Raw genomic sequence first — 55,727 nt, 5'->3', positions numbered from 1 at the left:
TACACGGCGAAACTCAACGGCCAGGCCCGGTTTTTCGGCACCGACACCCCCGCGCGCTACGCCCAGACAGCCCTCGAGCTGGCTGACAATGGCGTCTACGCGGATACGGAGCGCTACGCCGAGGCCCGGGCGGCGGTCGAAGACGCCGCGAAGCACGCGACCAGCCGCGAGGAGCTCTACCCGCTGATCCACGAGGCGGCGCGTGCGGCCGGCGGCCGGCACTCCGGGTTGTTGCGCCCGGGCGCGGAAGCCGAGCGTGACGCCTCCCCCGCCGCCCCAGCGCAGGCTGAGGTCACTCGCGACGGCGGGATCGCCCTCGCCACCGTCCCGGCAATCAGCCGGAACATGGACGGCAAGTCCTATGCGGAGGCGCTGGCAGGCGGCCTTGCGGACGCCCGCGACAGCGGCGCATGCGGCACCATCGTGGATCTGCGGGGCAACTACGGCGGCAACGCGCGCCCGATGATGGAGGGACTGTCCCCTCTCCTACCGGAAGGCCCGGTGATCTGGTGGGACAGTACCTTCGACCGGGAACCGCTGGAAGTTGAAAACAACACCGCCGGCAAGTGGGACGCTCCAGTTGCCGTGCTTGTGGACGGGGCTACCGCGTCCGCGGGAGAGCTGGCAATGATGGCGTTTCGCGGGCTTGAGCGCTCGCAAAGCTTCGGCGCCCCCACCAGCGGGCTCGCCTCATCGAACGCCATCTTCGACTTTCCCGACGGCTCCGCGCTAGTCATCACCGACGGGTATTTCGTAGCTCGCACCGGCGAGACATTCGAGTACGTCTCCGTCCCGCCAGACGTGGATGCCCGTCTGAGCGAGACACTTCCCGCCGCCAAACGGTGGCTCGCTGAGGAGCATGGCTGCAGCTAAGCGTGAAGCCCTGCTGCTCGATGGTGTCCGCGAAGTCGATGGTCGCGCCCATGAGGTACGGCACGCTCATCTTGTCCACGACCAGGCGCACGCCGCCGACCTCGTCGGCCTTGTCGCCGTCCAGGTAGCCGCCCGGCTGGACGCAGGACACCATCCGCGCTAACGCAGCCATTTTCCGACGGATCCGGCTGCCTACAGCACGGCTGCCTGGTTGAATAGGTTGCATGTCAACTGCACGGAAAGTCCTCATCGCAGTAGGCGGCGTCCTCGCCGCGCTCATGCTTGTCGCCGTCGCCGTCGCGTTCGTCTACGGCCCCACCATGACCGCGAAGGTTTCGGGAACCGCGCGATTCTGGGGCACAGACACACCAAGCCGCTACGCAAAGACAGTGTTGGATCTGTCGGAGGAGGGCATCTACGGCGACTCCGCGGAGTTCCAGGCCGCGCGCGCCGCAGCCGAAGATGCGGTTCAGGGGGCATCTTCGCGTGACGACGTCCGCTCGGCCCTCAACGATGCCGTGAAGGCTGCCGGCGGCAAGCACTCCAAGCTCATCGAGCCTGGTGCCGAGCAGGACAACGCAAGTGAAGCGGACACCCGCTCCCCGTCTGTGAATGTCAGGGACGGCGTGGCCTGGGCGACTGTGCCCGGTGTGGGCCGTCACGACGACGGCCAGCACTACGCCGACACGCTTGCCAAGGGGTTGACTGCCGCTCGCGACGGCGGTGCCTGCGGCGCGGTGGTGGACCTCCGCGGAAACGACGGAGGCGACATGGGGCCGATGCTCGCCGGGGTCTCTCCCCTGCTACCGGACGGCACGGCGCTGGAGTTTGTCTCCAACGCATACTCCAGCCCCGTAACAATCGAGGGCAACGGGGTGCGCGGCGGCGGTAGTCCGACGACTACCTCCGGCGGCAAGTGGGACGCGCCGGTCGCAGTGCTTGTCGACGGCGACACCGCGTCTTCCGCCGAAGCGACCATGCTGGCGTTCCGAGGCTTGGACAACTCGAGGAGTTTCGGGGCCCCGACAGCCGGCTACGCCTCAGCCAACATGGTCTACGACTTCCCCGATGGCAGCGCACTGATGCTGACCATTGCGAAAGATAAGGCACGCACGGGCGAAATTTTCTCCGAGGACCCGATTCAGCCCGATGAGCCCGGCGACGAAGACGCAGCCCTCGCGTGGCTCGCCGAGGAACACGGCTGCAGCTAAGGCGTGAAAAAGCTCCGCACCGTCGGTGGTGCGGAGCTTTCGTCGATAAGCAGGGAGTGCTTAGTTGAAGCTGTCGCCGCAAGCGCAGGCGGAACCGGCGTTCGGGTTGTCGATGGTGAAGCCCTGCTGCTCGATGGTGTCCGCGAAGTCGATGGTCGCGCCCATGAGGTACGGCACACTCATCTTGTCCACGACCAGGCGCACGCCGCCGACCTCGTCGGCCTTGTCGCCGTCCAGGTCACGGTCGTCGAAGTAGAGCTGGTAGCGCAGGCCAGCGCAGCCGCCCGGCTGAACAGCGATACGCAGGGACAGGTCGTTGCGGCCCTCCTGATCAAGCAGGGCCTTCGCCTTCGCCGCGGCGGCCTCGGTCAGGTTCACGCCGGTAGTAGAGGTGGGGGCAGTCATTGCAGTCTCCTTCGTGCCTCGACTCAAGTCTTTCGATGTGGAGTGGCGCCCATGCTACGCGCCACCGGCCATGCACAGTGCAACCGGTAGGCGTGCCGGGTTATTCCACTCCCGCGCGCGGGCCTTGTAGCCTATTGAGCGTGAAACTTCCCTGGCAGAAATCCGAGCAGAGCGCAAACGCGGCGCAGGGCTCGACGAAGGTCGAGCTGCCTGAGGCCGATACGGCCGAGCAGGCCGAGCAGGCGGAGAAGAAGCTCCCCAAGGGCTACACCCCGCCAAAGGGCCGCCCGACGCCGAAGCGCATCGACCAAGAGATCAAGCGCGGCGTGGTGCGCGACCCCAACGCCGCCACCCCGGCGCAGATCCGTCAGCGCGAAAAAGAGCTGAAGAAGACCATGTCCAAAGAGGAGTGGAAGGCGCACAAGAAGCAGGTGCGGGAGGAAAACCGCGCCCGCAACCGCGAAATCCAGGCCCGCATGGACGCCGGCGACGAGCGCTACCTCACCGAGCGCGACCGCGGCGAGGTACGCGGGTTCGTGCGCGACTGGGTGGACTCCAAGCGCTTTTTCAACAACTACGTCATGCCGGCCGCGCTGGTGCTTTTGCTGATCATGCTGATCGGCACTTGGCTGCCGCGCGTGTCCGCCGTGCTGTCGCTGCTGAGCCTGCTGTTTATGCTGACCATCTTCATCGAGGGTGTCATCATCGGCATCCGCGCCAACCGCGCAGTGCGCGAGAAGTTCCCGGAGGCCAACACCGGCTTCGGCCTGGGCATGTACGCCTTCTCCCGCGCCACCCAGCCGCGCAACTGGCGCACCCCGAAGCCGCGCGTGGCCGTGGGCGCGAAGGTCTAGGCCATGCAGTTTCCGCCGGTTGAGGCCCCGAAGCAATCCCACGGCCACGCCGTCGCCGACGCGTTGGCGGGCTCTGCCGCAGGGCTCGCGCTGGGCAGGCTGGGCTCCCTGGCGTCCAGAATCGCCTCGGTACAGGGCAAGGACGTCCCCACCCCGTTTGCCCGCCCGCGGGTGGTGGTTGTGGCGGGCAAGCACGGCGTGGCCGCGCGCGGCGTGTCCGCGTGGACCGAAAACGCGGGCGACACACAGGCCGAGCAGCTGCGCGCAGGCGGCGGCCCGGCCCACGCCGCGGCGCGTCTGGCGGGAGCGACGGTGCGGTTCATCGACGACTACCTCGAAGCGCCCACCGGCGCCATCGACGTGGAGCCCGCCACCTCCCCCGAGGTGTTCGACGCCGCGCTTGCCGCCGGTGCGGAGGTGGCGGACAACGAGATCGATTCCGGGGCGGATGTGATCATCCCCGGCGATATCGGGGTGGGCAACACCACCATCGCCGCGGCCGTCTACGGCGTATTCACCCGCACAGAGCCGGCCAAGGCCATCGGCCGCGGCTCCGGCATCAACGACAAGGTGTGGAAGGTCAAAGTCGCCGCGGTGCGCGACGCGATGTTCCGCGTCCGCGACTTCCGCGAGGACACCGAGCGCGTCTGCGCCGAACTCACCGGCCCGGACTTCGCCTTCCTGGTGGGCCTGATCGCCCAATCGGCAGCGCGGCGCACCCCGGTGCTCATCGGCGAGGCCTACCCCACCCTCGCCGCCTACGTGGCTGAGCGCCTCGCCCCCGGCACCAAGGACTGGCTCATCGCCGGCCAGTCCACCGCGGAACCGGCCCACGCTGGCTGCCTCGAGGCGCTCAATCTGACGCCGGTACTGGCGCTGGAAATGAAAACGGGCCAGGGCGCAGGGGCCCTGGCCGCGCTCGGCCAGCTCAACCTCGCGGCGGAGTTGGCGGGAGAGGTGCTGGCCGAAGGTGCGTCGATAGGCAACTAGCTCTCGATGAGCACGGTGTTCCAGCCGTGGGTGTCCTCCGCCTCGCCGGTCTGGATGCCGCGGAGGCGCTCGCGCATGGCCATGGTGATCTCGCCGGCCTCGTTGTTGTTCACCGTGAACTCGCCCTCGTTGGACTTCACGGTGCCGACCGGGGTGATCACGGCCGCGGTGCCGCACGCCATGGTCTCGGTGATCGTGCCGTCCTCGACGCCGGAGCGCCACTGCTCGACGGTGATCTTGCGCTCCTCTGCGGTGTAGCCCAGGTCCTCGGCCACCTGCAGCAGGGACTTGCGGGTGATACCCGGCAGCAGCGAGCCGGTCAGCTCAGGGGTGATGATCTTCGCGTCCGCGCCCGAGCCCTCGACGAACATGAGGTTCATGCCGCCCATCTCCTCGATGTACTTGCGCTCGATCGCGTCGAGCCACACCACCTGGTCGCAGCCCTGCTCCGCCGCCTGCTGCTGCGCGAGCAGGGACGCGGCGTAGTTGCCGGCGAACTTCGCGTCGCCGGTGCCGCCGGGGGCCGCGCGGACGTAGTCCTCGGAAATCCACACGCTGACCGGCTTGATACCGCCGGAGAAGTACGCGCCGGCCGGGGACGCGATGATGTAGAAGCTGTAGCTCGACGACGGCTTGACCCCCAGCGTCTTTTCCGTGCCGATCATGAACGGGCGCAGGTACAGCGACGCCTCGCCGCCGGCCTCCGGCACCCAGTCTTTGTCGATGTCCACGATCTGGCGCACCGCCTCCAGGAAGACCTCCTCCGGCAGCTCCGGCATGGCCATGCGTTCGGCGGAATTGTTCAGGCGCTTCGCGTTCTGCTCCGGGCGGAACGCGGTGATGCTGCCGTCGGCGTGGCGGTAAGCCTTCAGGCCCTCGAAGATGGCCTGGCCGTAGTGGAACACGTTGGATGCGGGGTCCAGCGAGATCGGCTCGTAGGCGCGCACCTGCGCGTTGTGCCAGCCTTCGTCCTCGGCCCACTCGATGGAGACCATGTGGTCCGTGAACTGCTGGCCAAACGCCGGGTCTTCGAGGATCTTCGCGCGCTCGGCGTCGGGCGTGGGGTTTTCGGTGGGGGTGATTGTGAATTCGATCTCAGCCATACGGACCAGGGTACTCCCCCGGTTCAGTACGCTCACAGGGTGTAATTGCCCGCACAACGAAAGGACATCCATGGCCTTCGACATCAGCCTCCCCGCCCGCGGCACCACGGTGCGCACAACGCTCGGCGCCACCGCCCCTGAAGGTGCGGCGCTGCTCATCCCCGTCGCGAACGGCGAGGACGGCATCGAGGTCCCCGTCACCGCGCTCGCCCCGAAGGGTCTGCTGGAGGCGCTGGTTGCGGTCGGCGCCAAGGGCACCGAGGGCGAGGTGACGCGTCTGCTTATCGACGGCTCCCTGGTCACCGCCTTCGGCCTCGGCGACGCCTCCGAGATCGACGACGAAGCCGTCCGCCGCGGCGTTGGCGCGGCAGCGCGCGCGTTGAACGACGTGGAGCGCGCCGCCATTTCCGCCGAGTTCGGCGTCGCCCCCGTGGTGGAGGGCCTGCTTTTGGGCGGCTACACCTACACCGGCCTGAAGTCCCAGGCTGAGGTGAAGGACGACGAGAACAGCGATGCCGAAACGCCGCAGACCACCGAGGTCACCGTCGTCGGCGCCGACGAGGCCGAGTACAACGCCGCCGTGATTGTCGCCGAGTCCGTGAACCTGGCGCGCGACCTGGTCAACACCCCCGGAAACTTCCTCTACCCCGAGTCCTACGCCGACATCATGGGCGAGGTCGCCTCGACGGCCGGCCTGGACATCGAGGTGCTCGACGAGGCCGCGCTGGAAAACCAGGGCTTCGGCGGCATCCTGTCCGTGGGCCGCGGCTCCTCGCGCCCGCCGCGCCTGGTGCACCTGACCTGGGCGCCTGCCGGCGCATCGACCAAGGTCGCGCTGGTGGGCAAGGGCATCACGTTCGACACCGGCGGTATCTCGCTCAAGCCCGGCTCCGGCATGGAGGACATGATCTCTGACATGGGCGGCTCCGCAGCCCAGCTCGCCGTGATCGCCGCGGCCGCGCGCCTTGAGCTGCCCGTGCGCATCGACGCCTGGCTGCCCCTGGCGGAGAACATGCCGTCCGGCACCGCCACCCGCCCGGGCGATGTGATCACCCACTACGGCGGCATCACCAGCGAGGTCATCAACACCGACGCCGAGGGACGCCTCGTGCTTGCCGACGCCATCGCCCGCGCCTGCGAAGACGGCCCCGCCTACCTCATCGAAACCGCCACGCTCACCGGCGCGCAGCTGGTGGCGCTGGGCAACCGCACCGCAGGCGTGATGGGCTCCGACGAGCTGCGCGACCTCATCGCCGAAACCGGCCGCGGCGTGGGCGAGCAGGCTTGGGCCATGCCGCTTTTGGAGGAGCAGGAGGACGAGCTGAAGTCCCCCATCGCCGACATCCGCAACACCCACAACGCGCGCACCGGCGGCATGCTGTTTGCCGGTCTGTACCTGTCCCGCTTCGTGCCGGAGGACGTTGAGTGGGCGCACGTCGACATCGCCGGCCCCGCCTGGAACGGCGGCGCCCCCTACGGCTACACCCCGAAGCGTGCCACTGGCGCGCCTGTGCGGACGATTGTGGAGACGTTGTCGCGCCTCGTCGATAAGCAATAGCTTTTGCAAAAGTCGGCAACGCCCCGGCGTTTTCCCAGGTGGGAAACCAGCGCGCCGGGGCGTTTTGTCGATTCGTACAAACTAGCTGTAAGGATTCTCGCCGCGCTCGAACCGGGCGCGGCGCTGCTTTTGCTCCTCGCGCTTGCGCAGGATGCGCTCCTGCTCGATTTTCCGGCGCATGCGGTCGGGGTAGCCGGTCTCTTCGACGTCGTAGAGCATGATGCCCAGCATGTCGGCCACCTGGTCGATGCCCTTCGGGCCGCCGATGCGACGGCGGGTGTAGTTGCCTTTTTCGTCCACGAGAACGACGGACATCTCGTTGACCATCGTTTCCGGCTCGACAAAACCCTCCACAAAGGCACGGCCGACGACCCAGTCGCGCAGGTACTGCGCATCGTCCGGACGAATCGTCTCCCCCGGCGCGCGGGGCGGTTTAAACGTCGTGGACTTCTTGCCTTTGCCGAACAGGTTGAACACGTCACACATCATACGGTGCGTCCCGGGCAGGAAAGGTCACCCCTTGGGCAACGTGCGGGGCTTGTTACAGGTACGCTTTGAGCTTGTATAGCTTCCAACGTTTCAATGAGGAGACTTAAGAAATGGCGCACTCAGTTGAGATGCCCGAGCTGGGCGAATCGGTCACCGAAGGCACGATCACCACGTGGCTGAAGGAAGTCGGCGACACGGTCGAGGTGGACGAGCCGCTGCTCGAGGTCTCCACCGACAAGGTCGACACCGAAATCCCGTCCCCGGTCGCAGGCGTGATCCTGGAGATCAAGGCCGAGGAGGACGACACCGTTGAGATCGGCGACGTCATCGCCATCATCGGCGAGGAGGGCGAGGAAGCAGATTCCTCCTCCGACGAGAAGGAAGAAAAGGCCGAGGCTGAGGACGCCGACGAGGCCGAGGAGAAGGCTGAGGCGGAGGCGCCAAAGAAGGACGACAAGCCGGCCAAGAAGGCCACCGGCGACGCCACCGACGTGGAAATGCCGGAGCTGGGCGAGTCCGTCACCGAGGGCACCATCACCACCTGGCTGAAGGAAGTCGGCGACGAGGTCGAGGTGGACGAGCCGCTGCTCGAGGTCTCCACCGACAAGGTCGACACCGAGATCCCGTCCCCGGTTGCTGGCACCCTGATTGAGATCCTGGCTGAGGAGGACGACACCGTCGAGGTCGGCGATGTCATCGCCCGCGTCGGCGACGCTGACGCCGCCGGCTCCTCCGATGACGAGGATGAGGACGACGGCGCTGCCGAGGAGAGCGTCGCAGACGAGGACGAGAAGGTCGAAGAGGACAACTCGGCCGAGGGCGAGGGCGACAACCCGGAGGACGCCCCGAAGAAGGACGAGAAGAAGTCTTCCTCCAAGAACAAGAAGGGCTCCGGCGAGGGCACCAAGGTGGAGATGCCGGAGCTCGGCGAGTCCGTCACCGAGGGCACCATCACCACCTGGCTGAAGGAAGTCGGCGACATGGTTGAGGTGGACGAGCCGCTGCTCGAGGTCTCCACCGACAAGGTCGACACCGAAATCCCGTCCCCGGTCGAGGGCACCATCCTGGAGATCCTGGCCGAGGAGGACGACACCGTCGAGGTCGGCGATGTCATCGTGATCATCGGCGACGCCGAGGCTGCTGCGGAGGCCGACGCCGATGACGCTGAAGAGGCTGAGGAGCCGGCCGAGGAGAAGGCTGAAGAGAAGCCGGAACCGAAGGAAGAGAAGAAGCCGGAGCCGAAGAAGGAAGAGCCGAAGAAGGAAGAGCCGAAGGCCGACAAGGGCGACAAGGCTGACTCCAAGAACGCTTCCGCCAAGGTGAACAACGGCGACAACGTCCCGTACGTCACCCCGCTGGTGCGCAAGCTCGCCGACAAGCACGGCGTGGACCTGAACTCGGTTGAGGGCACCGGCGTCGGCGGCCGCATCCGCAAGCAGGACGTCCTGGCCGCGGCTGAGGGCGGCAAGGCCGAGGGCACCGCTGGGGCAGCCGAGGCGAAGGGCGACGAGAAAGCTGCTCCGAAGGGCGAGCGCGCCAACTGGTCCACCAAGTCCGTGGACCCGGCGAAGGCGGAGCTCATCGGCACCACCCAGCGTGTGAACCGCATCCGCGAGATCACCGCCGCGAAGATGGTGGAGTCCCTGCAGACCACCGCGCAGCTGACCCACGTGCAGGAGGTCGACGTGACCCGCGTTGCGGAGCTGCGCAAGAAGGTCAAGCCGGCATTCGTCGAGAAGCATGGCGCAAACATCACCTACCTGGCCTTCTTCATCAAGGCCACGGCCGAGGCGCTGGTGTCCCACCCGAACGTCAACGCTTCCTACGACGCTGACGCGAAGGAGATCACCTACCACGAGGATGTCAACATCGGTATCGCCGTGGACACGCCGCAGGGCCTGCTGGTGCCGGTGATCAAGAAGGTGCAGGACATGAACCTGGCCGGCATCGCGAAGGCGATCACCGACCTCGCGGACCGCGCGCGCAACAAGAAGCTGCGTCCGGACGATCTGTCCGGTGCGACCTTCACCGTCACCAACATCGGTTCCGAGGGCGCGCTGCTGGATACCCCGGTGCTGACCCCGCCGCAGGCCGGCATCCTGGGCACCGCCGCGATTGAGAAGCGCCCGGTCATCGTGACCGAGGACGGCATCGACTCCATCGCGATCCGCCAGATGTGCTACCTGCCGTTCACCTACGATCACCAGCTGATCGACGGTGCGGACGCGGGCCGTTTCGTCACCACGATCAAGGACCGCATCGAGCAGGGCGATTTCGAGGCTGACCTCGACGTCTAAGCCCGCAAGCGCGCTGAACCCGGCACCGTTTTTCGGTGCCGGGTTTCGTCGTTTTTGCATACAGTGGCGGTATGGCTGACACGTTCAAATCATTTCGTAACTCCACCGACCGCTTCATGCGGGAAGCCCTCGGCGGCCTTGTCGCCGCGCACCCGTGCGCCGAGTGGCACGACGAGGGCTTCGTGGGGCTATTGCTTGACGACGCCACCAAAGGCGAGCAACGGGTAGCCGTCATCTCCGGCGGCGGGTCCGGCCACGAGCCGATGCACGCAGGCTTCATCGGCGCCGGCATGTTGGACGCGGCCTGCCCGGGTCTGCTGTTCACCTCCCCCAACGCGGTGCAGATCGGCGCGGCCACCGAGTGGGCCAACCGCGGCGCGGGCGTGGTGCACGTGGTGAAGAACTACACCGGCGACGTGATGAACTTCACCGTGGCGGCGAACCACGCCGACGCGGAGGTGGCGCAGGTGCTGGTGGACGACGACGTGGCCACCGAGATCGACAACGACGATTCTCCGGGCCGCCGCGGCACCGGAGCGACGGTGATTGTGGAGAAGATCGCGGGTGCTGCGGCCGCGCGCGGCGACGACCTGCAGTCGGTGGCGGAGGTTGCCCAGCGCGCGGCGGATCAGTCCCGCAGCATGGCGGTGGCGCTGCAGCCGGGCCACTCCCCGACCTCGGACCGCGCGACGTTCGACTTGGCGGACGGCCAGATTGAGATCGGCGTGGGCATCCACGGCGAGCCGGGCGTGGAGCGCCGCGACATTGCCGGCGCGCAGCTGACCGCCTCGGCCCTGGTGGAGGAACTCCTGGACGGCATCCTGACTTCGCTGCGCGACGCCGGCGTTGACGGCGACGACGTCATGCTGTTTGTCAACGGCCTGGGCGGCACGAGCCAGCTGGAACAGGACCTGGTCTTCGGCGAGGCGCTCAAGCAGCTGACGGACCGCGGGCTGAACGTGCGCCGCGGCATGCGCGGCACGCTGGTGACCTCGCTGAACATGGCGGGCATCTCGCTTACGCTCACCGTGCTCGACGACGAGCTCATCGAGCTTATCGACGCCTCTACCACCGCCCCCGCCTGGCCCGGCACCGTCGCGGACCCCGAGTACGCGGATGCACGCATGGTCGATGATGCGGCCCAGCCGGATAGCGGCGAGGAGAACACCTGGCTGACCAACTTTGTGGAGCGCCTCGCCGCCAGCTACGACGACCTGACGGCCCTGGACCGCGAGGCCGGCGACGGCGACTTCGGTCAGAATATGGAGGCGGCCTTTGGTGACGTCGTTAGGCCTGTGTGCGGTGCTGACGCAGAGGTGCTGAATTTCTTCGCCCACCGCATGCTGGTGCGCGCCGGCGGCACCTCCGGCGCGGTGCTGGGCACCTTCTTCCGCCAGATGGCCGACGCGTTCGAGGGCGTGGATTCACGCGACGCGGACGGCTCCACGTTTGCCGAGGCGCTCGCCGAGGGGCTTAAGCGCGGCGTCGACGCAATCACCGAGCTCGGCGGCGCGAAGGAGGGCGACAACACGCTCGTCGACGCCCTCGCCCCCGCCGCCCGCGCCGCTTCGGACGCCACCGGTAGCGTCGACGAGGTGCTCGCGCACGTCTTCGCCCCGGCCGTCGAGGGCGCGAAGGCGACCCGCGGCATGCAGGCGAAAAAGGGCCGCGCGTCCTATCTCGGCGAGAGCGCAAAGGACGTGCCGGATCCGGGCGCGATCGCGGTGACGTGGCTGTTCGGCGAAGCGGGTGTAGGCGAGTTCTAAATCAGGCGTTCGGGGGCTGAGAAACAGCTAAGCTGTCGCGTGGTTATCACGACCCGATTTTCAAGGAGCCACTCTTGGATTACATCTCCCGCCATATCGGCCCAGACCAGGCAGAACAGCAGAAAATGCTGGATGCTCTGGGGTACGATTCCCTCGATGCGCTGATCACCGCGGCGGTGCCCTCCGGCATCCTGGCGCAGCAGCCGCTCGACCTGCCGGAGGCGCTGACGGAGTACGAGGCCCAGGCCCGCTTGCGCGAGCTCGCAGACAAGAACACGGTGCTGCGCGCGTTTTACGGCCAGGGCTTCTCCTCCACGCTGACCCCGCCTGTGATCCGCCGCGGCGTGGTGGAGGACGCCGGCTGGTACACGGCCTACACGCCGTACCAGGCCGAAATTTCGCAGGGCCGCCTTGAGGCGCTGCTGAACTTCCAGATCATGGTGCAGGATCTGACCGGCTTGGACATCGCGAACGCTTCGCTTCTCGACGAAGCATCCGCCGCCGCCGAAGCCGTCGGTTTGATGTCGCGTGTGGTGAAGAAGGGCCGCCGGGTGCTTCTGGATTCGCGTCTGCACCCGCAGGTGATCACGGTCGCCTCCGAGCGCGCCCGCGCGATCGACCTGAAGGTCGAGGTGGCCAACCTGGCCGAGGGCGTGGTCGGCGAGGACCTCGTCGGCGCCGTGTTCGCCTACCCGGGCACCGAGGGCGACATCGTGGACCCGCGACCGGTGATCGAGGCGATCCACGAGCGCGGCGGCCTGGTCGCCGTCGACGCCGACATCCTGGCCCTGACGCTGCTGGAGTCCCCCGGCGAGTTCGGCGCGGACATCGCCATCGGCACCACCCAGCGCTTCGGCGTGCCGCTGTTCTACGGCGGCCCGCACGCGGCCTACATGGCGGTGCGCGAGAAGCTGCAGCGCCAGATGCCGGGCCGCCTGGTGGGCGTGTCCAAGGACGCCGAGGGTTACCCCGCCTACCGCCTGGCGCTGCAGACGCGCGAGCAGCACATCCGCCGCGAGCGCGCCACCTCCAACATCTGCACAGCGCAGGCGCTTTTGGCCGTCACCGCGTCCATGTACGCCGTCTACCACGGCCCGCAAGGCCTGACCGAGATCGCGCGCGCCGTGCACCAGCGCGCCGCGGACTTCGCCGCGTCCCTTGAGGCTGCCAGTGTGACGGTCAAGCACGACGAGTTCTTCGACACGGTGGCGGTTGAGGTTGCGGGGGCGGCGGAGGTCGTCGCAAAGCTGGCGGATGCAGGCTACCTGGTCCGCGCAATCGACGAGACCACCGTCGGTGTCTCCTTCGGCGAGGACACCACCGACGCCGACGTCGAGGCGCTGCTGGCAGGCTTCGGCGCTTCCGTCGTCGAGGGCGCCACTCGCATCCCGGCGGCGCTGGAGCGCACCACCGAGTTCCTCACCCACGAGACGTTCAACCGCATCCACTCCGAGACGCAGATGATGCGCTACATCCGCGCACTCGGCGACAAGGACCTCGCGCTGGACCGCACGATGATCCCGCTGGGCTCGTGCACCATGAAGCTCAACCCCACCGCCGGCCTGGAGGCGATCACCTGGCCGGGGTTCGCCAACGTGCACCCCTACACCCCCGACGAGTACACCGAAGGCTGGCGCGAGCTTATCGACGAAATCCGCGCCTGGCTGGTGGCAATCACCGGCTACGCCGAGGTGTCCGTGCAGCCGAACTCCGGCGCCACCGGCGAACTGGCGGGGCTTTTGGCCATCCGCGCGTACCACGTGGCAAACGGTGATGCCGAGCGCGACATCTGCCTGATCCCGGCCTCGGCGCACGGCACGAACGCGGCGTCGGCGACGCTGGCGAACCTGCGCGTCGTGGTGGTGAAAACCGCCGACGACGGCTCGATCGACCTGGCGGACCTGGACGCGAAGCTGGAAAAGCATGCCGACGCCGTGGCAGCGATCATGCTCACCTACCCGTCCACGCACGGCGTGTATGAGGAAGACGTGCGCGTGGTCTGCGACAAGGTGCACGCCGCCGGCGGGCAGGTCTACATCGACGGCGCGAACATGAACGCGTTGACCGGCATCGCCCGCCCGGGCGACTTCGGCGGCGATGTGAGCCACCTGAATCTGCACAAGACGTTCACCATCCCGCACGGCGGCGGCGGCCCGGGCGTGGGCCCGATCGGCGTGGGCGAGCACCTGATCCCGTTCCTGCCGGGCGACCCGACCGCGGCTGACGGCGAAGGCGGTGTGCCGGTGACCTCCACCCTGTACGGCTCCGCTGGTGTGCTGCCGATTTCCTGGTCGTACATCGCCATGTCCGGTGCCGCCGGCCTGCGCAGCGCCACCGAGCACGCGGTGCTGGGCGCGAACTACATCGCGCGCGCTTTGAACGACTCCTACCCGGTGCTCTACACCGGCAACGACGGCCTGGTCGGCCACGAGTGCATCCTGGACCTGCGCGAACTTACCGACGCCTCCGGGGTCACCGCCGCGGATGTGGCCAAGCGCCTGATCGACTACGGCTTCCACGCCCCCACCCTCGCCTTCCCGGTCGCCGGCACGCTGATGGTGGAGCCGACCGAGTCCGAGGACCTGGCCGAGCTGGACCGCTTCATCGAGGCGATGCGCTCCATCCGCGCCGAGATCCAGGAGATCATCGACGGCGAAGTGGAGTACGAAAACTCCGTCGTGCACAACGCGCCGTACACCGCCGAGAGTGTGATCCGATCCGAGTGGCCGTACGAGTTCACCCGTGAGAAGGCCGCCTACCCGGTTGCCTCGCTGGTGCACGCGAAGTACTTCCCGCCGGTGCGGCGCATCGACGAAGCCTTCGGCGACCGCAACCTCCAGTGCGCCTGCCCGCCGCCGGAAGCGTTTGACATCGAAACTGAGTCTTAAAGGAGAACCAATGCCACAGACCCCGCTGCACGCCACCCACGAAAAGCTCGGCGCGAGCTTCACCGATTTCGGCGGCTGGGAGATGCCGTTGAAGTACGGCTCCGAGCTGGAGGAGCACCGCGCCGTCCGCAACGACGTGGGCATCTTCGACCTGTCCCACATGGGCGAGATCACCGTCCAGGGCCCCGACGCCGCCGCGTTTTTGGACTACGCGCTGATCTCCAACTTCACTGCACTCAAGGACGGCAAGGCGAAGTACTCCATGATCGTCGCCGAGGACGGCGGCATCATCGATGACCTGATCACCTACCGCTTCAGCGAGAACCACTTCATGGTCGTGCCCAACGCCGCGAACACCAACGCTGTATGGGCGGCGTTTGAGGCGCGCCAGGGCGACTTCGAGGTGCAGCTGACCAACAATTCCGAGGCGTTCGCGTTGGTTGCGGTCCAGGGCCCGCGTGCGCTCGAGGTGTTGGAGCCTTTGCTTAGCGACGACGCCTCCGCCCTTTCCTACTACTCCGGCGCGTGGATGACCCTCGACGGCGTGGAAACCTTCGTCGCCCGCACCGGCTACACCGGCGAGGACGGCTTCGAGCTGTTCTGCACCCGCGAGGACGCGCAGAAGGTGTGGGACGCCGTCATCGGCTCCGGCACCCCGTGCGGCCTGGCGGCGCGCGATTCGCTGCGCCTGGAGGCCTCGATGCCGCTGTACGGCCACGAGCTGACCGCCGAGATCACCCCGGTGGAGGCCGGCATGGGCCGCGCCTTCGCCAAAAAGGAGGCGGACTTCGTGGGCAAGGAGGCGCTCACCGGCCGCGAGCCGAGCGTGGTTATCGCGGGCCTGACCTCCGAGCAGCGCCGCGCGGCCCGCGAGGGCGCCGAGGTCTTCCTCGCAGGCTCGGACGACAAGATCGGCGTGGTCACTTCCGGCCAGCCGTCGCCGACGCTGGGCCACCCGGTCGCGCTCGCGCACCTGGACCCGGCACATGCTGAAGAGGGCACGGACGTGGAAATCGACATCCGCGGACGCCGCTACCCGTTTACTATTGCACCGACCCCGTTTTACTCCCGAAAGGACGCATAACCATGGAGCTGAAGCAGGACTTCTACTACTCCGAGGACCACGAGTGGATCAACTCCACCCCGGACGAAGCAGCAGGTAAAACCGTGCGCGTGGGCATCACCCACGTCGCGGCTGACCGCCTCGGCGAGGTTGTCTTCGCGGAGCTGCCGCAGGTGGGCGACACCGTCACCGCCGGCGAGACCTGCGGCGAGATCGAGTCCACCAAGTCCGTCTCCGACCTGTACTCCCCGGTCACCGGCACCGTCACCGCGGTCAACGAAGACATCGACGGCGCCTACGAAGCCATCAACAACGACCCGTACGGCGAGGGCTGGCTCTTCGAGGTAGAGGTCGAGGAGGTCGGCCCGCTGATGACCGCCGACGAGTACGCCTCCTCCAACGGCGTGTAAACCAGCGGGGACTAGGGTCTAAAGGCATGACTGCCCCGCGCGATCCGTTTTTCCCCGCCGACAAATCCATCCGAGCCTCAGCCGCGCCCATTGATGTGCGCGAGCTGGGGCTCGTGGACTATCAACAGGCCTGGGACCTCCAGGCGGACATTGCTTCTCGACGGGCCAAAGGCGAACTGCCGGACACAGTGCTAGTGCTGGAGCACCCCTCCACCTTCACCGCCGGCAAGCGCACGCAGCCGGAGGACATGCCCGACCCCGCCTACCCCGTGCCCGTGGTGCCGGTGGACCGCGGCGGGCGGATCACCTGGCACGGCGAGGGCCAGCTGGTGGTCTACCCCATCATCAAACTCGCCGAGCCGGTGGACGTGGTCGACTACGTGCGCCGTCTCGAAGAAGCGCTCATCCAGGTAGTGCGCGACGCCGGCGTGACCACGGCGGGCAGGGTCGACGGCCGCTCCGGGGTCTGGGTGCCGGAGGAGACGAAGGCGGTGGCCCCGGAGGCGTCGACACGCGAACGCAAAATCGCCGCCCTCGGCATCCGCATCACCCGCGGCGTGACCATGCACGGCCTCGCACTGAACTGCAACAACACCCTCGAGCACTACGAACACATCGTCGCCTGCGGCATCGACGACGCCGACGTGACCACCCTGTCGCTCGAACTCGGCCGCGACGTCACCCCGTCCGACATGGCCGCCCCGATGGTGCGCGAACTCGAGCGCGCGCTGTCCGGCGAGCTGGTCGTGGCGGACCACACCTTCGCCACCCGACCGGACCCCTCGAAGGGTTTGACACGGAAGGTACGGTGAGAAGCGTGACTGTAGCACCAGAAGGCCGCAAGCTTTTGCGCGTTGAGGCGCGCAACTCCGAAACACCGATTGAGAAGAAGCCGCGGTGGATCCGCAACTCCGTCAAGACCGGTCCCGAATACGAGGACATGAAGCAAAAGGTCAAGGGCGCGGGCCTGCACACCGTGTGCCAAGAGGCGGGCTGCCCCAACATCCACGAGTGCTGGGAGTCGCGCGAGGCGACCTTCCTCATCGGCGGATCCCGCTGCTCGCGCCGCTGCGACTTCTGCGACATCGCCTCCGGCCGCCCGGATCCACTGGACCGCGACGAGCCGCGCCGCGTGGCAGAAGAGGTGCAGAACCTCAAGCTGAACTACTCCACCATCACCGGTGTCACCCGCGACGACCTGGACGACGAGGGCGCCTGGCTCTACGCCGAGGTCGTGCGCAAGATCCACGAGCTCAACCCGCACACCGGCGTGGAAAACCTCACCCCGGACTTCTCCGGCAAGCCGGACCTGCTCCAGGAGGTCTTCGAGGCCCGCCCCGAGGTCTTCGCACACAACGTGGAGACCGTCCCGCGCATCTTCCGCCGCATCCGCCCGGCGTTCCGCTACGAGCGCTCCCTCGACGTGATCCGCCAGGCCCGCGACTTCGGGCTGATTACCAAGTCCAACCTGATCCTCGGCATGGGCGAAACCCGCGAGGAAGTCCTCGAGGCATTGGGCGACCTGGTGGACGCTGGCTGCGACATCATCACGATTACCCAGTACCTGCGCCCCGGCCCGACCTACCACCCGATCGACCGCTGGGTGAAGCCGGAAGAGTTCATCGAGTACCGCGACGCCGCCTACGAAATGGGCTTCGGCGCGGTCATGTCCGGCCCGCTGGTGCGCTCCTCCTACCGCGCCGGCAAGCTCTACGTCGAGGCGATGGCCCACCGCGGCCTCGAGCTGCCGGAGAATCTGAAGCACTTGGCGGAGACGTCGCAAGGCGATACCGCCCAGGAAGCCTCCACCCTGCTGCAGAAGTACGGCGCATCCGCCGACCACCCAGTGGAGACCCGCTAGGGTCTTTGGCCCGCGTCTTAGCTGTGGCATACAGTTATGTCCATGGCTAAGACGCAGGACAAGGAAGCGGCGAAAGCCGCCAAGAAAGAACAGCGCGCCGCGAAGCGCGCCAAGGGCAAAGCAACCCGCTCGCAGCTCAAGCAGGCGTTTGACCTGCAGCGCAAGCGTGACAAGGCGCTGATCCCCATCATGCTCGCCTGCGTGCTGGGCGGCGGGCTGCTGTTCTTCCTCCTCGGCCTGTGGTGGGGCGCGAAGTGGTTCTGGCTGATCATGGGCCTGATCCTCGGTGCCGTGCTGGCGATGTTCATCTTCTCCCGCCGCCTGGAAAAGTCCATGTACGACGAGGTCGGCGACACCCCCGGCGCCGCAGGCTGGACGCTGGAGAACATGCGCAACACGATGGGCATCGTGTGGCAGACCAAAACCGGCGTGCAGGCCAACACCCACATGGACACCGTCCACCGCGTGGTGGGCAACCCAGGCGTTGTGCTGGTCGGTGAGGGCAACCCGAACCGCCTGAAGTCCCTGATGGCCAAGGAGCACAAGCGCGTGGACCGTCTGCTGGCGGGCGTGCCCATCTACGAGGTGTACGCCGGCGAGGGCGAGGGCCAGGTGCGCAACCGCGACCTGCAGAAGCACCTGCTTAAGCTGCCGAAGAACTACAAGAAAGACGAGGTGTACAGCCTCGCCGCGAAGCTTGACGCGATGGATTCCCGTGGCCGCGGCGCCCAGGCCGCCGGCCTGCCGGGCGGCCCGCTGCCAAAGCAGGCGCAGAACATGGCGGGCATGAACCGCAAGATGCGCCGCATGCAGGAGCGCAAGGGCGGCAAGTGATCGAGCACAACCCCGGCATGGACGCCGAAGCGAACACCTGTCTTCGCTTCGGCGTTTTGCTGTTGTCTGCCGGCGCGTCCGGCTACCGCGTGATCCGCGCCGTGAAGCGCTGCGCCCGCTCGGTGGGCTTCGACGACGCGGATGTCATCGTCGGCTTCAACACGATCAGCTGCACGTTCCACCGCGGCCAGCAGTTCCGCACCGCAGTGTCCGACGTGCCGCTGCCGGGTGTCAACGCCTCGCGCATCGAGGCGCTGGAAACCGCCGCGCACTCGCTGCTGCAGAGCTACCGCACCCCCGAGGTCATCAACGCGGTATTGGATGAGATCGAACGCATCCCCTCCCCACGCTGGGGCTTTCGCCTATCGACGCTCGCCGCCGGACTCGCCTGCGCCGGATTCGCAGTGCTAAACCAGTTCGGGCTCGCCACCGCCGCGCTCGTGTGCCTGGCGGCGATGCTGGGCCAGCTCGTGCGGGCGTTTTTGCACAAGGCGCACTTCAACCTGATCGGCATCACGATGGCGGCATCGTTTGTCGCCTCGTCGGCGTTCTTGCTGCTTGATCGGGTGCTGCCGTTTGACGGCGTGGTCTCCCCCGGCTTCATCGCCGCCGTGCTGTTTTTGATCCCCAGCTTCCCCCTGTTCACCTCGTTTGTGGACCTGGCGCGCTTCGACTTCACCGCCGGGATCCCGAGGCTGTTTTTCGCCCTCGAGATCATCGTGGTGATCATGCTGACCGTCTCCGTTGTGGCGATGCTCTCCGGCACTCCGGAGCTGCAGTCGGCGGCGGTGCCGAAGTCGGCGGAGTTCTTGGTCGCCGGAGCGCTGGCCAGCTTCGTCAGTGTGGGCTGCTTCGCGTTGCTGTTCAACTCGTCGAGACGCATGGCGCTCATCGCCGCCGCCCTCGGGATGGCCGCTAACGTCGCGAGGCTTACGCTTCTCGCGGACGGGGTGCGCTCGTATCTGGCCGCATTCGTCGCGGCGCTGATCATCGGCGTCGCCGGCGGGTTGCTGGGCCGGGTGGCGAAGGTGCCGCGCACCACTGTGACCATCCCGGCCGCCGTGGTGATGATCCCCGGCCCCGTCATCTACGCCGCGGTGCACAACTTCGCCGAGGGCGACATCCTCAACGCGCTATCGAAATTCACCGAAGTGTCGTTCGTGGTGCTGTTCATCGCCGGCGGACTCGCCGTGGCGCGCATGCTCACCGACCCGAACTGGGCGTTTTTCCGCTACATCGACTTCGGCCACGAACTCGTCGGCGAGGAACGCCCCATTAACAACTAAGTGCGGATGACCGTTGTGGTGGTCGCGCGGTCGTGCATGCCGCGCCCGTCGGCGTCCACAAGCGCCGCCGGCAGCACAAAACCCGTCAGAATCGTGCGCACCGCCGCGCGCCACAGCCCCACCGGGGCCTCCTTGTCCACGCGCGCCACGCCCATGCCCAGCACCGCCATGCCCGGGGTGCGGGAGAACAACCAGCCGCACACGATGCCGAGGACGATCCAAAGCAGGTACGTCGCCGTGTAGCGGTCCCCCAGCGCCGACGTGTTCGCTGTGATCAGCGACGCCGCCACTGCACACAACGCCCAGTCAATAAACACCCCGCCCATGCGGCGCAGCACCGACGCCTGCGAGCCCTGCCCCTCCTTCGGCATGCCTAAAAACTGCCCCGGGTACTCCGGCAGGGCGTCATCGCCGGAGAATTGGTTGGGGATTTCGGGGCCGTCGTGCCAGGTTTGTCGTCGAGAAGCAGCCATGCCCCTGAAGCGTAGCGTGAGGTCCGCGTAGACTTGAAACCGCTTATGTCCGACACACAACGAGGAGTACCGCCCGTGTCCTTCGACAACATCGAAGACGTCAAGAAATTCATCGCCGACGAGGAGGTGGAATTCATCGACGTACGCTTCACCGACGTGCCCGGCATCGAACACCACTTCTCCATCCCAGCCTCGATGTTCGACGAAGACGTGATGGAAGAAGGCCTCGCCTTCGACGGCTCCTCCATCCGCGGCTTCACCACCATCGAAGAATCCGACATGACGCTCATGCCGGACCTCGCCACCGCGAAACTGGACCAGTTCCGCGGCTCGAAGACCCTGAACGTGAAGTTCTTCGTCAACGACCCGTTCACCCACGAGCCGTTCTCCCGCGACCCGCGCAACGTGGCCAAGAAGGCCGAAGAGTACCTGCGTTCCACCGGCATCGCCGACACCTGCTCCATCGGCGCAGAGGCCGAGTTCTACCTGTTCGACTCCATCCGCTACGAGGTGGAGGGACACTCCGCGTTCTACGAAATCGACGCCGAGGAAGGTTGGTGGAACCGCGGCAACGAAGTCGAAGCCGACGGCTCGCCGAACTTGGGCTACAAGAACCGCTGGAAGGGCGGCTACTTCCCCGTCGCCCCGCACGACAAGACGGTCGAGGTGCGCGACGCGATGGTGCGCAACCTCGCCGACGCCGGCTTCGACATCGAGCGCTTCCACCGCGAGGTGGGCAACGGCGGCCAGCAGGAGATCAACTACCGCTTCAACACCCTGCTGCACGCGGCGGACGACCTGCAGGACTTCAAGTACATCATCAAAAACACCGCCACGCTGTACGACAAGACCGTGACGTTCATGCCCAAGCCGCTCGCCGGCGACAACGGCTCCGGCATGCACGCCCACCAGTCGCTGTGGAAGGACGGCGAGCCGCTGTTCTACGACGAGTCCGGCTACGGCGGCCTGTCCGACATCGCCCGCTGGTACATCGGCGGCCTGCTCGAACACGCCGGCGCGGTGCTGGCGTTTACCAACCCGACGCTGAACTCGTATCACCGCCTCGTGCCGGGCTTCGAGGCGCCGATCAACCTGGTGTATTCGCAGCGCAACCGCTCCGCCGCGATCCGCATCCCGATCACCGGCGCGAACCCGAAGGCCAAGCGCATCGAGTTCCGTGCGCCGGACCCGTCGGGCAACCCCTACCTCGGTTTCGCGGCGATGCTCATGGCGGGCATCGACGGCATCAAGAACCGCATCGAGCCGCACGCCCCGGTGGACAAGGACCTCTACGAGCTGCCGCCTGAGGAAGCCAAGGACATCCCGCAGGCACCGACCTCGCTCGAGGCGGCGCTGAAGGCCCTGGAGGAGGACCACGACTTCCTCACCGAAGGCGACGTGTTCACCGAGGACCTCATCGAGACCTACATCAAGCTCAAGTACGACAACGAGATCACCCCGGTGCGCCTGCGTCCCACCCCGCAGGAGTTCGAGATGTACTTCGACTGCTAGGTTTGCATAGCCTGACCTGCAGTAAGGCAGCCCGAACTTCCTTGCGGGGGTGACCGGGCCGGGCGACGATTGGGTCATGACTGATCTGATGAACCGCCCCCACCCCGACTGCCCGGCTGATTGCCCGGGTACGGCGGAAGGTGGCGTCGATAGGCATGAGCCCGGCACCGGCGAGCGGCTGAACCGCCTGCGCGCCGCGGTGCTCGGGGCGAACGACGGCATCGTCTCCACCGCCGCCGTGGTCGTCGGCGTGGCGGGCGCGACGTCCGACCAGACCACGATCGCGATGTCCGGCCTGGCCGCCGTGATCGGTGGCGCGGTTGCGATGGCGCTGGGCGAATACGTCTCGGTGTCCTCGCAGCGCGACTCCGAGCGCGCCATGGGCATGTCCGAAGAGATGCAGGTCAACCCGTGGTCCGCAGCCATTGCGTCGTTCCTGTCATTCTTGCTCGGCGCCGCATTGCCCTTTGCGACGGCGCTGCTCGCCCCCGCATCCTGGCGCATCGCCGCCATTTTCGTGCTTACCCTGGTGGCGCTCGCGTTGACGGGCGCGCTGTCCGCGAAACTCGGCGAGGCCCCGGTCGCCCGCTCGGTGGCCCGCATCATGGTCGGCGGCACCATCGCGCTGGCGGCGACGTTCGCCATCGGCTCGCTGTTCGGGGCGAACGTGGGTGAGAGCCACACCGCGGTCCAACAGTGACCTGCCCAACCAGAACCCGACCAAAGCGGTGCAAAACCGCAGGTCGGGTTTTGCGTTGCCGGGCCCGTTTCGGTGCAACGGGCCCCGCCCGGTGGGCCGGACAAGCACCTTTGCCCAAAAGGGATTACCATGCGCTGAGTGACTGACAAGTTCCGCCAACTGCCACCGCCCGGCCCCGCGTGGGGCGGCAGCCTCATGGGCACCTCAATCGTGTCGCGACTCCTCGTGGAGATGGACCACCAGTTCTTCTCCGCCGTCTTCGCCGCGATTGCGTGCTTCATCCTCGTCGTGCTCGTGTACGGGTTCGCGCGCTACCGCCACCCCAGCTTCGAGCGCACCACGATGGCGGAATGGTCGATGTTCTTCATCGGCATCCTCGCACTGGGTGCCGCGCTTTCTGGGCTTACCGACGAGGGCGTCTACCGCCTCATCGGCTTCTGGGTCGGCGCCCCCGTCACCGTCATCACCTGGGCTATCCAGCTCAGCCGCTTCGAGGGCGCGCCGAAGTTCACCTGGGGCCTGCCGTTGGTCGGCCCGATGATTTCCGCGTCGGTGGCCGGCTGGCTCGCCCGCGACTACGGGCAGTTCTACCACGTGCTGGGTACCGTGTTCTTCCTGATGTCGCTGTTCACCGCGGTGCCGACCTTCGCCCGCGTGTACTGGGCGGCGTGGCACGGCAAGGTGGACCTTTCGGGGCCGCTGTCGGCGACGGCGTGGGTGCCGCTGGGCGTGGTCGGCCAGTCCACCACGGCGATGCAGATCCTCTACCCGGGTAAGGTGTCGATCTACTACGGCTACGTCGCACTGGTGCTTGCCATCCCCTTGGCTATTTGGGCGATGTTCAACTTCTACCCCAACGTCGCGCGCTGGGTGGAGTACTCGCCTGCCTGGTGGTCGTGTACCTTCCCGCCGGGCACTGTGAGCATGGGCGGGCACCAGGTGGCGTTGGTCAATGGCTCGCACTGGCTTGACGTCGTCGCGTTGACCATCCCGCTGCTACTCATCGTGCACTGGTCGCTGTGCTCCGGCCGATTCATCAGCTGGGTACTCGAGGGCCGCAGGTAAACGCGGCATGCCGATGTGCCCGCCCGGTGGGGCGGGTTGTCGGTGTGTGTGGTTAGTCGAAGAGCAGCTCCATCGCGCCTGGGGTGGTCATGGGGACGCTTGTGCCGTTGGGGGCGACCCAGTGGATCCGGGCGTTCGGGTTGTCGATGTAGCCGAACGGGCCTTGCCGGTTGTCGGCGTTGACCCCGTTGTGGAAGGGGCAGAGTTCGGCGAGGTTGTCCATGTTGGTCATTCCCCCGTAGCGCCAGGCGTTGATGTGGTGGGTCTGGGTGGTCTCCGCGGAGTGTTTGCAGTCGGGAAACGCACAGGCCGGGCAGAGCAGTTTCGACATGGTCTTTTGTTTGGGGTTGGCGCAGCGCTCGGCGTAGTAGAGGTTGACGGGTCCTTCTTGTGGGTGGAACGCGGCGACTTCGAGGATGTCGCCGAATTCGTGCTGCATGTATTCGGCACCGGTCATGGTGGTGCCGTCGGTGCAAATCAGGGTGACTTCGTCTGCGTGGCCGGATTGGATGCGGGCCCAGTCGGCGATCGGCACCAGGATGATCGGCCGGAAGTTCGCCTTCGGTATGCCTTTGCCATCGCGCAGGATCCCGATAAGGGTGTGGGCCATTTGGGCGGCGGCTGGGTCGTCTGCGTCGATGAGTTGTCGCAGCAAGTGTTCTAGGTCGGCGAGGTCGCGCTCGTTGTAGGTGAGGATCATGGTGCGCATGCCCGCCTTCGAGCGGGAAAACCTGCACGAGGGTGGGGTGGGTTTGACGGGTTGTTTGATCAGGCGTTTGATGCGCTTGGTCAGGGCCCTGTAGGAGCCGCGGTGGCGCACCAAATCCAACCTAATGCGCCAGCGCTCCGCGGCGCCTTCGACGTGCAGGAGCTTTTTCTCGATGTGCACGAGCTGGTCGACCGGTAAGCCCTCGGCGGCGGCTAAAGCTTCGCGTTGTTTGCGGGTGAACTGGGTGGGCCCGTAATACGCGTGGTGCACCCGTGCTAGGTCGCGCACCCGCCCGGTGGACAGCCCGGCGGCCATCGCTACGTCGCGGTCGAAGTCGGCGAGCACGGCTACGCCTGCGGAAACAAAGTCGGTGAAGTTCATGGCCCAGAAGCTAAAACAGCGCAACCCCCAACACCAGACCCGCGGCGAATTGTGGATAACTTAACCTGAGAAATTCACAAAGCGCAGGTCACCGAGCCAAATTTAGATCTACGTCCATCCCGTCGACGCGGCCGCGCGAAGTGAACTGCCACACTGTGGGCGTCGGGAAGCCGACAGGGCGCGGCCAGTCGCCCACGTCCAAAGGCGCTGAAACGTCGACGACGGGATTCGAACCCCACTGCGCCAGCCACAGCGCGCCGAACTCCGACACAGAAGCAAACAGCATGTGCCGCCGCCAGTACCAGGCGTTCGTGTAGACCCCGGCTACTTCGACGCCTGCGGAGGTGAAGGCGTGGTGGGCGGAGTGGACGTCGAGAAGCGAAAGCCCCGCGGGGGACTCGACGTCGAGCCACAGAGGCAGGCGGCGATCCCCTAGGACCTCGAGCGAGGCGGCGACTTGCGAGGCGACGGACGTGCCTTCGGACGGGGCGCGCAGGAAGTGGTACGCGGCGGTCGCGAACGGGGCGAACGACGAAAACGCGGCGTCCTGGTACGTGCCGTCGGTGGTGCGGGCGATGACGAAGTCGAAGCGGGAGATGTCGAGCCCGGCCTGGTGCTCCGAGACGTCGACTCCGAGCCTCACCGCTTGGTCAGCCCCATGCGCGGCGCGAAACTGCCCGGGTGGCGGCGCTGCGAGGCGGCGTCGGCGATGGCCAGGCGCCACTTCGGGTCGCGCACCGGCATCTGGGAGATGGGGAACCAGCCGGCCTCGGTGTTCTCGTCGTCGCCGACCACGGGTTCGACGGTGGGGTCCAGCGGCTCGCAGCGCAATTGCACCGTCATGTAGCTGGCCTTATCCCCGTTCGCGTGGGTGACGGGGCCGTGCGCGCCGACGCCCAAAAGCGCCGCGGCGGTGACCCGCACGCCGGTTTCCTCCAGCACCTCCCGCACCGCCGCGACGTGCGGCTCCTCGCCCGGGTCCGCGATGCCGGTCACAGTCGTCCACTCGCCGTTGTCGGCGCGGCGCACCAGCAGCACTTCGGGGACGGCCCACGGGGAGGCAACGGTGGCGTCGCGAAGCACGACGGCGCACACGGCCGGCACCCACATCAGGTCAGTGCCGATCTTCTTGCGGGTTTCCACGATGAACTCCGGGATAGGCATGGTGGCAAGTGTACAATCCCTGAAGTTATGAGCACCGCCGTTTCCGACACGCAGCCCTGGGTCAGACGCGTCCCCGCTCCCCTGTTCGTCACGGCGTACGGCGCGCTGGTCATCCTAGTGATTTTCGGCGCGGCGATGGCGGCCAGCCGCACCACCGCGAGCACCCCGGCGGACGCGGAGCTGCCGCAGCCGGTGCGCCCGTTCAACCCAGCGCCGGCGGATCCGGGCAACGTCGCGGCGAGCATCCGCCCCCACCTGATCGAGAATGTGCGCGTGGGCGAGACGAACACGGGCGCGATGATGCGCGGCGACGTCGTGGACGGTGCCCTCGACGACACCACCGAGATCGCGGGCCACCTGTCGCGTCTTTTGGAGCAGAATTGTTTGGATACGGTGACGTTGACGTCGAAAAGCGGGATGCGCTTCAACTTCTGGGGCTTTTGCTTCTCGACGCTCCCTCCGGAAACCCTCGCCCAGTACATCGATTTCGGCGTGGCTGAGGGCGCCGATTCGGTGTCGTTTATTGATTACGCGTCGCACAACCACTTCCGCGTGATCACCCTGAACTGGATGGATGTGGACGACGCCGACGCGTTGTCCGAGCGCTGGCTCGACGTGGAGCGCCCCGACGAGATCGACCGCGTGACGTTCAACGGCTACACCGACGACGAAGTCGTAGTGGTGGACAACGACAAGGAAACCGGCGAGCGCCTCAAGCGCTGGCCGCTGCTTGCCAACCCGGTCACCAACGCCGGGGAATAAACTCCGCGTCCGGCACCGCGTGGCGGATCACGGCCATGACCTGTTTGACGTTGGAGTAGCTCATCAGGTGCGGGTCCTCCATCCCCTCGTAGCACTCCTCCCCCGCGCGGCCGGCTTCCGTGCCGGAGACGACGCCGATGACGGTGGCGCGGCCGTTGACATCGGCGAACACCGGCCCGCCCGAGTCGCCCGAGGCGGCGCACACGGCGGCGATGTCGCCGAAGGTTTCGTCCTCCACGCCGGGGTCGAGGTTGACTATCTGCACCCGCTCGGTGGCCTCGAAGGTGCCGCAGGTGTAGCCGGTGGTCGCCCCGGTTTTGCATAGCCTATCGACGGGCCCAAGGCCCTCCCCGATCCCAGTCGGAATCGGCGCCCCGACCACGTCCATGAACCGGTCCGGGTCCGTGATCTCGATGATGCCGACGTCCGCGCCCTCTGTTTCCGGGGTGTGCTGGGAGTACAGCCCGGAGAAGATGAAGTGGCCGACCTCGGAGGCGTAGTCGAAGGCCGTGGAGGCGTTGGTGGGCCACACCAGGTCGCCCTCGCGGCCGCAGTGGCCGGCGGTCACCGCGTAGGCGCGGCCGTCCTTGCCGGTGAACGAGAACGCCGCGGTGCACGACTGCGCCGTGAAGTGCTCCCCGGGTGCCGGGCGGTGGTCCGTGGTCTGGATCTTCGTGCCCGGCGCCCACGGGGCGAACGCGGGCACCAGCACGTTGTTTTCGCTCTCCGGCGCGGGAGCGGCGTCGTCAGGCGTTTGCACCTCGGACAGCGCCTCGCGCTCCTCCACCGTGCCGGTGGGGACCTTCGACGCGTTCAGGCCCAGCCACACCACGATGCCCACGATCATCGCCGTGGCGACGATCACCGTGATCCACCCGCCCGTTTGCAGACCGCTGCGGCGCGCGGGCTGAGCCGGCATTTCAGGGAACTTCAGCGGCTGCTGCGGGTACTGCTGCTGCTCACCCGGCATGTCTGGGAAGCGCCACTGCTGTCCCTGCTCGGGCTGGTAGCGCTTGGCTGCACTTTCCCGGCTCGGCTGCTGGTTACTCGGAGGCGTCAACCGCCGAGCCCTCGTCGCCGGACTCGCTGTCCTGTTCCTTTTCTTCGGCCATGATCTTCATGTCCCGGATGAACTTCTCCGGGTCGAAGTCGGTGTAGTGCTCCGGGCCTGCGAACTGCTCCTGTGCCATGTGCGCGCACTCCTTCCTTGGTGTGCCCTAGACGTTAGTGCCCTCGATGGCGTCGGCGATAAACGCCTTCACGGCCTCAGCGTCGTTGGGCAGGTCGGTCACGTGGCGCTCGGCGTCCATGATGCCCGCGAACCGCTCCGGCACCTCCGGGGCCTTCCCAATCGCCTCGGCGATCGTGTCGGCGAACTTCACCGGCAGCGCCGTTTCCAGCACCACGATCGGGGTATCCACCTCGCCGGAAAGCTGCTCGGCCACGTGGATACCGTCGGCGGTGTGCGGGTCCACCAGCACACCGAACTCGTCGTGCACGCGCTTGATGGTGGCTACGCGGTCGGCGTGGGTGGAGGTTCCGGAGGCGAAGCCGAACTCGCCGCGGATGCGCTCCATCACCTCTTCCCCACCCAGGTCGGAGGCAGCGAAGCCACCGTTTTTCACCCTGTTGCCGAATAGCTCGGAGGTGCGGTCGGAGTCGCGCAACGTGGCGTCGAAAAGCATCCGCTCAAAGTTGGACGCCTTCGAGATGTCCATGGACGGCGACGACGTCGCGTGGGTCTCCGCGGCGGAACGGGGGCGGTACTCACCATTCGCGAAGAAGTCGTGGAGCACGTCGTTTTCGTTGGTGGCCACGATGAGGCGGTCGATGGGCAGGCCCATCTGCTTCGCGATGTGGCCCGCGCACACGTTGCCGAAGTTGCCGGTGGGCACGCAGAAGGAAACGCGCTCGTCGTTGGTCTCGGTGACCTTGAGGTAGGTCGCGATGTAGTACACCACCTGCGCGAGCAGGCGCGCGAAGTTGATGGAGTTCACCGCGCCGATGGAGTACTTCGACTTGAACACCGCGTCCGCACTGACGGCCTTGACCACGTCCTGGCAGTCGTCGAACACGCCGTCAAGGGCGATGTTGAAGATGTTCGGGTCGTCCAGGCCGAACATCTGCGCCTGCTGGAACGGGGTCATGCGCCCGGCTGGGGTAAGCATGAACACCCGGATGTTGTCGCGGCCGCGCATCGCGTACTCCGCGGAAGAACCGGTGTCGCCCGAGGTCGCGCCGAGGATGTTGATCTCCTCGCCGCGGCGTGCCAGCTCGTACTCGAACAGCTCGCCGAGCAGCTGCATCGCCATGTCCTTGAACGCCGCAGTCGGGCCCTCGGACAGGTGGCCGATGTGCAGCGTGTCGTTCAGGCGGGTCACCGGCACGATCTCCGCGTCGGCGAAGACGGGGGTGCGGTACGCCCGGCGCGCGATGGCCTCGAGGTCCGCCTCCGGGATGTCGTCGACGTAGAGCTTCAGTACTTCGGCGGCGAGGGCAGCGTAGCCGTCGTGAAGCAAAAGCTCGCGCCACTGGTCCAGGAGCTCATTGCTTATGGACGGGTACACCGCTGGCATGAACAGGCCGCCGTCGGGGCTTAAGCCTGTGAGCAGGATGTCGGTGAAGGAGCGCGGCTGCGCCGATGCGTCGCGAGTTGAGATGTAGTCCACCCCGCGAAGTCTACGTCATGGGCGCCTCTGCCCGGCCTGATCCGGGGATTTACTTACAACCGCGGCGAGCCTCCCCTCCGAGCGAGAACTCAATCCGCCAATCCGAGCTCGTTTTCTAGCTCCTCGAGGGAGATGGTTGGAAGCTCGCCACGCCGAAGCGCATCGGCTTCCGCTTCAAACACGTCGACGTACTCCAGCTCCGCGCTTAGTGCTTCGCGCGCGTAATCAGAGGTCGGGCTACCTGATCTGCTCATGTGTATATCCGGAAGCCCCTACCGGCGGGGCGGTTCCTGTCGACCGGTCAAAATATCCACCACCGAGCGAATCGCGGCGTCGCCAAGCGGGGGCACGGTGCGCTCCTTCTCGGGCACCTGCTCGCGCGCGGTCGTGCGGGTAGTCGGCTCGACGGTGATGCTCAGCGTCTCGGCGTCGAGCTCCAGGGCGGTCTTCGGGTCAACGCCGGCCACGCGCGCGGCGTCCACCAGCGCAACCAGGTCTGCGAAGGTGGCGTTGTTCAGGTCGATGGTCATGTTCACTGCCATGGGCTCGAGCATATTGCCTATCGACGCCACTCCGCCTCCCGCCCTCTTCGCGAGCGCCCGCGCCCGCTCTTTCCGCTCCCCCATCCGCGGATCCAGCTAGTCGCACCTCTTTTTTCGCCCCCTGGGGGCGTTTAGCTGGCTCCTGATAGCTGGATCCGCGCAACGGGCCGGGCCGCCCCTCCCCCGCCCTAATCGAACTCGAGCGATGGCACCTCACCCCAGAACGCCTCCTCCACCACTTTGTGGGCGTGGCGGGTGATGCGCAGGTAGTCCTCCCGGAACTCCTGCTGGTCGTCGGGGTCGTAGCCGGCGGAGCCCGCCACCTGGGCGAGCTGCGGGCCCGGCGCGGGCAGCTGGTCGGTGCGCTTGCCGGTGACCAGCACGATGGCGTTGCGGGCGCGGGTGGCGGTCAGCCATGCGGTGCGCAGCACCTTGGCGTGCGAGCAGCGGATGACGGACGGGTCGTCGAGCTCGGCCAGAAAGTCCAGCGCGTCCAGGGTCGAGGGGGTGCGCAGTTCCTCGTGGGTGTGGGCGTGCTGCATGGTCAAAAGCTGCACGGTCCACTCGACATCCGCGAGCGCGCCGCGGCCGAGCTTGGTGTGGGTGGCGCGGTCGGCGCCGCGGGGCAGGCGCTCGTTGTCCACGCGGGCTTTGATGCGGCGGATTTCCCGGATGTCGGCGGGTTTTGCGCCGCCGGCTGGGTAGCGGAAGTCGTCGATGGCCTCCAAAAACGCGTCGCCCACTCCGCGGTCGCCGGCGACGACGGCCGCGCGCAGCAGCGCCTGGCGTTCCCAGACTTCGCCCCATTCGCGGTAGTAGCGCTCGTAGCTGGCGATGGTGCGCACCACCGGGCCGGAGCGGCCCTCCGGGCGCAGGCCCAAATCCACCTCGAGCGGCGGGTCGCCGGAGGGTTTGGACAGTCGCGCGCGCATCTGGTCGACGATCTTCGCCGCCCAGGCGATGGCGTCCGCTTCATCGGCTGCCTCGCTCGGTTCGGCGACGATCATCACGTCGGCATCGGAGCCGTAGCCGAGTTCGGCGCCCCCGAGGCGGCCCATGCCGATGACGGCGATGCGGGCGGGAGGCTCGTCGTGAGGCGAGGATGCGAGATCGGCGTGCACCTCGGCGCGAAGTGCCGCCTCGAGGACGGCCTCCCACACGTAGGTCAGCTCAAGGCAGACCTGGCGCGGCTCCATGTAGCCGAGCAGGTCGGCGCTCGCGATGCGGGCGAGCTCCGCGCGGCGCAGCGAGCGCGCCACGGCGACGGCCTTGTCGGGGTCCGCCTGGTGGCGCTTGGCGGAGGCGATGATGGCTTTGTGCACCTGGTCGGGGGCCGCGTCGAGCAGCCGGGGGCCGTTGGAGCCGTCGCCGAGGAGTTTGACCACATCGGGCGCGGAGATAATGAGGTCGGAGGCGTACGGCGAGGTGCCCAGGATGTGCATGAGGCGTTGCGACGCCACGCCCTCGTCGCGCAGCATGCGCAGAAACCAGCTGCGGTCGACGGCGGCGTCGGAAAGCTTGCGGTAGTTCAGCAAGCCCTGGCCGGGGTCGGCGGTGTCCGCGAGCCAGTGCATCAGGCTCGGCAGCAGGATCGCCTGCAGCTTGGCCTTGCGCGAGGTGCCCTTGACCAGCGCGGAGAGGTGGTCGAAGGCGCGCGCCGGGTGGCGGTAACCGAGTGCGGCCAGCTGGGCTTTGACCGCGTCGGCGGAGAGGGTGGCCTCGCCGACGGTCATGTCGGCCACCGCGCCGAGCAGCGGGCGGTAGAAGAGGCGCTCGTGCAGGTCGGCAACGTCGCGGCGCACGCGTTTGAGCTCGCGGTACATCGCGTCCGGGGCGGTGCCGCGGTGGTTGGCGGTGAACCCGGCGGCGCGGGCGAGCCAGCGGTTGCGCTTCTCGTCGTCCGGCTCGGGCAGCTGGTGGGTGCGCTTGAAGCGCTGCAGCTGCAGCCGGTGCTCCAAAAGGCGCAGGAACTCGTAGGCCTCGGTGAGCACGCGCGCGTCCTCGCGCCCCACGTAGCCGGCGGCGGCCAGGGCGGACAGGGCGTCGAGGGTGTTGCGGGCGCGAAGCGTGTCGTCGATGCGCCCGTGCACGAGTTGCAAAAGCTGCACGGCGAATTCGACGTCGCGGAGCCCGCCGGGGCCGAGTTTGAGCTCGCGGCGACGCACCTCGGCCGGCACGTTTTCCAGAACGCGCCGGCGCATGGCTTGGACGTCCTCGACGAAGGAGTCGCGCTGGGAGGCCTCCCACACCAGCGGCGCGATCGCCTCGGCATAACCCCGCCCCAACTCCATGGTCCCGGTCTGCGGCCGCGCCTTCAACAGCGCCTGGAACTCCCAGGTCTCGGCCCATTTCCGGTAGTACGCCTGGTGCGATTCCAGCGTGCGCACCAGCGCGCCTGAGGTGCCTTCCGGCCGCAGGTTCGCGTCCACGTCGAAAAAGCACGCGGAGCCGATCCGCATCATTTCCGCGGCCACGCGCGTGATCTTGGGCGAGGCGGGCTCGGCCACAAACACCACGTCGACGTCGGAGATGTAGTTCAGCTCGCCGGCGCCGCATTTACCCATGGCGATCACGGCGAGCTGCGCGTCCGGTTCCTCATCGCCGTAGACGTCGCGCACCGCCACCGCGAGCGCGGCTGTGAGCGCGGCGTCCGCGAGCCACGTGAGCCGCTCGGTGGTGTAGCTGTAGCTCATGGATTCGCCCTCGCCGTGGCCTTTCACCGCGGCGAACGTGCCGGCGAGGTCGGCGGCGGCGATGCGCATCACCAGGTCGCGGTGGGTGGCGCGGAGCTTTTGCTTAGCAGCGCTGACGTCGCCCTCCCCCGCCGTATACAACCCCGGGCCGTCAGCGTCGACCCCCACGGCGGCGAGCATGGTGCGGTAGAGCTCAGCCTGATCGGGCAGGTCCTCGAGCAGCAGCCGCCACTGCTGCGGGTGCGCGATCAGGTGGTCCGACAGCGCGGTGGAGCCGCCCAGCAGGGCGAAGATGCGGGTGCGGAAGATCGGGTTGTCGCGCAGCGCCGCAAGCAGCTCCGCCCAGCCGTCACCTAATGCGTCGAAGAGCCGGTGGGCGTTGTTGAGCGCCAGGTCCGGGTCGCTTGCGCCGGCGAGGGTGTAGAGCGAAGCCTCGTCGATAAGCGAAAGCTCCTCGATGTCCTCGGCGGCGCGCGGGCTGGTCAGCCCGAGCTTGGCGGGTGAAATCACAGGTCAATCCCCGTATCGATCTCCCAGGTCGTGATCTGGGCGGTGTAGTCGTGCCACTCGTCCCACTTGGCGCGCAGGAAGAACTCGAAGACCTGCTCGCCCAAAACCTCCGCCATGAACTCGGAGCGCTCCATGTGGCGCAGCGCCTGGTCCAGCGAGTTGGGCAGGTCGCGATACCCCATCGCGCGGCGCTCGCGGCGGGTCAGGGCGAACACGTCGTCGCGGGCGGGTTCGTCCAGCTCGTAGCCCTCCTCGATGCCCTTCAATCCCGCGGCGAGTATCGCGGAAAAGGCCAGGTAGGGATTGCAGGCCGAGTCCAGCGAGCGCACCTCCGCCCGGCGCGAATCCGCCTTGTGCAGGCGGTAGGTGGGCACGCGCACCATGGCAGACCGGTTGGAGATACCCCAGGTGGCGGCGGTGGGTGCCTCGGAGCCGAACTGCAGGCGCTTGTACGAGTTGACCCACTGGTTGGTCACCGCGGAGATTTCGCCCGCGTGCTCGATGATGCCGGCGATGAACTGCCGGCCGGTTTTGGACAAGCTGATTTCGTCGTCCGGGTCGTGGAATGCGTTGGTGTCGCCCTCGAACAGGGAGAAGTGGGTGTGCATTGCCGAGCCCTCGAGGTCTTTGAACGGCTTAGGCATGAACGTGGCGTGCACGCCGTTCATCTCCGCGACCGTCTTCACGATGTAGCGGAACGTGACGATGTTGTCGGCCATGGTCAGCGCATCGGTGTGGCGCAGGTCGATCTCCTGCTGGCCCGGCGAGCCCTCGTGGTGGGAGAACTCGGTGACAATGCCCATGTACTCCAGCGCAGACACGGCCTGGCGGCGCAGCTTCGGCGCCTCGTTGCGTTTTGCCTGGTCGAAGTAGCCGCCCTTGTCCGCAGGTGTGGGCGGCTGGTCCGCGTGTCCGGGTTTGACCACGTAGAACTCGATTTCCGGGCTGGCCACGAACTCGAAGCCCATGTCGCGGGCGTTGGTGATCTGGCGGCGCAGCACCTGGCGCGGGTCAGCGTAGAGCGGGTCGCCGTCGGGCATGGTGATGTCGCAGAACATGCGCGCGGTTTGCAGGCCCGCCTCCTCGTCGAAGGGCAGCGGCTGGTACGTCGACGGGTCGGGCCGCAGCAGGGTGTCCGACTCTGAGACGCGGGAAAACCCCTCGATGGAAGAGCCGTCGAAGCCGACGCCCTCCTCGAAGGCGCTTTCCAGCTCCGTCGGCGACATCATGACGGTTTTCAGCGAGCCGAAGATGTCGGTGAACCAGAGGCGGATAAAGGCGATGTCCTGCTGCTCCACCATTCGCAGCACGTTGTCGGTTTGGGCGCTCATGGTCCTCAACTGTAGCGACCTTTGGGCGTCGGAAAGCAGGCTAAGCTTGGGGGCAACAAACCATTGAAGGAGGACAACGATCATGGCTGCACAGGCACCCGAGCAGTTCCTCGAGGTGGAAATCAAACTCGCGGTGGACGAGGGCACCGGCATGCCGGACCTGACGCAACTGCCCGGCGTGGAGGAGATCGCGAGCATGCGCGAGCACAACCTCTCCGCCGTGTACTACGACACGAAGGATCTGCGCCTGACGCGCTCCAAGATCACGCTGCGCCGCCGCACTGGCGGTGCGGATGACGGCTGGCACCTCAAGCTGCCCAAGGAGGGCGGGCGCAACGAGGTGCGGATGCCTCTCGACGACCCTTCGGCCGTGCCCGAGGAACTGCTGGCCTGCGTGCGCTCGATTGTGCGCACCGAGGAGCTGGCGCCGGTGGCGCAGGTGGACAACCGCCGGGTAGAGATTTTGCTTTCCGGCGCCGAAGGCGCTGTCGCGGAGTTTTGCGACGACCACGTCACCGCCTGGTCGCTGCTTCCCGGCGGGGAGCGCACGAACTGGCGCGAGTGGGAGCTCGAGCTGTCCGAGGCGCTCGCCGGCACCGATGCGGGCAACACGCTGATCAACCAGGGCACCAGCTTTTTGATCTCGGCGGGCGCGCGCAAGTCGTCCTCGCCGTCGAAGCTGGCCACCGCGCTGGGCGATTCCGTCAAGACCGCTCCCCTGCCTCCGCACATGCAGGCGGAGCTGGAGGCGGACTCCCCGGCCGCCGCTGTGGTGGATTCCCTGCGCAAGCAGCGCGACGCCATCGTCGCCTGGGAGCCGCGCGTGCGCGCCGACGAGTACGACTCGGTGCACCAGCTGCGCGTGGCCACCCGCGAGATGCGCTCTCTGCTGGAGACGTTCGAGGGCATCTTGGAGGGCGAGCAGCTCGGCGCGCTTGAAGACGAGCTCAAGCACGCCGCCGGAGTGCTGGGCGTGGCCCGCGACGCCGAGGTGGTGGAAGAGCGTTTCCTGGAGCTTTTGGATTCGGACGAGTCCGGGCTCGTGGACGACGCCGCCCGCGCGCACATCGCCGGCGACATGCGCCGCGACTACAACGAGGCCCACGCCGAGATCGTGGACATGCTCGATTCGCAGCGCTTCATGGAACTGCTGGACGCGATTGACGGGTTGTTGGCTGAGCCGCCCGTCGCAAAGCAAGAGGCTTCTGAGGACACCCCGGCGGAGTCGAAAGAGGTCCTCTACGACCACTTGAAGCGCGGCTACAAAAAGCTGAAGAAGCGCCACGACAAGGTCGACGAGCACTACCACGACACCGACCTGCCGCTGCACGAGCGCGAAGACTACGTCCACGACGTGCGCAAGGCCGCGAAGAAGCTGCGCTACTCCGCCAACGCCGCGGCCGACGCGGGCTTGAAGGCGGGGCGTTTGGCCAAGGCATGCAAGGCGCTGCAGTCCAAGTTGGGCGACTTCCAGGACGCCGTGACCTCGCGCGACCGCATCCAGCGTCTGGCCGAAGAGGCCCGCGAGCGCGGCGAGGACACCTTCGCCTACGGCATGCTCTACCAGCGCGAACTCGACCGCGGCGAGCAGGCCTTAAGCGGCTACGACAAGGCCGTGCGCGAGGTGCGCAAGGCGTTTAAGAAGATCAAGCCGTAAGCGGGTTTACTTCTCCCAGGACGGGGCCTCGCCCCAGTTGTCGTCCGCCTCGTCTTCGTTGTCTGCGCTCTTGTTGCGCTGCGCGGCGATCTGCAGCGCGGACTCCGCCTCCTCGCGGGTGGCGTACGGGCCCATGCGGTTATCCCAGGCGGCTTCCTTGCCCTGGGTGACCTCGCCGGTGGACGGGTTGTAGTAGAACTGCTCGTCTGCCATTGTTTCGTTCCTTTCGTGGTTTGTTTACCCGTTCGACTGTACCGGGGCGGTTGGTAGTGTGGTGGCGGTTAAAAGGAGCGTGACATGGCATTGTTTGAAACCCCCTCCAAGTCCCCTGTGGAGCGCGTTAGCGCAGCGTCTGGGCGTGTCGCATCCGCGCCGGGCACGTGGGTGCTCATCGGTGAAAACGTCGACCACTTCGGTGGCGTAACCCTGGCCGGCACCGCGTCGCTGCGCGCGGCCGCGTCGGTGCAGCCGCGTTCGGACGGCGTGATCTCGATTGCGGCCAACGGCCCGCTCGGCCAGGAATTCAAGGCGCAATTGCCTTACGACGACCAACCCGCCGACGGGCTCGCCCGCCGCTGGTGGGGGCTCGTGCACACTCTCGTGCAGCGCCAGGTGCTCTCCCGCGACACCGCTGGCGTGGACATCACCGTGGAGTCGGACGTGCCGATCGGCGCGGGCCTTGGCGCGCTCTACGCCGTCGACGCCGCGATCGCGCTGGCGCTGGCCGGTTCGCACGACGACGTGGACACCGCCCCGTTCCGCGCCCGGCTTGCAGAGATCTGCTCGCACGCCGTGGCGACCTACTCGTCGTTGCCGGTGCTGCGCGCCCGCCACTCGGTGGCGCTGCGCGGGGCCGACGGGGTTTCGGTGGTGGATTACGCCGATGGCTCGCTGACCCAGGCGCCGCACCCGTCGCGCCACGGCGTGCGCGTGTTTTCCGTGTCCCAAGAGCTGGGCGCGCCGTTTACGCAGTCGCGCGAGGCGATCGCTGAGCGCCGCGCGTTCATCGACGCCGCCTGCTCCAACTTCGGCGTGTCCTCGCTGCGCCAGCTTCCCGACGCCCCCGGCCGCGCCGTCCAATGGGTCGAGGCACGCCGCGCCGCAGGCGACTCGAACGCACCCGAGCCGGAGACCGCGCGGCGCTGGGTAGCGTTCTGCGAATCGGAGACGCTGCGCTCGCTTGCCGCCGCGAAGGCCCTGCGTTCGCGCCGCGCCAACGAGCTGTTCACGCTGCTCAACTCGCCTTCCGAGTCCCACAACCTGCCCACCCCGGACGCCCTGGTCGCCCTGGCCCGCAAGCGCGGCGCCGTCGCCGCCCGGCCTGCCGCCATCGGCACCTCCGACGCGGTGATCGCGTTCGTGCCGGTGCAGGAGGCGGACTCGTTCGCGGCCGCGATGGCGCGCGAGTTCGAGGTGGTGGAGGTCGCCGCCGGCGAACCCGCCCGCCTCGAGGGGTAGGCGGCGCCGTTCGGCCTAGTCCGCGGGCCAGGCGAAGCCGACCTCGCGGGCGCCAGGGTCCGCCCGCACGAGGGAGAACTTCGTCTCCGCGCCTTCCTCTGGCGCCCCCGCGGACGGCGCGAGCACCGGCGGGTCCACGATGAACACGCGCGCGGAGTCCTCCCCTCTCTTTAAAGTCACGCCGTCAAAGTTGTGGCCCACCCACGGCTCGAGCACCGTCGCCTCCGTTAGGTGCAGGCAGGCCTTCTCCACGGTGTTGGCGAGCTGCGAGGACCGGCCCATCGTCTTGATCACGCGCGGGGCATCGCGCTCGACCCACTCCGGCACGTCCTCGCCTGCACAGATGGCGAGGCAAACTTCGGTGGCGTAGCGGTCGATCAGCCGCCGCAAGGGCGCGGTGACGTGCGAGTAGAACCCGCCGATACCGGCGTGCACCTCGGCTTGCTTCTCGGACAGATCCACGTAGCCGGATCCGCGCAGGAGTTTCTGCGCCTCGCGCATCACCGCCATGCCGCGCGGGGTGTCGGCGTCCACGCCGGCGAGGAACTCGCCGATGTCGCCGGCAACTTCGTAGCCCAAGTTGCGTGCTTCTCGACGGAACTCCGCCTCCCCTTCCTCATCCGCCGGGCCCAACGTGCGCAGGAAGCCCACCCCGGCGTCGACCATCATCCGTCCCGCCACCATGCCGGTGAGCAGCGAGATTTCCGAGTTATAGTCCATGACCGGGTGGCGCGGCTCGATGACCAGCTCAAACGTGTAGCCGTCGCCGACCACGCGCACCGACGGCAGGCGCAGGTTAATCGCGTGCCTGCGCAGCGAGGACTGCTGCCGCAACTGGCCGACCTCCTCCAGCAGCGCAATTGACGGGTGCACTGACCCTGCCTGCATGTCTTCGTGCACGCCCTCGTAGTCCAGCCGCGCCACGGAGCGCACCAGCGCGCGCTCGACGTGCGCGGAGTCGACCTCGCCGCGCTCGTCCAGTTCGAAGGTCCACAGCACGGCGGGCCGGTCCACGTCGGGAAGCAACGAGGCAGAGCCCTCCGACAGCTCCTCCGGGTGCAGGCGCGCGGGCTCGTCGGGCAGGTAGATGGTCTGGCCGCGCTCCAGCGACTCCGCCGCCACCGCCGAGTCCGGGTCCACGAACGCCGCCACATCCGCGATGGCGTAGCGCACCACGTAACCGCCACCGTCACGGGACTCGATGTGCACTGCCTGGTCCAGGTCCTTCGACCCGGCGGGATCGATGGTGACGAGGGGCACGGAGCGGGCGTCGATACGCGACTGCGAAAAACGGTCCCTAAGCTGGGCGGCTTCGGTGTGGAGCTCCGGCGCGAATGAGGTGCGCACGTCGAATTCGCGCGCAATCGAGCGGAAGTTCAGGGGCGCGGCGTAGAGCTTCATAAGACGCCATCGTGCCACGAAAAGGGCGAATGAGTCGGCCTATGAGCCGGATTCTGTTCCCCTGACGGGGCGGCGACCATCCATCTGGACCACCCATCGCTGGGGGCCTCAAGCAGCTACCTTCGGACTGGGCGGGCAGCCTGCATCCGACGACCTCCGCCGTTTCGGGCGGGGGCTCTTGCCTTGCTCCCGGTGGGGTTTACCTGGCCACCTACGTCACCGCAGATGCCGGTGCGCTCTTACCGCACCCTTTCACCCTGACCTCGTTGCCGAGGCGGTCTACTTTCTGTTGCACTTTCCCGCGGATCGCTCCGGGTTGCTGTTAGCAACCACCGTGCCCTGTGGAGTCCGGACTTTCCTCGACCCGCGCCTTCCCGTTCAACGGTGGTTCGCGGTGCCGCGGCCGCCCGGCCGACTCATTCGCGAGGTACAGCATACGCTTTCCACCGGTTGGAACGGAACTGCCGGGCATCGTTCGAGGATGCTTACCCCAGGATGCTTATCCTTCGAGAGCGTTGACGAGCATTTCTCGTGTCCACTCGATAAGTAAGCTTCCTGGGGTAAGCATCCTCCCCCGGTAAGCATCCTGGGGTAAGCATCTAGCTACCCGCGGTGGTGGGCGACGTCGTTGACGCAGCGCACCACACCGAAGTCACCGTAGTAGTCCACGACGCTGATGCTGGCCAGGTCCAAGAACACGTGCTTGAACAGCTCCGGCCCGGCGCCGAGGGCCTGGCGCAGGAACGACTTCACCGGCGTCATGTGCGTGACTACCAGCACGGTTTGCCCCTCGTAGCGTTCCTGCAGCTTCGACCGCGTGCGAGACACCCGGCGGTGTAGCGCGGTCAGGGACTCGCCGCCCGGGGGCGCGTTGTTCGGCGAGGACTGCCATTCGTCGAACGCTGATGAATCCCGCGCCACGGCCTCGTCGCGGGTGAGCCCCTCGAAGTCGCCGAAGTCGAGCTCGCGCAGGCCGTCCTCCGTCACCACGTCCAGCCCCAGCGCGCCTGCGGCGATGCGGGCCGTGCCCTGCGCGCGGGCCTGCGGCGAGGCGACGACGGCGTCGATGTGCCCGAATTTACGCAACGCGTCGGCGGCCCGGCGCGCCTGGTCGCGGCCGGTGTCGGTCAGCTCCGGATCGGATGTGCCGGAAAAACGCTGCTCCGCGGAGTGCTGGGTCTGCCCGTGCCGCAACAGGATGAACCGGGTGCGCGGGGCGTCGGAGCCGGCCCAGTGCGCGGGGCTCGCGGTCTGGTGCGAGGGCTTATCGACGTCCTCCGGTTCCCCGGCCTTCTCCCCCACCCACACGCCAGTGCCTTTGACGATGCCGGGTTTGTCGCCGCGGGCGGCCGCGTCCATGGCCACATTCGACAGCTCGTCGGCCTTCTTGTTCTTGGCGCGCGGGACCCAGGTGTAGGTGACCTGCTCAAACGAGGACGCGAGGTCGCGGGCCTCACGGGCCAGCTTCTGCATGTCGGGGTGCTTGATTTTCCAGCGGCCGGTCATCTGCTCGACAACCAGCTTGGAGTCCATGAACACGTCCACCCGCGTCGCGCCGACCTCACGGCAGGCCTCCAGGCCGCGCACCAAGCCGTAGTACTCGGCGACGTTGTTGGTGGATTCTTTGCCGACCACGTAGGCGATCTCGCCGAGCGTCTCGCCGGAAGCGTCGTAGACCACGGAGCCGGAACCGGCCACGCCCGGGTTGCCGCGGGAGCCGCCGTCGCAGTACATGGATACCTGCATCGGCTACTCCACCGGAGAAACCCGCACCAGCAGCGTGCCGCAGTTCGGGCAGGTGGGCAGTTCGTCTTCGGGCTCGCCGAGCACCTCGGCGCGCTCGGCCGGCGGCAACTGGATGAAGCAGCCGCCGCAGGCGCGGCCGTTGAACTTGGCGGCGCCGATGTCGTCGTAGGCGCGGAGCACGTCGTCAGGCAGTTTCGCCCGAAGCGCATCCACGTCCACGTCATCTTCCTCGGGCAGGGCGTCCACGGCGCGCTGGGCGGCCTCGACCTTGCGGTTGGCTTCGTCGACGCGGGCGGCGTGGACATCGCGGTTGTTGCGCAGCGCAGCGATCTCGTTGTGCGCCTCCTTCAGCTCGGAGAGCAGGTCCGCGATGCGGGACTTCGCGGCGTAGCGGTCGTGCTCTAAGTCCTTGCGGCGCTCCGGGTCGGTCTCGGCGGACAGCTGGCGCTTGTCGTCCAGCTCGCGCTTCTTCAGTTTGCGTTCGTCTTCCTGGATGCGCAGGATTTCCAGCTCCATGTCGTCGACTGCGAGTTGGGCTGCGGCGGAGGCGTCGGTCAGGCGCTTGCGCTCGTCGATAAGCTTCTGAAGCTCCTGCTCCTCGGGGCGCACGCGCGGCTGGGAAGACGCGGCGTCTGCCTGCGCGAGCTGCAGGAGGACGGGCTGCAGGTCTTTGGAAAGGTGCATCGTTTCTCCTTACTCGGGGTGCGCGGAGATGGTCCACGGATCCGTGCGGATGTGCAGGATCTCGGTGTCCACGCTTAACGGAGCCACAATACTCTCCGCCTGCTCGGTCCAGGGAAACTCGCTGGCCCAGTGGGCGGTGTCGATCACGGCGGGGCCGCCTGCGCGCAGGTGCTCGTCCACGGGGTGGTGGCGCAGGTCGGAGGTGACGTAGACGTCCACGCCGAGCTTCGCCACATCCGCCAGGAAGCTGTCGCCGGAGCCCGAGGACACCGCGACGCGTCGCACCAATTGCTCCGGGTCGCCCGCAGCGCGCACGCCCCACGCGGTTTCCGGCAGAGCGTTGGCCACCTGCTGGGTGAATTCGCTAAGCGTCATCGGCTCCTCCAGCTCGCCGATGCGCCCCAGGCCGGTCGCGGTGTCGAGGTCGCGGGTGTCGGCCATCTGCACCACGTCGAACGCGGGTTCTTCGTAGGGGTGCGCTTCGCGCAGCTTCTCGACGATCCTCCGGCGGTCCCTCGCCCTCGCCACAAACTCGATGCGGATCTCGTCGCCCGTGTAGTGCGTGCCCACGGCTCCGTCGGTGGGGTTCGCGCCCTCGATGGGGGTGAACTCGCCGGTGCCTTCGAAGGAGAAGGCGCACTCGCGGTAGTCCCCGATTGCGCCGGCGCCTGCTTCGAACAGCGCGCGTTTGAGGTCCGCGGCGGCTGACGGCGGGACGTGCACGCCCCAGCGATCGGTGGCGTCCAGGGTGACCGGTTTGATCGGGCGGCCGGGCGTGATGCCGACGAGCTCCGCCAGCTTGTCCGAGACACCCGGGCGGGCCGAATCCGCGTTGGTGTGCGCCGCGAACAGCGCACAGCCGCCGGCCAGCAGGGTGTGGATGACCTTGCCCTTCGGGGTGTTCGCCGCCACGGAGTGCACGCCGCGCAACAGCAGCGGGTGGTGCACGACCAGCAGCTGGGCACCTGCGGCGACGGCACGCTCGGCCACCTCCTGGGTGCAGTCGAGCGCGAAGGCCACCTTGGTCACCTTCGCGTCCGGGTCGCCGCAGATCAGCCCCACCTGGTCCCAGCTTTCCGCCAGCGCAGGCGGGTAGGCCGCCTCGAGCGCGTCAACAACTGTCTGCACTGTTACGTCTGTCATGGCAGCCAGCCTACAAATTTGGAACAGTGGGCAGGTGTGAACGCCACTTTGCTTTTCGACGTCGACGGCACGCTGATCGACTCCTTCCCCGGCATCAGGCACGGCTTCCTAGTCGGGCTGGAGGCCGTGGGGTGGGACACACCCGACGAGGACTTCATCCGCCGCATCCCCGGCCCGCCCATGCCGGAGACGATGCACTCGCTCGGCATGTCTGCCGCACAGGTGGAAACCGCCATGCGCGCCTACTCGGACTACATGTCCGGCGAGGGCTGGCAGCGCTTCGAGGTCTACCCCGGCATGGACGACCTGGTAGAGCGATTAGCTGGGGAGGGCTACCGCTTGTGCACGGCGACGTCGAAAAGCGAACGCTTCGCACGCGCCGCCTTAGAGCGCGCCGGGCTGCTGGGGCACATCAACTTCCTTGGCGCGGCGTCCAACGACGGGAAGCGCGCGAAGAAAGTCGACGTGATCCGGCACGTGCTGGACAATGTTGCGCCCGAGCGGCCGCTGATGGTCGGCGACCGGCTGCACGACTTCGAGGGCGCCAAAGAGTTTGGCATCCCGAGCGTGGCGATGACCTGGGGCTACGGTGCTTCTGAGGAGTGGGATTTGGCCGACTGGGTGGCGCGCGACGCCGACGAGCTAGAAAGGATCATCCGTGAGTTCTAAATTGCATATCGACTTTGTGTGCACCGGCAACATCTGCCGCTCCCCGATGGCGGAGGTGATCGTGCGCGACAAGCTTGCGCAGGCTGGGTTGGGGGATGCGGTCACGGTGACGTCGTCAGGCATTGGCGGCTGGCACGTCGGGCACAAGGCCGACGAGCGGGCGCGCGCCGAGCTTGCCGCGCACGGCTACGACGGCGAGGCGCACCGCGCCCAACAGTTCGGGTTTGAACAGGAGCAGGCGGACTTGATTGTCGCGTTGGACACGAACCACGTCTCCGAGCTGGTCGCGCGCGGCGTGGATGAGGACAAGGTGCGCCTCATCCGTTCGTTCGACCCCGCTGCTGAGGAAGGCGCGGGCGTGGCCGACCCCTACTACGGCGGGCCGGAAGGCTTCACCGTCGTGCGGGAGCAGATCGAGTCCGCAGCTGACGGCATTATTGCTTGGGTGCGCGAGCGACTAGACTAACCCGGCGTGAGCGCCAACAATCAGACTTCGAAGCCGTGGTGGCGGCAAATGCTTACCCCCGGCTGGGTCATCGCGGCGTTGTTAATCGGGGTGTTTTCCTACTACGCGTTTACGTTCCTGGCGCCGTGGCAGCTGGGCAAAAACGAGGCGCTGGTGGAGCGCAACGAGCACATCTCCGCCGCCTTCGAGCACGACCCGGAGCCGCTGTCGTCTCGCGTGAACGACGACGGCTCCCTGGGGGCAGACGCCGAGTGGTCCCGCGTGGTCGCCACCGGCCGCTACACCGGCTCCGACGTGCTGCTGCGCCTGCGGCCCGTCGACGGCACACCCGCCTTCCAGGTCCTCACCCCGTTCGTGCTGGACGACGGTCGCGCGATCGTCGTCCACCGCGGCTGGGTGAAAGCCGAAAACTCCACCCAGGTGCCCGCCGTGGAACCCGCGCCGACCGGCGAAGTCACCCTCACCGGCCTGCTGCGCGCCGACGAAGGCGAGCACCCCAACCCACCCATGCACGAGCAGGGCTACGACATGGTCTACTCCATCAGCCCCGCCCAAATCGGCTCGCTGACCGGCACCGATGTGGTCTCGCCGTACCTGCAGCTCCTCGGCGGCGAGCCGGGCGTGCTCGACCCCATCCCGCTGCCGCAGCTCGAAACGGGCAACCACCTCTCCTACGGGCTGCAGTGGATCCTGTTCGGCCTCGCCGCCCCCGCCGGCCTGATCTACTTCCTCTACTCCGACTCCCGCGAGCGGCGCCGCTTCGAGGCCGAGCAGGAGCAATTGCTTCTCGACGACACCCCCGCCGCCGGCAGCCCCGACCCTTCTGGCGCGGCTGCCTCGGCCCCGGCTGCGCCGGCTGCCCGGTCTCGGCAGCGCTACGGCTCCTCCCGCGCCAACCCGTGGGCGAAGGCCTACGATAAGGAAGAAGAACGCTAGCTTCGCCCGCCTGAAAGGGGACGGTTGACCGTGATTGATGCCGAACAGCTCCACTCCGCCCTGTTCACGCTGGAAACCGCAGGTGTTGGTTTGGCGGACGGCATCGAAACCGACGACATCGACGACGCCGTCGCCGACCACCCGGCCTTGTTCCCCACCCGTCCGTTCACGGTGTTGTCGCAGGTGGCGCAGCCGACTGATGAGGATCCCCTCTTCTCCCTCGCCCGCCCCGGCTCCCTGGAAGCCCGCGCTGCCCGCGCCTGCTCCGCCGCCGGCGTCGAGCTTTGGAGCCTCGCCGTCGTCCCCGACACCAAAGGCTCCGCGGCTGGCTCCGCCCGGGTGCAGTTCTCCGAGTGGGACGTCGCCGACGTGCCCTTCGACGGCCCGTCCCCCTGCTTCGAGCTTGCCATCTTGGCCGCTATCGAGTCCCGCGCGCTGTAGCCCCGCGCTGCTGCCAGCAACCCCTGGGATCCAAAGCCTGGGATCGCGCAAAAATCGGCCGATGACAGGGTCTAGATCCCAGGGTCTGTGGGATGTCGGCCCCTTCCCAGGGTCTGCGGTCGCCAAAGCCCCGCCCCGTGCTAGATGCTTACTCCTAAACGCTTACTTCTCGACGAACCTCCGGCCGCGCCCGCCGCTGCACTCGAGAAGTAAGCATCCTGGGGTAAGCATCCTCGGCCGAGATGGGTTGAGTTACCCAGCCAACAGCAGTTTTCGCTTCCCGCACGGGCTCTGCTACTCTGCTTGCTACGCGCGCCGTTAGCTCAGCTGGAAGAGCAACTGGTTTACACCCAGTAGGTCGGCGGTTCGAGCCCGTCATGGCGCACCAGATCGATGGTCCCGATCCGGCATTCCGGAACGGGACCATTCGCATTGCTGCCTAGCCCCGCGACGCGGCCGGCGCTGGCCCAAACCAGCGGCCCGCGGCCGGCAGACCCCGAAACCGGCTACCGGTTGCGGGGCGTGAGGCAGGAGCCCTGCCAGGCACCGAAGCGGTCCGCCTTCGTCTGGGTGAAGCCGGCGAGCTGGGCGGACTCGGCGATTTCGCTGGGCGGGACCACCCCGGCGGAGCCGGCGCCGGGGGTCATCAGCCAGATGCGGCCGCCGGGGCCGAGGCCGCGGGAGACGTCGACGAGATCATCGACGAGGTCGCCGTCGCCGTCGCGGAACCAAAGGAGGATGGTGTCGCAGGGCTCGTCCACGTCTTCGTCGAGAAGCTCGGCCCCGATGGCGTCCTCGATGGCCTCCGAGATGGCGGAATCCGCGTCCTCGTCCCAGCCGATCTCCTGCACAACATCACCCGGTTTTACCCCCAGGCGGGCTGCGTAGGTGTCCACTCCTGTGGCACTCAAATCTCCAAGTCCTCCGTTTTGCAAAATGGTGTGGTTTGGGCGATAGCTTAACGTCGAGAAGCAAAGAATGCTCGCAAACCCGTGATTAGTCTCACCAAAGGCCACCCGCTGTAAGAATGCACGCGCGCAAGCACGTATCCTTGGGGGCGTATTGCCCGACTGAAGCCAGGAGGTTGAAGTGGCCCAGAAAGAGACCAACATGGAAGACGCTCGCGCGAAGGCCGCGTCCGAGGTTGACACCAATATTCTCTCGCTGCGCGAAGGCGTGGCGTCTTACCTGCACGATGCGGACCCCGAGGAAACCCAGGAATGGATGGACTCCCTCGACGGGCTGCTCGAGGAATCTGATCCGGAGCGCGCCCGCTACCTCATGCTGCGCCTGATCGAGCGCGCCAACGCAAAGCGTGTGCCGCTGCCGGCGCTGTCCTCGACCGACCTGGTCAACACCATCCCCACCAAGCTCGAGCCGGAATTCCCGGGCGACGAGCAGATTGAGAAGCGCTACCGCCGCTGGATGCGCTGGAACGCCGCAGTGATGGTGCACCGCGCGCAGCGCCCCGGCATCGGCGTCGGCGGCCACATCTCCACCTACGCCTCCGCGGCGGCGCTGTACGAGGTCGGCTTCAACCACTTCTTCAAGGGCAAGGACGCACCGCAGGGCGGCGACCAGGTCTTCTTCCAGGGCCACGCCTCCCCCGGCATGTACGCCCGCGCCTTCATGGAAGGCCGCCTCAGCGAAGACGACATGGACGGCTTCCGCCAGGAACACTCCCGCGAGCAGGGCGGCCTGCCGTCCTACCCGCACCCGCACGGCATGCCGAAGTTCTGGGAGTTCCCCACCGTGTCCATGGGCCTCGGCCCGATGAACGCCATCTACCAGGCACGCTTTAACAAGTACCTCCAGGACCGCGGCATCAAGGACACCGACCAGCAGCACGTCTGGGCATTCCTCGGCGACGGCGAAATGGACGAGCCGGAATCCCGCGGCCTGATCCAGATGGCCTCCCTGTACGGCCTGGACAACCTCACCTTCGTGATCAACTGCAACCTGCAGCGTCTCGACGGCCCGGTGCGCGGCAACGGCCAAATCGTCCAGGAGCTGGAGAGCTTCTTCGTCGGCGCCGGCTGGAACGTGATCAAGGTCGTGTGGGGCCGCGAGTGGGACGAGCTGCTGGAAAAGGATGAGGACGGCGCGCTCGTCCACATCATGAACACCACCAAGGACGGCGACTACCAGACCTTCAAGGCCAACGACGGCGCCTACGTCCGCGAGCACTTCTTCGGCCGCGACGAGCGCACCAAGAAGCTCGTCGAGGACATGACCGACGAGGAAATCTGGAACCTGCGCCGCGGCGGCCACGACTACCGCAAGGTCTACGCCGCCTACAAGCGCGCCCTGGAGACCAAGGGCAAGCCGACCGTCATCCTCGCCCACACCGTCAAGGGCTACGGACTCGGCCACAACTTCGAGGGCCGCAACGCCACCCACCAGATGAAGAAGCTGGCCCTGGAAGACCTCAAGCTCTTCCGCGACAAGCAGCAGATCCCGATCTCCGACGAAGAGCTGGAGAAGGATCCGTTCATGCCGCCCTACTACCACCCGGGCGAGGACGCCGAAGAGATCAAGTACCTCAAAGCCCGCCGCGAGGAGCTCGGTGGCTACCTTCCGGAGCGCCGCGAGAAGTACTCCCCGGTCGAGCTGCCCGACTTTGAGAAGACCTTCAAGGCGCTGTTCAAGGACTCCGGCAAGCAGGAAGTCGCCTCCACCATGGCGCTCGTGCGCACCTTCAAGGCGCTCATGCGCGACAAGGAGCTGGGCAAGCGCATCGTGCCGATCATCCCGGACGAGGCCCGCACCTTCGGCCTGGACTCCTGGTTCCCAACGCTGAAGATCTACAACCCGCACGGCCAGAACTACGTGCCGGTGGACCACGACCTGCAGCTGTCCTACAAGGAAGCCACCGACGGCCAGATCCTGCACGAGGGCATCAACGAGGACGGCTCGTCGGCCTCCTTCATCGCCGCGGCGACGTCCTACGCCACCCACGGCGAGCCGATGATCCCGATGTACATCTTCTACTCGATGTTCGGCTTCCAGCGCACCGGCGACAACTTCTGGGCCGCCGGCGACCAGATGGGCCGCGGCTTCATCATCGGCGCCACCGCCGGCCGCACCACCCTGTTTGGTGAGGGCCTGCAGCACATGGACGGTCACTCCCCGATCCTGGCGTCCACCAACCCGGCCGTCATCCCGTACGACCCGGCGTTCGCCTACGAGATGCCGTACCTGATTTCCAAGGGCATCGAACGCATGTACGGCCAGGGCGAGGGCAAGGACGAGAACGTGATGTACTACATCACCGTCTACAACCAGCCCCACCACCAGCCGGCGCGCCCGGAGAACCTGGACGTGGAGGGCCTGCACAAGGGCATCTACCTCTACGACGAGGGCAAGGACCTGGACAACAAGGTCTCCCTCCTCGCCTCCGGCGTGGGCATGCAGCAGGCGCTGCGCGCCCAGGAGATCCTGCAGGAGCGGTACAACGTCGGCGCCGCGATCTACTCCGTGACCTCCTGGACCGAGCTCGCCCGCGAGGGCCAGGCCAAGGCCGCCGAGCAGCTGCGCAACCCGGGCGAAGACGTCGAAGAGGCGTTTGCCACCAAGCAGCTGAAGCAGACCTCCGGGCCCTACATTGCGACCTCGGACTTCGCTTCCGACCTGCAGGAGCAGATCCGCGCCTACGTTCCGGGCCAGTACATCGTGCTCGGTGCCGACGGCTTCGGCTTCGCCGACACCCGCGAGGCCGCCCGCCGCTTCTTCAACATCGACGCCGAGTCCATGGTTGTCGCCGCCCTGATGGGCCTGGCCAACGAGGACAAGCTCGACCGCTCCGTGGCCGCCGAGGCAGCCAAGGAGCTGAAGATCGACGACCCGACCGCCGCGACCCAGGACGACGCCGGCGAGGACGTCGGCCCGGAGAACGCCGCGGAGTAGTTCTTTGGGCCTCTGGGCTTAGCGCCTAGCGACGAAGGGGCGTTCCCGGTTGCGGAACGCCCCTTTTTGTGTGCGTTTGGGGGGTTTGGCGGGGGCGCCTGACAGATTACGGCGGACATTTGCGCCGACCTGGGCCGATGGGGCCTGCCTGACAGATTCCGCCGCGATGTGTCAGGGTCGCCTGTACTCCTGCAAGCCCCGCCCGGATTTGTTCACCGCGCGATGAATCATCTCGCACCGTTCGAACACCCGACCTGGGCAAAGTGAATTAATCGCCCCTCATGCGCAAACTTGTTCACCGTCTGGCAGCGGCGCAATGAACAAATTTGCAACCGGTGCCCAATCGCGGCTCGAAGAAAGCCGTCGCGCAAGCGGAATCCACTACATCTTGGGCAGGAACTGCTGCAGCTGCGGCCACGCGAAGGCAGCGGCGCTGACCAGCAGCGCCAGGACGCCGAATACGAGAGCGAACTTCTGCGCCGTGGACGACCCGCCCGAGTCCGAGGAGCCGGACGAGCTAGCCGAGCCATCATCCGAATCCGGTGCCGGCGCCGGCGCGTCCGGCTCTGCCGCCGGGGGCTCCGGCAGCTCCACACCGACACCGGTGTTGCTGATGCTGGTCCAGGTCCTACGCTTCGACCCGTCCGCGAACGTCGTCACGACCTCGAAGTTTGCGCTGTCGTAGGAGTCGGTGGGCACCGTCGCAGTGATGGTGCCGGTCTTCTGGTCGATGCTCCAGTCCCAGCCCTGGCCGCCGGTGACGTCCCAATGAGCGTTCGTCGGCAGATCTAGATCGAACTGGTTCTCCGGCGTCAGGGTCACGGTCTCGCCGGGGTCGGCGGTGACGCGCCCGACATACTGGGGGTTGTAGTAGAACGCGTCGTCAGAGGTCAGCGTGATTTTCTGCGGATACAGCTCGGTTGAGTTGTCCGGGAATTTCACCCGGACCCAGAACTCGATAACGTTCTCCCCCGGCTGCGGCGGTTCTTCCTTTGTGTAGTTGTTCAGGCGGACGGCGAGGGGGCCGTCGATAAGCTCGCGCTCCCCATTGAACAGCTGCGCCTTGTTGCGCAGAGTATCCTCGCCGGTCTGCTTCCACTTCGTCCCCTCCGGCACGCCGAGGAGTTCGTACTCGATAGTTTCGGTGTACCCATCGCTCGGAATGAAATGCACGTGCCGAGCCTCCGGGTCGAAGTACGGCGAATATTCGTCGGCCATTGCGGCGGAGGCGGCGGGCGCGAGGAGGCCGGCGGCGACAACGACCACGGCCGGAAGTGCGAAGCGTTGCATGCGCTTATCATAACGGCATGGAACTTTCGCAGCGGTTGGACCTTGGCGGCCTGCTCGCCGACGACTCGGACGCCCAAGAACAGGCGGAGGCGCGGGGCACGTTCGCGCGGCTCGCGGAGCTCGTAGAGGATGTCTCCGGCGTCGAGCTTGAACCGGAAACAACGATTGGCGGGAGCGGGATTTCGTCGTTAAGCCGTATTGAGCTCGCGGTTCGCATTGAGGAGGAGTTCGCAGTGCCTATCGACGAGCACGTCTACGCCCAATGCACCACCGCCCAAGACCTCGCCGACTATGTGGAGGAACACCAGTGATTTCGTATTTGACCGACATGGATGGCGTCCTGCACCGCGAGGGCGAGATTATCCCCGGCGCCAAGGAGTTCATCGGCGCGCTGCGCAGCGAAGACATCGACTTTATGGTGCTGACCAACAACTCAATTCAGACCCCGCGCGACCTGTCCGCGAAGCTGCAGCGCATGGGCCTGGACATCGAACCAGAGCGCATCTGGACCTCCGCCACGGCGACCGCGAAGTTTTTGTCGCAGCAGGCGGGCGAGGCCTCCGCGTACGTCATTGGGGAAGCTGGCTTAACGACGGCACTGCACGAAATCGGCTGGATCCTCACCGACACGGACCCCGACTTCGTCGTGCTGGGCGAGACTCGCACCTACTCGTTTGAGGCGTTGACCACCGCGTCGAACCTGATCCGCAACGGCTCGCGGTTCATCGCCACCAACCCGGATCTGACCGGCCCGGGGCCCGCGGGGGTGGTGCCGGCGACCGGGTCCGTGGCGGCCATGATCACCGCCGTGACCGGCATGGAGCCGTACTACGTGGGCAAACCGAACCCGGTGATGATGCGCTCGGCGCTCAACAACATCGGCGCGCACTCCGAGAACACGGTGATGATCGGCGACCGCATGGACACCGACGTCAAGGCCGGCCTCGAGGCGGGTATGCGCACCGTGCTTGTGCGCTCGGGCATCGCCGACGACTCCGAGATAGCCAAATACCCCTTCCGCCCCACCGCGGTGCTGGATTCCGTGGCGGACCTGGTGGAGCGGATCTGGGATCCGTTCGACGACGGGTTCTACACCGAAAGCGACAACTAATAATCGCCGTCTACGGCGCGAGTTGGCGCGCCCTATTGACGAGCTTTACTGATAGCCGCGAAGTCTGTTTAACCTGAACTTCGCTTAGGCCGACGTCGCTGTAATTGGCCATCGTCTTGTTTTGTAGCACCGTGTTCAAAGCCTTCGCGGCTTCCTTTTCTCCAGACAACTCGAGCATGCGCACCGCTTCGAAGTGATCAGCAGAACGGTTGTATTCACCGGTCAGCGCTCCGCAAATCACGTCGCCAGCGCCTATCGCGGCGTTGATGTAGTTGGAAATCACTGCGTTTGCGCCGAACTCACCCTCGGCGAACTGCGCCAGTTCCAAATGCTCTTCGACCCGAAGCATCCGCTTGCGAAGAACTGCATCACTAGCTTGTGCGGTCTTTCCTTTGCCCGCTCGCGGTGTCACGAATCCCCCTCAGAATCCCCCATACGTGTTGCGGGTTACCGTATATGGTTTTGCCCTCGTCCACAATGTTGTCGAGGATTGCGCCTGGATGGTCTTGGTCCGCCGTCCACACCACGACGTTGGCGGACGCCCCCGTCCAGGCCTCTACCTGGCGCGACAGCTCATATACTCCGTTTTCCACCTGCACTGCCGCCGACTCGCTGTCCACTAAAATGAGCAGGTCGATGTCACTGGAATCCCCCATCTCGCCCCGGGCTGCCGAGCCAAAGAGGACGCATCCCGCCACGTCTGCTGGCCACGCTTCCACGCACTGCGCAATGCGGGAATGAAGCTCCGCTGTTGCGTGAGCGATGTCCTGAATTGGCCTAGCCAGCAGGTGCTGTTGGTTCAAGGAGTAGCCCCTCGCCTGCCCCAACACCCGCTCGTGGATGACCCCACCCTGAGCGAGCCGTTCCAAACTGCGGCGAACGCTGGAAAGCGACGGACCCGCCGCGAGACCGTGAACCTGCTGGGCAGTGAGCTCCACCGGCGCCCGGCCGAGCGCGAGCAGCACCGCCGCATCTGCGTCGGAGCAGATGGCAGTAAACGGGTTCTGAAGCTTCATAGTGTCAATTTTGACACGCGTGTGTCATTTTTGAAACACCCGCATCAAAACTGACACAGCCGACCAGGCCCCGAGTTACACCGCCGAGTCGGAGCCGGCAACGTAGAAGCGCTGGTGGTTGACAAACTCGTCCATGCCCAGCGGCCCCAGCTCGCGGCCCAAACCGGACGCCTTCACGCCGCCGAACGGCAGCTCGGCGCCGCGCGCCTGCGGGATGTTCACGTGGATCATGCCGGTGTCGACCTTCGCCGCGACCTTCTTGGCGCGCTCGGCGTCCTCGGACATCACCGCGCCGCCGAGGCCGTAGCGGGAATCGTTGGCCAGCTCGATCGCCTCTTCCTCGGAGGAAACCTTGTATACCTCAGCCACGGGCCCGAAGAACTCCTCGTAGTAGGAGTCGGAGCCGACCGGGATGTCGGTGATGACGGCCGGGGTGATGTAGGCGCCCTTGCCGGTGACTTCGCCGCCGACGCGCAGGTTCGCGCCCTCTTCCACGGCCAGGCGCAGCTGCTGCGCGAGCAGCTCCGCGGCGTCGCGGGAGGACAGCGGGTAGAACTCCTTGCCGTCGCCGGGGTTGAGCGGGTCGCCTTCGCTATACGACGACGCCAGGTCCACCAACGCCTGCACAAACTCGTCGTAAATGTCCTCCATGACGATCATACGCTTGTTGGACGTGCAAGCCTGGCCCACGTTGCCGATGCGCTTGTTCCACGCGGTCTCCGCGGCGGCCTTGACGTCGGAAGCATCCAGCACGACGTACGCGTCGGTGCCGCCGAGCTCGAGCACGCACTTCTTCAGCGCCTGGCCGGCCTGCGAGGCGATGGTGCGCCCGGCGCGCTCGGAGCCGGTCAGGGACACGCCCTGGACGCGGTCGTCGTTGATCAGTGTGGAGACCTGCGAGTGCTTGGCGTACAGGTTCGTGTACAGGCCCTTCGGCGCCCCCGCCTCGTCGAAGATCTTCTCAATCGCGGCGGCGGAGCGGGGGCAGATCTCGGCGTGCTTGACCATCACCACGTTGCCGGCCATCAGCGCGGGTGCCGCGAAGCGCGCGACCTGGTAGTAGGGGAAGTTCCACGGCATGATGCCCAGGATCACGCCGAGCGGGACCTTGCGCATGACGGAGGTGCCGCCGCGCTGGTTCGGGATCTCCTCGTCGGCGCCAAACTCCGCGCCGTTGTCGGCGTAGTAGTTGAAGATCTCGACGACGTCGTCGATCTCGCCGTCGCCTTCCTTGACCGACTTGCCCATCTCTTCTGCGATGATGCGGGTCAGCTCGGCGCGTTGCTCGTCGAAAAGCTTCGCAACCTTGCGAAGGACCTCCGCGCGCTCCTCGAAGCTCTTCTCGCGCCACTGCTTGAACGTGTCGTTTGCGGTGGCCAGGGCGGTTTCAAGCTCGTCGTCGGTGATGAAGTCGAAGGACTCGACGATCTCGTTGTTCTTCGGGTTTTGTACGCGGTACTTAGTAGACATGTGGCCCATCGTAGGAGCGTGGCGTGAGGCTCGCCACAAAATTTTTCTCCCGCGAAAGCCGGTCCATGGCCTGCGCAAACGGCTCGATCTCCTCGTGCGTGGCGTAAATCGTCTCGCGGCACGAGTACGTGCGGTCCGCGCGCCGCTGCCAGCGGGTGAACCAGATTTCGCCGGGCGCGCCGTCGGGAAGCAGAAGCATCTGCTTCTCGACGCTCCGTCGCTCCCGCACCGGCATCCCCTCAACGCAGAATGTCCACGCGAGTCGGGTGCGCGGGGCGCGGCAGGTGGGTGCGGCCAGTGTTGTCGTCATTGGTGGGGACCCTTCTTGCGGGCGCCTTTCGGCGTGCCCGCATCGATGGCGGCACACTCCAACCCCGATGACTAGGCGGGATTTTTGTGCCGCGGCGGGTGACTAATCCGCTGCGGCGGAGTGTGAGACGAGAGGTTCGTCTTCCCCAACGGCCTCTGGTTGCTCTCGGCCGATATTGCTTCACACCAGTTGACTCGAGCAACCCTCAACCGCTGGTTGATCCCCCTGTTTGCTCGAGCTTCGGTTGAGGTTGAGGGGCTTACAGCAACCGCACCGCCAGCACGCCGAGGAAGATCACCACCAGGCCTGCCAGGCGCGTCGCCGTCAGCGGGTTCTTCCGCGCGCCGAACGCCCCGCGCGCCTCCAGGACCTGGCCCGCGGCGATGGTGCCCGCGTTGAAGGCGATCACGGTGGTGGCGGTGCCCAACAGCGGTGCAAGTGTCGCGCCCGAGATGACAAACGTCGCGCCGACCAGGCCGCCGAGCCACATCCACCACGGCCCCGGCTCAGGACGCCGCACGAGCTGGCGCGGGCTGGTCACCAGCGCCGCCACCAGCAGCAACACCGCGCCGACGGCGAGGTTGATCTCGCCGGCGTGCAGCGACGACCCGGCGATGGTGCCCATGTAGCCGTTCACCGAGGTCTGGATCGCGGTGCACACGCCCACCAGCACGCCGCACACGCGGAAGATCGCCAGCTCGAGCCCCTCAGCGTCGCCTTCCAGCACCGGCCGTTTGCCTGCGCGCAGCACCACCACGATCCCGGCGAAGACCACCGCCGCCCCCAGCACGCGCATCCACGACACCGGCATTGCAGGCGCCCCGAACAGCCCGAAACGGTCCACGACCAGGCCCATGATCACCTGGCCCAGGATCGGCAGGACCACGGTTTCCAGCGCACCCAGGCGGGGGAACAGCAGGATGTTGCCCAGCACGAAGCACACGCCCATGACGCCGCCGATCCATCCCCACCAGGGCACCTCGGCGGAAAACTGCGGCACAGGGTTACCGCGCAGCAGCGTGGTCGCCACCGCGGCAACAAGCAGCGCCAAGCTAAACGAGATCAGCGCCGAGACCACCGGCTTGTTACCCACGCTCAATCGCAGGCGCGAGTTCGCCGCGGTCTGGATCGGAATCAGCCCGCCTACCGCGAGCGCCACAAACAACAGCATGCGCCGATCTTCTCACGCCGAGCGCGCCGCCACTTCCCCGGCTACACTCCGAAGGCGCACAGGGGGATCTATCAAGGGGGAATACTCATGAACGCAAATACGCTCGGCACAATCGGCGCGCTTGTCGCTTTCGCCGGGACGATTCTGGCGATGAGCTCGGGCACAAAACTCGTCGGCATCGTGCTGCTGGGAACGGCGCTGACGATGGGCGTGGTCGGCATCGCGCAGGTCCGTTCGGAGCCGCGCCACCAGCACCACCCGCACCAGCCGCCGCCCGGTCGCGCCCCGAAGTTTGCGGTCGTGCTCGCGCTCGTTGGCATCGGGGTGAATTCCATCCCGTCGGTGCAGGCTGAGCTCGCGGAGATTGAAAGCCACGAGATCACCGAAGAGCAGTGGCGCCAGTTGCAAAAAGACCTGTCCGGACACAGGCGAATGACCGGGCAGAACTAGTTG

At 66.9% G+C, this 55,727-nt stretch carries 54 protein-coding genes, 1 tRNA gene, 1 other RNA gene and 1 pseudogene (1 of these 57 only partly in view); 29 read left to right on the top strand and 28 right to left on the bottom strand.

What is annotated here, in order from left to right; translation table 11 throughout:
* Positions 1-873: the 3' portion of a S41 family peptidase gene (locus QP996_RS11830; protein WP_350309498.1), read on the top strand. 78 nt of this gene lie to the left of the window's left edge; 873 of the gene's 951 nt are visible here — the last part of the coding sequence; its start codon lies off the left edge, out of view; the stop codon is at positions 871-873.
* Here QP996_RS11830 and QP996_RS00550 read toward each other — a convergent pair.
* Positions 857-1,015 (bottom strand): annotated as a pseudogene (locus tag QP996_RS00550) (HesB/IscA family protein); the annotation flags it as partial. The gene QP996_RS11830 and the pseudogene QP996_RS00550 overlap by 17 nt on opposite strands.
* Before the next feature lie 82 nt (positions 1,016-1,097).
* Here QP996_RS00550 and QP996_RS00545 point away from each other — a divergent pair.
* Entirely contained in the window at positions 1,098-2,084 is a 987-nt protein-coding gene (locus QP996_RS00545; protein ID WP_284870665.1) for a S41 family peptidase, read from the top strand.
* A gap of 60 nt (positions 2,085-2,144) precedes the next feature.
* Here QP996_RS00545 and QP996_RS00540 read toward each other — a convergent pair whose 3' ends face one another.
* Positions 2,145-2,489 carry a HesB/IscA family protein gene (locus tag QP996_RS00540; protein ID WP_034998489.1) on the bottom strand — a complete coding sequence of 115 codons (345 nt, stop codon included), beginning with the start codon at positions 2,487-2,489 and terminating at the stop codon, positions 2,145-2,147.
* Positions 2,490-2,629: 140 nt separating this feature from the next.
* On the opposite strand from QP996_RS00540, the gene QP996_RS00535 reads away from it, so the two are divergent.
* Entirely contained in the window at positions 2,630-3,343 is a 714-nt protein-coding gene (locus QP996_RS00535; protein WP_284870664.1) for a DUF3043 domain-containing protein, read from the top strand.
* Positions 3,344-3,346: 3 nt separating this feature from the next.
* On the top strand, positions 3,347-4,333 hold the full coding sequence (locus QP996_RS00530; protein ID WP_284870663.1) for a nicotinate-nucleotide--dimethylbenzimidazole phosphoribosyltransferase: 987 nt from the start codon (positions 3,347-3,349) through the stop codon (positions 4,331-4,333).
* Here QP996_RS00530 and QP996_RS00525 read toward each other — a convergent pair.
* Positions 4,330-5,436 carry a branched-chain amino acid aminotransferase gene (locus QP996_RS00525; RefSeq protein WP_284870662.1) on the bottom strand — a complete coding sequence of 369 codons (1,107 nt, stop codon included), beginning with the start codon at positions 5,434-5,436 and terminating at the stop codon, positions 4,330-4,332. The genes QP996_RS00530 and QP996_RS00525 overlap by 4 nt on opposite strands.
* Positions 5,437-5,506: 70 nt before the next feature.
* Between QP996_RS00525 and QP996_RS00520 the strand changes: the two genes are divergently transcribed.
* Positions 5,507-6,994: a leucyl aminopeptidase gene (locus QP996_RS00520; RefSeq protein WP_284870661.1), complete on the top strand. Its 1,488-nt coding sequence runs from the start codon at positions 5,507-5,509 to the stop codon at positions 6,992-6,994.
* Between the two features lie 81 nt (positions 6,995-7,075).
* Here the strand turns inward: QP996_RS00520 and QP996_RS00515 are convergent, their stop codons facing one another.
* Positions 7,076-7,471: an oxidoreductase gene (locus tag QP996_RS00515; protein WP_284870660.1), complete on the bottom strand. Its 396-nt coding sequence runs from the start codon at positions 7,469-7,471 to the stop codon at positions 7,076-7,078.
* 122 nt (positions 7,472-7,593) lie between these two features.
* Between QP996_RS00515 and sucB the strand changes: the two genes are divergently transcribed.
* The 9 genes from sucB (at position 7,594) to QP996_RS00470 (ending at position 19,888) form a co-directional block, all read left to right on the top strand.
* Complete coding sequence (gene sucB, locus QP996_RS00510; protein ID WP_284870659.1) at positions 7,594-9,780, top strand: 2-oxoglutarate dehydrogenase, E2 component, dihydrolipoamide succinyltransferase; 2,187 nt, start codon at positions 7,594-7,596, stop codon at positions 9,778-9,780.
* 71 nt (positions 9,781-9,851) lie between these two features.
* A complete protein-coding gene (locus QP996_RS00505) occupies positions 9,852-11,546 on the top strand; it encodes a dihydroxyacetone kinase family protein (RefSeq protein WP_284870658.1) in 1,695 nt (564 codons plus the stop codon).
* Positions 11,547-11,620: 74 nt separating this feature from the next.
* Positions 11,621-14,434, top strand: coding sequence for an aminomethyl-transferring glycine dehydrogenase (gcvP, locus tag QP996_RS00500; protein WP_284870657.1), 2,814 nt, complete (start codon positions 11,621-11,623; stop codon positions 14,432-14,434).
* 10 nt (positions 14,435-14,444) lie between these two features.
* Positions 14,445-15,518 carry a glycine cleavage system aminomethyltransferase GcvT gene (gene gcvT, locus QP996_RS00495; protein WP_284870656.1) on the top strand — a complete coding sequence of 358 codons (1,074 nt, stop codon included), beginning with the start codon at positions 14,445-14,447 and terminating at the stop codon, positions 15,516-15,518.
* Between the two features lie 2 nt (positions 15,519-15,520).
* Positions 15,521-15,907, top strand: a complete 387-nt coding sequence (gene gcvH, locus QP996_RS00490) for a glycine cleavage system protein GcvH (protein ID WP_194559588.1) — start codon at positions 15,521-15,523, stop codon at positions 15,905-15,907.
* A 26-nt stretch (positions 15,908-15,933) separates the two neighbouring features.
* Complete coding sequence (gene lipB / locus QP996_RS00485) at positions 15,934-16,719, top strand: lipoyl(octanoyl) transferase LipB (RefSeq protein WP_284870655.1); 786 nt, start codon at positions 15,934-15,936, stop codon at positions 16,717-16,719.
* A gap of 5 nt (positions 16,720-16,724) precedes the next feature.
* Entirely contained in the window at positions 16,725-17,768 is a 1,044-nt protein-coding gene (gene lipA / locus QP996_RS00480; RefSeq protein ID WP_284870654.1) for a lipoyl synthase, read from the top strand.
* Positions 17,769-17,810: 42 nt separating this feature from the next.
* Positions 17,811-18,602: a DUF4191 domain-containing protein gene (locus QP996_RS00475; RefSeq protein WP_284870653.1), complete on the top strand. Its 792-nt coding sequence runs from the start codon at positions 17,811-17,813 to the stop codon at positions 18,600-18,602.
* Complete coding sequence (locus tag QP996_RS00470) at positions 18,599-19,888, top strand: threonine/serine exporter family protein (protein WP_284870652.1); 1,290 nt, start codon at positions 18,599-18,601, stop codon at positions 19,886-19,888. The genes QP996_RS00475 and QP996_RS00470 overlap by 4 nt, the downstream gene beginning before the upstream one ends.
* Here the strand turns inward: QP996_RS00470 and QP996_RS00465 are convergent.
* Positions 19,885-20,361: an RDD family protein gene (locus tag QP996_RS00465; RefSeq protein ID WP_284870651.1), complete on the bottom strand. Its 477-nt coding sequence runs from the start codon at positions 20,359-20,361 to the stop codon at positions 19,885-19,887. The two genes, QP996_RS00470 and QP996_RS00465, sit on opposite strands and share 4 nt — an antisense overlap.
* 45 nt (positions 20,362-20,406) lie before the next feature.
* Between QP996_RS00465 and glnA the strand changes: the two genes are divergently transcribed.
* The 3 genes from glnA (at position 20,407) to QP996_RS00450 (ending at position 23,638) form a co-directional block, all read left to right on the top strand.
* Positions 20,407-21,873: a type I glutamate--ammonia ligase gene (gene glnA, locus QP996_RS00460; RefSeq protein WP_502870085.1), complete on the top strand. Its 1,467-nt coding sequence runs from the start codon at positions 20,407-20,409 to the stop codon at positions 21,871-21,873.
* A 76-nt stretch (positions 21,874-21,949) separates the two neighbouring features.
* Positions 21,950-22,573, top strand: coding sequence for a VIT1/CCC1 transporter family protein (locus QP996_RS00455; RefSeq protein WP_284870649.1), 624 nt, complete (start codon positions 21,950-21,952; stop codon positions 22,571-22,573).
* Between the two features lie 138 nt (positions 22,574-22,711).
* A complete protein-coding gene (locus QP996_RS00450; RefSeq protein ID WP_284870648.1) occupies positions 22,712-23,638 on the top strand; it encodes a TDT family transporter in 927 nt (308 codons plus the stop codon).
* A 52-nt stretch (positions 23,639-23,690) separates the two neighbouring features.
* Here the strand turns inward: QP996_RS00450 and QP996_RS00445 are convergent, their stop codons facing one another.
* The 3 genes from QP996_RS00445 to QP996_RS00435 form a co-directional block, all read right to left on the bottom strand.
* Positions 23,691-24,728, bottom strand: a complete 1,038-nt coding sequence (locus QP996_RS00445) for an HNH endonuclease signature motif containing protein (RefSeq protein ID WP_284870647.1) — start codon at positions 24,726-24,728, stop codon at positions 23,691-23,693.
* Positions 24,729-24,816: 88 nt separating this feature from the next.
* The gene (locus tag QP996_RS00440) at positions 24,817-25,371 is read right to left on the bottom strand and encodes a glycoside hydrolase family 25 protein (protein ID WP_284870646.1); all 555 of its coding nucleotides are present in this window, start codon (positions 25,369-25,371) and stop codon (positions 24,817-24,819) included.
* Positions 25,368-25,892: an NUDIX hydrolase gene (locus QP996_RS00435; RefSeq protein WP_284870645.1), complete on the bottom strand. Its 525-nt coding sequence runs from the start codon at positions 25,890-25,892 to the stop codon at positions 25,368-25,370. The genes QP996_RS00440 and QP996_RS00435 overlap by 4 nt, the downstream gene beginning before the upstream one ends.
* A gap of 27 nt (positions 25,893-25,919) precedes the next feature.
* Here QP996_RS00435 and QP996_RS00430 point away from each other — a divergent pair, with 27 nt between their 5' ends.
* Positions 25,920-26,654, top strand: a complete 735-nt coding sequence (locus QP996_RS00430) for a hypothetical protein (protein ID WP_284870644.1) — start codon at positions 25,920-25,922, stop codon at positions 26,652-26,654.
* Here QP996_RS00430 and QP996_RS00425 read toward each other — a convergent pair.
* The 7 genes from QP996_RS00425 to QP996_RS00395 all read right to left on the bottom strand — a co-directional run bounded on the left by QP996_RS00425 (position 26,635) and on the right by QP996_RS00395 (position 34,399).
* On the bottom strand, positions 26,635-27,714 hold the full coding sequence (locus QP996_RS00425) for a S1 family peptidase (RefSeq protein WP_284870643.1): 1,080 nt from the start codon (positions 27,712-27,714) through the stop codon (positions 26,635-26,637). The two genes, QP996_RS00430 and QP996_RS00425, sit on opposite strands and share 20 nt — an antisense overlap.
* Positions 27,698-27,844: a hypothetical protein gene (locus tag QP996_RS00420; protein WP_284870642.1), complete on the bottom strand. Its 147-nt coding sequence runs from the start codon at positions 27,842-27,844 to the stop codon at positions 27,698-27,700. The genes QP996_RS00425 and QP996_RS00420 overlap by 17 nt, the downstream gene beginning before the upstream one ends.
* Before the next feature lie 27 nt (positions 27,845-27,871).
* A complete protein-coding gene (gene thrC / locus QP996_RS00415; RefSeq protein ID WP_284870641.1) occupies positions 27,872-29,323 on the bottom strand; it encodes a threonine synthase in 1,452 nt (483 codons plus the stop codon).
* An 89-nt stretch (positions 29,324-29,412) separates the two neighbouring features.
* Positions 29,413-29,577, bottom strand: coding sequence for a hypothetical protein (locus tag QP996_RS00410; protein WP_284870640.1), 165 nt, complete (start codon positions 29,575-29,577; stop codon positions 29,413-29,415).
* An 18-nt stretch (positions 29,578-29,595) separates the two neighbouring features.
* Entirely contained in the window at positions 29,596-29,865 is a 270-nt protein-coding gene (locus QP996_RS00405) for a Cgl2226 family protein (RefSeq protein ID WP_284870639.1), read from the bottom strand.
* Between the two features lie 188 nt (positions 29,866-30,053).
* Positions 30,054-33,068, bottom strand: coding sequence for a bifunctional [glutamine synthetase] adenylyltransferase/[glutamine synthetase]-adenylyl-L-tyrosine phosphorylase (locus QP996_RS00400; protein WP_284870638.1), 3,015 nt, complete (start codon positions 33,066-33,068; stop codon positions 30,054-30,056).
* Entirely contained in the window at positions 33,065-34,399 is a 1,335-nt protein-coding gene (locus QP996_RS00395; RefSeq protein ID WP_284870637.1) for a glutamine synthetase family protein, read from the bottom strand. The genes QP996_RS00400 and QP996_RS00395 overlap by 4 nt, the downstream gene beginning before the upstream one ends.
* A gap of 82 nt (positions 34,400-34,481) precedes the next feature.
* Between QP996_RS00395 and QP996_RS00390 the strand changes: the two genes are divergently transcribed.
* The gene (locus tag QP996_RS00390) at positions 34,482-36,056 is read left to right on the top strand and encodes a CYTH and CHAD domain-containing protein (RefSeq protein WP_284870636.1); all 1,575 of its coding nucleotides are present in this window, start codon (positions 34,482-34,484) and stop codon (positions 36,054-36,056) included.
* A 6-nt stretch (positions 36,057-36,062) separates the two neighbouring features.
* Here the strand turns inward: QP996_RS00390 and QP996_RS00385 are convergent, their stop codons facing one another.
* Positions 36,063-36,269, bottom strand: a complete 207-nt coding sequence (locus tag QP996_RS00385; RefSeq protein ID WP_284870635.1) for a hypothetical protein — start codon at positions 36,267-36,269, stop codon at positions 36,063-36,065.
* Between the two features lie 84 nt (positions 36,270-36,353).
* Between QP996_RS00385 and QP996_RS00380 the strand changes: the two genes are divergently transcribed.
* A complete protein-coding gene (locus tag QP996_RS00380) occupies positions 36,354-37,514 on the top strand; it encodes a galactokinase family protein (protein WP_284870634.1) in 1,161 nt (386 codons plus the stop codon).
* A gap of 15 nt (positions 37,515-37,529) precedes the next feature.
* Here the strand turns inward: QP996_RS00380 and QP996_RS00375 are convergent, their stop codons facing one another.
* From QP996_RS00375 to QP996_RS00355, 5 genes are all read right to left on the bottom strand, one after another.
* On the bottom strand, positions 37,530-38,915 hold the full coding sequence (locus tag QP996_RS00375) for an RNB domain-containing ribonuclease (protein WP_284870633.1): 1,386 nt from the start codon (positions 38,913-38,915) through the stop codon (positions 37,530-37,532).
* A gap of 26 nt (positions 38,916-38,941) precedes the next feature.
* Positions 38,942-39,334, bottom strand: an RNA gene (gene rnpB, locus QP996_RS00370) — RNase P RNA component class A.
* Between the two features lie 184 nt (positions 39,335-39,518).
* Positions 39,519-40,661: a bifunctional RNase H/acid phosphatase gene (locus QP996_RS00365; RefSeq protein WP_284870632.1), complete on the bottom strand. Its 1,143-nt coding sequence runs from the start codon at positions 40,659-40,661 to the stop codon at positions 39,519-39,521.
* A 3-nt stretch (positions 40,662-40,664) separates the two neighbouring features.
* Positions 40,665-41,345, bottom strand: coding sequence for a zinc ribbon domain-containing protein (locus QP996_RS00360; protein ID WP_284870631.1), 681 nt, complete (start codon positions 41,343-41,345; stop codon positions 40,665-40,667).
* A gap of 9 nt (positions 41,346-41,354) precedes the next feature.
* A complete protein-coding gene (locus tag QP996_RS00355; protein WP_284870630.1) occupies positions 41,355-42,488 on the bottom strand; it encodes a Nif3-like dinuclear metal center hexameric protein in 1,134 nt (377 codons plus the stop codon).
* A 36-nt stretch (positions 42,489-42,524) separates the two neighbouring features.
* Here QP996_RS00355 and QP996_RS00350 point away from each other — a divergent pair, with 36 nt between their 5' ends.
* From QP996_RS00350 to QP996_RS00330, 5 genes are all read left to right on the top strand, one after another.
* The gene (locus QP996_RS00350) at positions 42,525-43,157 is read left to right on the top strand and encodes an HAD-IA family hydrolase (RefSeq protein ID WP_284870629.1); all 633 of its coding nucleotides are present in this window, start codon (positions 42,525-42,527) and stop codon (positions 43,155-43,157) included.
* Positions 43,147-43,623 carry a low molecular weight protein-tyrosine-phosphatase gene (locus tag QP996_RS00345; RefSeq protein WP_284870628.1) on the top strand — a complete coding sequence of 159 codons (477 nt, stop codon included), beginning with the start codon at positions 43,147-43,149 and terminating at the stop codon, positions 43,621-43,623. The genes QP996_RS00350 and QP996_RS00345 overlap by 11 nt, the downstream gene beginning before the upstream one ends.
* A gap of 6 nt (positions 43,624-43,629) precedes the next feature.
* Positions 43,630-44,559, top strand: coding sequence for an SURF1 family cytochrome oxidase biogenesis protein (locus QP996_RS00340; protein WP_284870627.1), 930 nt, complete (start codon positions 43,630-43,632; stop codon positions 44,557-44,559).
* A 30-nt stretch (positions 44,560-44,589) separates the two neighbouring features.
* Complete coding sequence (locus QP996_RS00335) at positions 44,590-45,000, top strand: hypothetical protein (protein ID WP_284870626.1); 411 nt, start codon at positions 44,590-44,592, stop codon at positions 44,998-45,000.
* 312 nt (positions 45,001-45,312) lie between these two features.
* Positions 45,313-45,388: transfer RNA gene (locus QP996_RS00330), tRNA-Val, on the top strand.
* Positions 45,389-45,506: 118 nt separating this feature from the next.
* Here QP996_RS00330 and QP996_RS00325 read toward each other — a convergent pair.
* A complete protein-coding gene (locus QP996_RS00325) occupies positions 45,507-45,911 on the bottom strand; it encodes a DUF3052 domain-containing protein (protein ID WP_284870625.1) in 405 nt (134 codons plus the stop codon).
* A gap of 199 nt (positions 45,912-46,110) precedes the next feature.
* Here QP996_RS00325 and aceE point away from each other — a divergent pair, with 199 nt between their 5' ends.
* Complete coding sequence (gene aceE, locus QP996_RS00320) at positions 46,111-48,906, top strand: pyruvate dehydrogenase (acetyl-transferring), homodimeric type (RefSeq protein ID WP_284870624.1); 2,796 nt, start codon at positions 46,111-46,113, stop codon at positions 48,904-48,906.
* 381 nt (positions 48,907-49,287) lie between these two features.
* On the opposite strand, the gene QP996_RS00315 is transcribed toward aceE, so the two are convergent.
* Positions 49,288-50,196: a YPDG domain-containing protein gene (locus QP996_RS00315; protein ID WP_284870623.1), complete on the bottom strand. Its 909-nt coding sequence runs from the start codon at positions 50,194-50,196 to the stop codon at positions 49,288-49,290.
* Between the two features lie 17 nt (positions 50,197-50,213).
* Between QP996_RS00315 and QP996_RS00310 the strand changes: the two genes are divergently transcribed.
* Positions 50,214-50,507 (top strand): acyl carrier protein, encoded by a 294-nt coding sequence (locus QP996_RS00310; protein ID WP_284870622.1) that lies wholly within the window; start codon positions 50,214-50,216, stop codon positions 50,505-50,507.
* Positions 50,459-51,307 carry an HAD-IIA family hydrolase gene (locus QP996_RS00305; protein ID WP_502870083.1) on the top strand — a complete coding sequence of 283 codons (849 nt, stop codon included), beginning with the start codon at positions 50,459-50,461 and terminating at the stop codon, positions 51,305-51,307. Before QP996_RS00310 ends, QP996_RS00305 begins: the two co-directional genes overlap by 49 nt.
* Positions 51,308-51,317: 10 nt before the next feature.
* Here QP996_RS00305 and QP996_RS00300 read toward each other — a convergent pair whose 3' ends face one another.
* The 5 genes from QP996_RS00300 to QP996_RS00280 all read right to left on the bottom strand — a co-directional run bounded on the left by QP996_RS00300 (position 51,318) and on the right by QP996_RS00280 (position 55,274).
* A complete protein-coding gene (locus tag QP996_RS00300; RefSeq protein ID WP_141741302.1) occupies positions 51,318-51,719 on the bottom strand; it encodes a hypothetical protein in 402 nt (133 codons plus the stop codon).
* On the bottom strand, positions 51,679-52,323 hold the full coding sequence (locus tag QP996_RS00295) for a nucleotidyltransferase domain-containing protein (RefSeq protein ID WP_070473549.1): 645 nt from the start codon (positions 52,321-52,323) through the stop codon (positions 51,679-51,681). The genes QP996_RS00300 and QP996_RS00295 overlap by 41 nt, the downstream gene beginning before the upstream one ends.
* Before the next feature lie 75 nt (positions 52,324-52,398).
* Positions 52,399-53,802 (bottom strand): NAD-dependent succinate-semialdehyde dehydrogenase, encoded by a 1,404-nt coding sequence (locus QP996_RS00290; RefSeq protein ID WP_284870621.1) that lies wholly within the window; start codon positions 53,800-53,802, stop codon positions 52,399-52,401.
* Positions 53,783-54,103 (bottom strand): hypothetical protein, encoded by a 321-nt coding sequence (locus QP996_RS00285; protein ID WP_239357029.1) that lies wholly within the window; start codon positions 54,101-54,103, stop codon positions 53,783-53,785. The genes QP996_RS00290 and QP996_RS00285 overlap by 20 nt, the downstream gene beginning before the upstream one ends.
* A gap of 259 nt (positions 54,104-54,362) precedes the next feature.
* On the bottom strand, positions 54,363-55,274 hold the full coding sequence (locus QP996_RS00280) for a DMT family transporter (protein WP_284870620.1): 912 nt from the start codon (positions 55,272-55,274) through the stop codon (positions 54,363-54,365).
* Between the two features lie 87 nt (positions 55,275-55,361).
* Between QP996_RS00280 and QP996_RS00275 the strand changes: the two genes are divergently transcribed.
* Positions 55,362-55,724 carry a hypothetical protein gene (locus tag QP996_RS00275; protein WP_284870619.1) on the top strand — a complete coding sequence of 121 codons (363 nt, stop codon included), beginning with the start codon at positions 55,362-55,364 and terminating at the stop codon, positions 55,722-55,724.
* Positions 55,725-55,727 lie beyond the last annotated feature (3 nt).

The organism is Corynebacterium sp. MSK008, from assembly GCF_030232585.1.
In the GTDB taxonomy this organism is placed as follows: Bacteria; Actinomycetota; Actinomycetes; order Mycobacteriales; family Mycobacteriaceae; genus Corynebacterium.
This window is presented reverse-complemented; position numbering and strand designations above follow the sequence as displayed.

What these genes read in the sequence shown, in the direction of transcription:
- QP996_RS00545 (WP_284870665.1), top strand. Translation starts at nt 1,098, where the DNA reads ATGTCAACTGCACGGAAAGTCCTCATCGCAGTAGGCGGCGTCCTCGCC.
- QP996_RS00540 (WP_034998489.1), bottom strand. Translation starts at nt 2,489, where the DNA reads ATGACTGCCCCCACCTCTACTACCGGCGTGAACCTGACCGAGGCCGCC.
- QP996_RS00530 (WP_284870663.1), top strand. Translation starts at nt 3,347, where the DNA reads ATGCAGTTTCCGCCGGTTGAGGCCCCGAAGCAATCCCACGGCCACGCC.
- QP996_RS00525 (WP_284870662.1), bottom strand. Translation starts at nt 5,436, where the DNA reads ATGGCTGAGATCGAATTCACAATCACCCCCACCGAAAACCCCACGCCC.
- QP996_RS00520 (WP_284870661.1), top strand. Translation starts at nt 5,507, where the DNA reads ATGGCCTTCGACATCAGCCTCCCCGCCCGCGGCACCACGGTGCGCACA.
- sucB (WP_284870659.1), top strand. Translation starts at nt 7,594, where the DNA reads ATGGCGCACTCAGTTGAGATGCCCGAGCTGGGCGAATCGGTCACCGAA.
- QP996_RS00505 (WP_284870658.1), top strand. Translation starts at nt 9,852, where the DNA reads ATGGCTGACACGTTCAAATCATTTCGTAACTCCACCGACCGCTTCATG.
- gcvT (WP_284870656.1), top strand. Translation starts at nt 14,445, where the DNA reads ATGCCACAGACCCCGCTGCACGCCACCCACGAAAAGCTCGGCGCGAGC.
- gcvH (WP_194559588.1), top strand. Translation starts at nt 15,521, where the DNA reads ATGGAGCTGAAGCAGGACTTCTACTACTCCGAGGACCACGAGTGGATC.
- lipB (WP_284870655.1), top strand. Translation starts at nt 15,934, where the DNA reads ATGACTGCCCCGCGCGATCCGTTTTTCCCCGCCGACAAATCCATCCGA.
- QP996_RS00475 (WP_284870653.1), top strand. Translation starts at nt 17,811, where the DNA reads ATGGCTAAGACGCAGGACAAGGAAGCGGCGAAAGCCGCCAAGAAAGAA.
- QP996_RS00465 (WP_284870651.1), bottom strand. Translation starts at nt 20,361, where the DNA reads ATGGCTGCTTCTCGACGACAAACCTGGCACGACGGCCCCGAAATCCCC.
- glnA (WP_502870085.1), top strand. Translation starts at nt 20,407, where the DNA reads ATGTCCGACACACAACGAGGAGTACCGCCCGTGTCCTTCGACAACATC.
- QP996_RS00455 (WP_284870649.1), top strand. Translation starts at nt 21,950, where the DNA reads ATGACTGATCTGATGAACCGCCCCCACCCCGACTGCCCGGCTGATTGC.
- QP996_RS00445 (WP_284870647.1), bottom strand. Translation starts at nt 24,728, where the DNA reads ATGAACTTCACCGACTTTGTTTCCGCAGGCGTAGCCGTGCTCGCCGAC.
- QP996_RS00435 (WP_284870645.1), bottom strand. Translation starts at nt 25,892, where the DNA reads ATGCCTATCCCGGAGTTCATCGTGGAAACCCGCAAGAAGATCGGCACT.
- QP996_RS00430 (WP_284870644.1), top strand. Translation starts at nt 25,920, where the DNA reads ATGAGCACCGCCGTTTCCGACACGCAGCCCTGGGTCAGACGCGTCCCC.
- QP996_RS00420 (WP_284870642.1), bottom strand. Translation starts at nt 27,844, where the DNA reads ATGGCACAGGAGCAGTTCGCAGGCCCGGAGCACTACACCGACTTCGAC.
- QP996_RS00410 (WP_284870640.1), bottom strand. Translation starts at nt 29,577, where the DNA reads ATGAGCAGATCAGGTAGCCCGACCTCTGATTACGCGCGCGAAGCACTA.
- QP996_RS00405 (WP_284870639.1), bottom strand. Translation starts at nt 29,865, where the DNA reads ATGGCAGTGAACATGACCATCGACCTGAACAACGCCACCTTCGCAGAC.
- QP996_RS00395 (WP_284870637.1), bottom strand. Translation starts at nt 34,399, where the DNA reads ATGAGCGCCCAAACCGACAACGTGCTGCGAATGGTGGAGCAGCAGGAC.
- QP996_RS00390 (WP_284870636.1), top strand. Translation starts at nt 34,482, where the DNA reads ATGGCTGCACAGGCACCCGAGCAGTTCCTCGAGGTGGAAATCAAACTC.
- QP996_RS00385 (WP_284870635.1), bottom strand. Translation starts at nt 36,269, where the DNA reads ATGGCAGACGAGCAGTTCTACTACAACCCGTCCACCGGCGAGGTCACC.
- QP996_RS00380 (WP_284870634.1), top strand. Translation starts at nt 36,354, where the DNA reads ATGGCATTGTTTGAAACCCCCTCCAAGTCCCCTGTGGAGCGCGTTAGC.
- QP996_RS00375 (WP_284870633.1), bottom strand. Translation starts at nt 38,915, where the DNA reads ATGAAGCTCTACGCCGCGCCCCTGAACTTCCGCTCGATTGCGCGCGAA.
- QP996_RS00365 (WP_284870632.1), bottom strand. Translation starts at nt 40,661, where the DNA reads ATGCAGGTATCCATGTACTGCGACGGCGGCTCCCGCGGCAACCCGGGC.
- QP996_RS00360 (WP_284870631.1), bottom strand. Translation starts at nt 41,345, where the DNA reads ATGCACCTTTCCAAAGACCTGCAGCCCGTCCTCCTGCAGCTCGCGCAG.
- QP996_RS00355 (WP_284870630.1), bottom strand. Translation starts at nt 42,488, where the DNA reads ATGACAGACGTAACAGTGCAGACAGTTGTTGACGCGCTCGAGGCGGCC.
- aceE (WP_284870624.1), top strand. Translation starts at nt 46,111, where the DNA reads ATGGAAGACGCTCGCGCGAAGGCCGCGTCCGAGGTTGACACCAATATT.
- QP996_RS00315 (WP_284870623.1), bottom strand. Translation starts at nt 50,196, where the DNA reads ATGCAACGCTTCGCACTTCCGGCCGTGGTCGTTGTCGCCGCCGGCCTC.
- QP996_RS00310 (WP_284870622.1), top strand. Translation starts at nt 50,214, where the DNA reads ATGGAACTTTCGCAGCGGTTGGACCTTGGCGGCCTGCTCGCCGACGAC.
- QP996_RS00305 (WP_502870083.1), top strand. Translation starts at nt 50,459, where the DNA reads ATGCACCACCGCCCAAGACCTCGCCGACTATGTGGAGGAACACCAGTG.
- QP996_RS00295 (WP_070473549.1), bottom strand. Translation starts at nt 52,323, where the DNA reads ATGAAGCTTCAGAACCCGTTTACTGCCATCTGCTCCGACGCAGATGCG.
- QP996_RS00290 (WP_284870621.1), bottom strand. Translation starts at nt 53,802, where the DNA reads ATGGGCCACATGTCTACTAAGTACCGCGTACAAAACCCGAAGAACAAC.
- QP996_RS00285 (WP_239357029.1), bottom strand. Translation starts at nt 54,103, where the DNA reads ATGACGACAACACTGGCCGCACCCACCTGCCGCGCCCCGCGCACCCGA.
- QP996_RS00280 (WP_284870620.1), bottom strand. Translation starts at nt 55,274, where the DNA reads ATGCTGTTGTTTGTGGCGCTCGCGGTAGGCGGGCTGATTCCGATCCAG.
- QP996_RS00275 (WP_284870619.1), top strand. Translation starts at nt 55,362, where the DNA reads ATGAACGCAAATACGCTCGGCACAATCGGCGCGCTTGTCGCTTTCGCC.